The organism is Streptomyces sp. NPDC060366 (assembly GCF_042725135.1).
Taxonomy (GTDB): Bacteria; Actinomycetota; Actinomycetes; order Streptomycetales; family Streptomycetaceae; genus Streptomyces.
Genome location: NZ_JBHXDC010000020.1, coordinates 56013 through 112813, shown reverse-complemented (window position 1 = coordinate 112813; position 56801 = coordinate 56013). Strand labels below are relative to the sequence as shown.

The following is a 56801-nucleotide window of genomic DNA, read 5'->3' as shown; positions in this document are numbered from 1 at the left end:
CAGCCGTAGCCGGGCAGCAGCCGGTCCTGCGGCCCGCGCCGGTCCCACAGCTCCAGCCACGACTCCAGATAGTCGTCGTCGTGCCGGGGCGAGGTGAAGTACGTACGGACGGCGACGCCCATCGGCCGGTCGTCGCGCCGGTGCAGCCCCATCGCGAGCGACAGCCGCGTGGAGTTGCCGTCGGCCGCGACGACGAGCGGGGCGTGGAAGGTGACGGGCGTCTTCTCCTCGCCCATCTTGGCGTTGACGCCGGTGATCCGGCCGGTGCGCGGATCGATGATCGGGGCACCGACGTTGCAGCGCTCGTGCAGCCGCGCCCCGGCCTTCTGCGCCTGCCGGGCCAACTGCTCGTCGAAGTCGTCACGCTTGCGTACGAGGCCGTAGTCCGGATAGCTGGCCAGGTCGGGCCAGTCGAGCTGGAGCCGTACGCCACCGCCGATGATGCGCAGCCCCTTGTTGCGGAGCCAGCCGGCCTCTTCGGAGATGTCGATGCCCATCCCCACGAGCTGCTTGGTGGCGCGCGGGGTCAGGCCGTCACCGCAGACCTTCTCGCGCGGGAAGGCCGTCTTCTCCAGCAGCAGGACGTCCAGGCCCGACCTGGCGAGGTGGTACGCCGTGGTGGAACCGGCCGGGCCGGCCCCGACGACGATCACATCTGCGGTGTGTTCGGAGAGGGGCTCGGTCACAGCGGGATCTCCCGAAGACTCGTGGGGCCCGGCGGGCGGGTCCCCTCATGACGTACCGACGGCTGTGGACATGTTCGGCACTGGACAGGTGCAGTCTATGGGTGCCTGTTGATCGACAAGTTGAAGGGCTGCCCCGATGAACGACATCACCCGACCGGTCCCCGTCGTGCGGCTCCGCGTTCCCACCGAACAGGACGCCCGCGAATGGCACCGGGTGTTCGACGATCCCGATGTCATGGAGTTCCACGGCGGCCCGGCACCGCTCGCCGAGTACGAGGAGTTCACCGCCCGTCAGCGGGCGCACGCCGCCGAACTCGGCTTCTGCCTCTGGACGATGCTCGACGACAGCGACGAGGTCATCGGCTTCACCGGCGCGCAGCCGTGGCCCCACACGTCGTTCGGCCCGGTCGGCGAGATCGAGATCGGCTGGCGCCTCGGCCGCGCCCACTGGGGCAGGGGTTACGTGACGGCCGCCGCGCACGCGACGCTGGAGCGGGTACGGGCCGCGGGCGTCCCCACCGTCGTGGCGATGGTCGACGCCCGCAACGACCGCTCGGTCGCGGTGACCCGGCGCCTCGGCATGGAGCTGGAGGAGACGTTCCTGACGCCGGTGGGCAAGCGGAAGGGGTACTGCTTCCGGCTCAGGCTGGACCGGCCTTGAACCCGCGGTGCAGTGCCACGACCCCACCGGTCAGATTCCGCCAGGCGACCTTCGACCAGCCGGCCTTCTGGAGCAGCCCGGCCAGAGCGGGCTGGTCGGGCCAGGCGCGGATGGACTCGGCGAGGTACACGTACGCGTCCGGGTTCGAGGACACACCGCGCGCCACCGGCGGCAGCGCACGCATCAGGTACTCCGTGTAGACGGTCCGGAAGGGCTCCCACACCGGCTGGGAGAACTCACAGATCACGACCTGCCCGCCGGGCTTGGTCACCCGGTACAGCTCACGCAGCGCGCTGTCCGTGTCGTGCACGTTCCGCAGACCGAAGGAGATCGTGACGGTGTCGAAGACGTCGTCACGGAACGGCAGTTTGGTGGCGTCCCCGGCGGTCAGCGGCAGCCAGGGGTGGCGCTTCTTGCCCTCGCGGAGCATGCCGAGCGAGAAGTCGCAGGGGACGACGTAGGCGCCGGTGGCGGCGAAGGGCATGGAGGAGGTGGCCGTGCCCGCGGCGAGGTCGAGGACCTTCTGCGCGGGGCGGGCGTTCACCGCCCTGGCGACCTCCTTGCGCCAGAGCCGCGCCTGGCCGAGGGAGAGCACGTCGTTGGTGAGGTCGTAATTCGCCGCCACGTCGTCGAACATCGAGGCGACTTCGTGCGGCTGCTTGTCCAGGGAGGCCCGGGTCACTGGCGTTCCGCCTCACTTCTCGGTTGCGGTGCGTCTGTCGCGGTACTACGGCCATTCTCGCAGGCCACCCTCGCCGCCCGGCGCCTGCCTCACGCGCGCCGGTGGACGAGCCGCCCGTCGAGGACGGTGGCCACGCAACTGGCCGCGCCCGCCCGCGCCAGCGCGGCGTACGGGTCGCCGCCGGGCGGGACATCCACGTCGAAGACGGCGAAGTCGGCCTGGCGGCCCTCGAAGCCCAGCGGCGGCAGCACGAAAGCCTCCTCGACCGGCCGGCCGGCGAGGGGGTCCAGATCGGCCGGGCCCGGCGGTTCGCTGAACCGCCTCTCGACACCGAGCCCCGAGCGCGCGACGGCGTCCACCACCGTCTCCCGCCGCAGGGTCCCGGCGACCGCGACCGTCCCGTGCGCCAGCATCCGCCGCACCCCGCGCCGCGCGCTCGCGCCCCAGCGGGCGTCGGTCATCTCCAGCGCGGCGAGCGCGTCGCCGGTGAGCGGTTCGGTCCCCAGTTCGCCGACCTCGCGCGGGTCGGGGTGGTAGGCCTGCTCCAGCAGTTCGGGACCGTACGCATTGCACAGCCCCGGTGTGAGGACGCCCGGCCACCGTCTGACCCGTGCGGCGGGACGCGTGGCCGCCAACTCGTCGTAACCGCCGACGGCCTCGATCGAATCCCCCGCGACCAGCACCGCGCCGTCCGGCACGGGAGCGCGCCCCGCGCCGGGCAGCAGCAGGTCCGCCCGGTGAATCGTCAGTGCCACCAGGTCAGTTGGCGTCGAGCAGCTTGAGCTCCGGGTGCGCCGTGCCGCCCGCGATCGCCGTGGAGGAGAAGTGCGAGACGACGCGCTCGTCGACCGGGTCCAGTGCCGGGTCGTCGTGCACGACGATGTGCTCGTACGTCGTGGCGCGTTGCGCCGGGACCCGGCCCGACTTGCGGATCAGGTCGATGATCTCCAGCCGGTTGGAGCGGTGCTTCGCCCCCGCCGACGAGACGACGTTCTCCTCCAGCATGATCGAGCCGAGGTCGTCCGCGCCGTAGTGCAGGGACAGTTGGCCGACCTCCTTGCCCGTGGTCAGCCAGGAGCCCTGAATGTGGGCGACGTTGTCGAGGAAGATCCGGGCGATGGCGATCATCCGCAGGTACTCGAAGAGGGTCGCCTGCGTCTGCCCCTTCAGCTTGTTGTTCTCGGGCTGGTAGGTGTACGGGATGAACGCCCGGAAGCCGCCCGTCCGGTCCTGTACGTCGCGGATCATCCGCAGGTGCTCGATGCGCTCGGCGTTCGTCTCCCCGGTGCCCATGAGCATCGTGGACGTCGACTCGACGCCGAGACCGTGCGCGGTCTCCATGATCTCCAGCCACCGCTCGCCGGACTCCTTGAGCGGGGCGATCGCCTTGCGCGGCCGGGCCGGCAGCAGTTCGGCGCCGGCGCCCGCGAACGAGTCGAGGCCCGCCTCGTGGATCCGGCGGATCGCCTCCTCCACGGAGACGTCCGAGATCCGGGCCATGTGCTCGATCTCGGAGGCGCCGAGGGAGTGGATGACGAGCTGCGGGAACGCGGCCTTGATGGCGGCGAAGTGCTTCTCGTAGTACTCCACGCCGTAGTCGGGGTGGTGGCCGCCCTGGAACATGATCTGGGTGCCGCCGAGTTCGACGGTCTCCGCGCAGCGGCGCAGGATGTCGTCGAGGTCGCGGGTCCAGCCCTTGTCGGTGTCCTTGGGGGCCGCGTAGAAGGCGCAGAACTTGCACGCCGTCACGCAGACGTTCGTGTAGTTGATGTTCCGCTCGATGATGTACGTCGCGATGTGCTCCGTGCCGGCGTAACGGCGGCGGCGCGCGCGGTCGGCGGCGGCGCCGAGCGCGTGGAGGGGGGCCGAACGGTAGAGGTCGAGCGCCTCTTCGGGGGTGATCCGGCCACCCTCGGCAGCGCGGTCGAGGACAGACTGCTGGTCGGCCTTCTCGGTCACCGGGGCGTCACCTTTCGGCGGTGTATCAGTGGATCTACGGTCCGATCCAGCGTACGCCAGGGGTACGGGCGTACCGGTTGCCGGGCTCGCGGGACCCCAGAGGTGGCTACTGCTTCTTCAGCGTCCCGGTCGGGTTGCCCGCCGCTTCCTCCGCCGAGGTGAACCGCAGATCACCGTCGCCCGTGAGCGTGAACGTCAACTGGGCGGCCTCCGTGGTCGTGCACATCCCCGCCCCGCCGGGCCGGTCGGGATCCGTGGACTCCTCGACCCTGATCTCCTTCGCGGTGGCGGACACGAGCGTGCCCACCCCGTAGCACTTCGCCTCCACACCGAGGAGCGAGAGGAAGCTCGTCGAGCGGAACACCTTCTCGCCCTTCCCGCCCGCGGTGATCTCGACCGTGTAGTCGCCGTGCGGCAGCCCGCTGTCCTCGGTCGTCGGTCCCTTCCAGGTGCCGACGAACTGCTTGGGTACGGCCGTGAGCGGGCCGGTGGCCCCGTCGCGCGTCGCCGACGCGCTCGGGCCCGTGCCCGCGGGGCCCTGGTCGGCGGAGTCGGACTTCTTGTTGTCCGAGAACTGGTCGACGAGCAGTGTCCCGCCCAGCGTGACCGCGGCCAGCGCTCCCGCCACCGCGAGGGCGACCGTGCAGCTCACCTTGCGGCGGCGCGGCCCGGCCCGGCCGGCGGTGACGGACAGGGACATCCGGGGGTCCTGGGTGTCCTGGACGTCCTGGGGGCGGCCGTCGGCCGTACGGGGTCCGGGCGGGCCGTCCGGGTGCGCGAGCGCGTCCGGGTACGTCGGCGCCCCGAACTCCCCGAGCGGGGGCGCCGATCCGGCGGCGGCCGGGATCCGGTTCGCGGCGGTGGGGGGATGCCCGGCGGCGGACGGATGTCCGGCGGTCGGCACATGGGCGGCCGACTGCGGGGGCGTGTCGGGCGGCGGGGGCGTCGGCCAGTGCACCACCGGCCCGGGAGCGCTCCGTACGGGCTGCGCCGCCTCCAGGTCCAGCAGTTGGACGGCCGCCCGGCTGACCTCCCGTACGAGCGGGTCCGGCAGCCAGCCCGCGTCCACCAGCGGGGCCGCCCCGCCGGGCGCGAGCCGTGCGGCGATCTCGGCGGGCGCGGGGCGCGCGGCCGGGTCCTTGGCCAGACAGCGGGCGACCAGTTCCTTCAACCCGCCTTCCAGCGAGTCGAGTTCGGGCTCCCCGTGGACCACCTTGTAGAGCAGCGCGGCGGACGAGTCCCCGGGGAAGGGGCTCGCTCCGGCCGTGGCGTAGGCGAGTACCGCCCCCAGCGAGAACACGTCGGCCGCGCCCGTGACGCCCTTGCCGAGTATCTGCTCGGGCGACATGTAGCCGGGTGAGCCGACCGAGACTCCGGTGGAGGTGAGCGAGGCGGTGCCGTCCGTGGCGCGCGCGATGCCGAAGTCGATGAGCCGGGGGCCGTCGAGGGCCAGCAGGACGTTCGACGGTTTGACGTCACGGTGGACGAGGCCCAGCTCGTGGACCGCGCCCAGCGCCTCGGCGAGCCCGGCTCCCAGTGCCCGTACCGTCGGCTCGGGCAGCGGACCGTACGTGGCGACCGCCTGCGTCAGCGAGGGCCCCGCCACATAGCCGGTGACCACCCACGGCGTCTGCGCCTCCGGGTCGGCGTCGAGCACCGGCGCCGTCCACGCGCCGCCGACCCGGCGGGCCGCCGCCACCTCGCGGCGGAACCGGGCCCGGAACTCCTCGTTCAGCGCGAGATGCGGATGGATGACCTTCACTGCGACCGTACGGCCGCCCTCGGACCTGGCCAGATAGACCCGGCCCATGCCGCCGGCACCGAGTCTGCCGAGCAGCCGGTACGCGCCGATGGTGCGGGGCCCGTCCGCGTCGAGCGGCTGCATCCCGTCCCCTCCCCGTTCTGTGTCCCCCCACCTTCTCAGGAGGGGAGCAACTCGACCCGGGGGTCGGCGGGATAGCCGGTCGTGGGTCCGGTACGGCGGGCGAACTCCCGTACCCCCGCGAGCTGGTCGGGGCCGAAGCGGAAGTCGAGCGTCGTGAAGTAGCGCTCCAGCAGCTCCGCGTCGAAGGTCTCCCAGCGGGCCGCCTGTTCGGCGACCTTGGTGACCTCCTCCAGCGACACGTCGCGGGAGGCGAGGAACGCCCGGTGCACATCGCGCACGGTCTCCGGCTCACGCGCCAGATAGTCCTTGCGCGCCGCCCACACGGCGAAGACGAACGGCAGACCCGTCCAGTCCTTCCACATCTGGCCGAGGTCGTGGACCTGGAGCCCGAGGCGGGGCGCGTCGTGCAGCGAGGCGCGCAGGGCCGCGTCGCCGATCAGTACGGCCGCGTCCGCCTCCTGCATCATCAGACCGAGGTCGGGCGGGCACGTGTAGTAGTCGGGGGTGACCTCGTACTTCTCGGCGAGCAGGAGCTGCGCGAGCCGTACGGCGGTCCGCGAGGTCGAGCCGAGGGCGACCCGCGCCCCGTCGAGTTCTTCGAGCGGCACCTGCGAAACGATCAGGCAGGACATGACGGGGCCGTCGCAGCCGACCGCGAGATCGGGGAATGCGACGAGGTCCTCTGCATTGCGGAGGAATTCGACCACGGTGACAGGACCGATATCGAGATCTCCGCGCACGAGGCGCTCGCTGAGCTTCTCCGGGGTGTCCTTCGTCAGCTCAAGATCGAAGAGGGCTCCTGTTCTGCCGAGGCCCCAGTAAAGGGGGAGGCAGTTCAGGAACTGGATGTGCCCGACGCGCGGCCGGACGCGGGGGTGATCGCTCGGGCCCGGGTCGAGGATTGCTGTGCTTTCAGAGGAGCTGTCCACACCGCGAGGCTAGACCTGTGGGGCGCTCGGGGGCGCACGGGGGCGCCGGGGAGGGTACTCGGGCGAGTCTCCGTCGCACGTCAGGGACCACATCGGGGGGCTCGTTCCGTCAGCCCGTCGGGGCCCTCTTCAAACGTCCGGGTGAGGTGATCTTTGGGTGATCTTTCCCCCTACCGCTGGCCGTGAGCCGCGTGCTAGGCTCGCCGCAAGTTGCAGTTTGGTTTCCCTTGCAGTACAGAGCCTGCGGAGAATGTGACCCGCAGGCTTTTGTAGTTTTCAGACTTGTTTGCAGGTTCTGGAGCAGGGCAACCCTTTGGCCCAAGGAGGGCTTATGGCTACCGGAACCGTCAAGTGGTTCAACGCTGAAAAGGGCTTCGGCTTCATCGCCCAGGACGGCGGCGGCCCGGATGTCTTCGTCCATTACTCCGCGATCAACGCGACCGGCTTCCGCTCCCTCGAGGAGAACCAGGTCGTGAACTTCGACGTCACCCAGGGCCCGAAGGGCCCGCAGGCGGAGAACGTAACCCCGGCCTAGTTGCCCTGGGTCGGTAGATCGCGCACGGAAAACAAGCAGTATCAAGGAGCCCTGCTCCCCACATGTCCAGTGCGGGGAGCAGGGCTCCTGCCTTGTCCGGGAGTTACGCCTCCGCGACCGCTCCCGCGACCGCCGCCGGGTCCCAGCCCGGCCGGGGCACGGACGCGAGCAGGCGTTGGGTGTACGGGTGGGCCGGCGCGGCCAACACCCCGTCCGTCGGGCCCTGTTCGACCACCGTGCCGCGCCGCATGACCAGCACCTCGTCGGTGATGTGCCGCACCACGGCCAGGTCGTGGCTCACGAAGACCAGCGCGACACCGGTGTCCCGGCGGATCTCGCCCAGGAGCTGAAGGATCTGCGCCTGGATGGACACGTCCAGCGCGGCCACCGCCTCGTCGAGCACCAGCACCCGCGGGTCGACGGCCAGCGCACGCGCGATCGCGAGCCGCTGCCGCTGGCCGCCCGACATCCCGTGCGGACGCGCCCCCGCCTCGCGGGCACCGAGCCCCACGCGGTCGAGCAGCCCGTCGGCCAGTGAGTCGTCGCGGCCGTGCAACCGCAGTGCGGTGGTGAGACATTGACGGGACGTCAGCCGGGGATCCAGTGAGATGTACGGGTCCTGGAAGACCATCTGGATCTCCCTGGCCCTGGCCAGCCGGGCCGCCCTGCCGCGTGGTGCGCGCATCTCGCGGACGCGGCCCGCCACCCGTACGGTGCCGGCGTCGGGCCGTACGAGACCGACGAGCATCCGCGCGACGGTCGTCTTGCCCGAGCCGGACTCCCCCACGATGCCCAGCGAACCGCCCGACGGGACGGTGAAGCCGACCGATTCGGCCGCGGTGAGCCGGCCGCCGCCGGGCAGCGGGTACTCCTTGCGCAGCCCCTCCACGGCCAGGGCGTGCCCCTGCGAGGCGTGCCCCTGCGAAACGTCCTTCATCGCACGCTTCCTTCCGTGACCGGCAGCCTGCGGCAGGCCGCCGTACCGCCGTCGTCCAGCGCGACCGGCTCGGGCCGCCACGTCTCGCACGCGGCCTCCGCCTCCGGGCAGCGCGAGGCGAACTCGCAGCCGGTGAAGGCGTCGGCGAGCGACGGCGGCCGGCCGGGGATGGGGCGGATCTCGCGCACCTCCGTGTCCAGCGTCGGCGAACACTCCAGCAGCCCCCGGGTGTACGGGTGCCGAGGCCGGGCGAACAGGTCGCCGGCGGACCGCTCCTCTACGACCCGGCCCGCGTACATGACGTACACGCGATCGCAGTAGGCGGCGGCCAGTTGCAGGTCGTGCGTGATGAAGAGCATCCCCGGCGCCCTGCCTTCGCCGGAGGTGCGCAGGGACCTGAGCAGCGCCAGGATCTCCGCCTGCGTGGTCACGTCCAGCGCGCTGGTCGCCTCGTCGGCGAGCAGCAGCCGGGGCTCGGCGGCGAGCGCGCCCGCGATGACGACGCGCTGGAGCATGCCGCCGGAGAGCTCGTGCGGGCGCTGCCGTACCCGGCGTTCGGGGTCGGACAGGCCGACGGCGGCCAGGAGTTCGACGGCCCTGGCGCGGGCCGCGCGCTGGTCGAGTCCCGCTCCGCGCAGCCGCTCCGTGAGGAAGTCCCCGACGCGGCGTACGGGGTTGAGGGCCGAGCGCGGGTCCTGGTGGACCATCGCGACCGTACGGGAGCGGTGGGCCCGCAGCGCGTCCCCGGTGAGGGAGAGCACGTCGGTGCCGTCCACGCCGATCCGGCCGGTGGCCGTGGCGTCGCCCGGCAGCAGACGCAGGGCCGCGTTGGCGGTGGTGGATTTGCCGGAGCCCGATTCGCCGACCAGGCCGACCACTTCGCCGCTCGCCACCCGCAGGGTGACGTCGGTGAGCACGGGCCGGGCTGCGCCGGGGAGTTGGACCGTGAGGCTGTCGATGTCGAGGAGCACGCGGTTACCTCCCGCTGCCGAGTCGGTCGGCGGCCCGGACGCCGACGACGTTGAAGGAGACCACGACGAGCGCGATGGCCACGCCGGGTACGAGCGCCGGGAGCAGCGCGCCCTGGACGACGGCGGCCTGGCCCTCCTGGACCATCAGCCCCCAGTCGGAGCTGGGCGGCTGGGCCCCGAAGCCGAGGTAGGACAGGGTCGCCAGGGACATCAGGGCCTCGCCGAAGAGCACGACGAGATAGCCGACGATGGAGCGCCCCAGATTGGGCACGAGGTGCAGGGCGCAGATGCGGGCGCCGCCCATGCCCTGCACGCGGTAGGAGTCGATGTACGGCTTGCGGCGCTCGGCGAGCGCCACGGACCGGGTGTATTTGGCGACGGTGGGTGTGTAGGCGAGGCCGAGCGCCAGCACGGACGTGGTCATCCCGGCGCCGAAGACCGCGATGATCAGAACGGTGAACAGCAGCCCGGGGAACGCGTACATGACGTCCGTGATCCGGGAGACGAGGGTGTCCACCCAGCCGCCGCGCCAGGCGGCGAGCGTGCCGAGGCTCACGCCGAGCAGCGCCGCGATGGCCAGCAGCAGGACCGGGGCGATCAGGCTCGTACGGGCCCCGTACAGCACCCGTGAGAGCAGGTCCTGGCCCGAGGAGTCGGTGCCGAGCAGATGGTCGCCGGAGGTGCCGACCAGGGACGCCGAGAGGTCGATGGTGTCGGGGGCGTACGGCGCGATGAACGGCGCCAGGAGCGCGGCCAGTACGACGAGGACGAGGAAGCCGCCCGCGAGGCGTACGCCGGCGGAGCGGCGGGGCCGTGCTCCGCCGACCGGGGCGAGGGTCAGCGCCGTCATGCCGCACGCTCCTTCACTCGTGGGTCGAGCAGCGGATGGACGAGGTCGACGAGGGTGGTGACCACGATGTAGCCGGTGACCATCAGCAGCAGGACGGCCTGGGCCACCGGGAAGTCGTGGGTGTTGATGGCGCCGACGAGCAGCGAGCCGATACCGCTGATGCCGAAGGCCGTCTCCACGACGACGGTGCCGGCGAGCATGCCCGCCATGACGAGGCCGCACATGGTGACGATGGGGGCGAGCGCGTTGCGCAGGACATGCCTGCGGACGATGTCGCGTTCGGGCAGTCCCGAGGCGCGCGCCACCTCCACATGGTCGGCGGTGCCCGCGTCGACCATCGCCTGCCGGGTGACCCGGCTGATCAGCGCGAGCGCTCCGAGCGCCAGGGAGACGGCGGGCAGGGTCAGATGGTGCAGCGTCCCGCCGATGCCCTCGCCGCCGCCGGTGACGGGGAACCAGCCGAGCTGGACGCCGAACAGCGCCACGAGCGCGATGGCGGAGACGAAGGACGGGACGGACGCGGCGAGCGTCGTACCGCCGACGACCGTCGAGTCGACCCAGGTGCCGCGCCTGACGGCGGCGAGCACACCGGCCCCGACGCCGATGACGACGAAGAGGACGGTCGCGTACGCCACCAGCGCGAGGGTGGTCGGGAGGCGGGCGGCCAGCAGGTCGGCCACCTGGTCGCTGTACTTGAAGGAGCGGCCGAGGTCGAGATGGACGCCGTCCCAGAGCCAGCGGCCGTACTGGACGGCCAGCGGCTCGTCCAAGTGGTACTGCTGACGGACCAGTTCGAGCTTCTCGGGGGTCAGCTTGTCCCGGCCCCCGGCCAGGAAGACGGCCGGGTCGCCGGGGGCCGCGTACACGGCCGCGAAGATGACGAACGACGCGGCGAAGAGAGTGGCCAGCAGCCCCGCGAGACGCCTGGAGATTCGGGCGAGCATGCCGGTCAGCCCTTCCCGATGCCGGTGCCGGACGCGCTGTCGGCGGTCTTGGTGCCGAGCTCGGCGGCCCACGGGTAGTAGAGGTACGCCATGGAGGCGGGCGGGCCGGTCAGCTTGTCGCCCAGCACCAGCACGGACGGCACCTGTGCGACCGAGATCCAGACGGCGGCGTCGGTGAACCTGCGCTGGACGTCGACGGCGAGCTTCGCGCGTTCGGCGTCGTCCAGCGTGCCGAGGGCCTTCTTCACCTGGGCGTCGTAGGTGGCGTCCTTGAAGCCGACCCAGTTGTTGGAGGAGTCGGAGAGCCCGTTGTCGTAGAAGCCCATCGGGTCGGACTTGGAGATGTACCAGTCACCGACGAGGACGTCGATCTCGGAGCGGACCTGCGGGTCGCTGTAGAACTGCTCGAACTGCGCCGTCGGCACGGTCTTGATCTGCCCCTTGAGGCCGATCCGCTGGAGCGCGGAGCGGGTCGCGTTGGCGACGACCGTCCGGCCCTGGCTGGCGTCGGTGCCGATGACGATCGGCTCGGCCGCGTTCACGCCCGACTCCTCCACCAGCTTCTTCGCACGGGTCAGATCGTCGGCGGAGGGGCTGTCGGGCGCGTTCGTGATCTTCTTCTGCGCGGCCTCGAAGGCGGGCTTCTCGTACCCCCAGGCCCCGGCGCCGACGGGTGTCGCCCACGGCTCCACGAGGCCGCCGTAGCCGGACTTGGCGATGCCGTCGCGGTCGATCGCGAGCGAGAGCGCCTGGCGGACGGCCGCGTTCTTCAGGCCGCCGCGCTCGGTCGGTATGAGTACGAGCGAGGCGGTGGAGGGACCGTAGTGCTGGTCGATGCCCTTCTTGCCGCGCAGGGCGGAGGCGGTGTTGGGCGACTCGGTGTACGCGCCGTCGGCGGCGCCGGTCGTCACGGCGTTGACGAGAGCGCTGTCGGAGGCCCAGCGGAAGACGACCTTGTCGGTGAGCGCCTTCTTGCCCCAGTACTCGTCGTAGCTGTGGATGATGATCGAGTCGCCGGAGCGCCAGCTCGCGAGTTCGTACGGGCCGGAGCAGGCGTCGGGCTGGCCCGGTGTACCGAAGTCCTCACCGGACTTCTCCACCTGCTCCTGGTTCCAGACGAGGCCCGCGTCACCGGCGAGCGCCTTGGTGAAGAGGGCGTCGGGCTGCTTGAAGGTGACGGTGACCTCGCGCTCGCCGGTCTTCCTCATGCCCGCGACGTTGGTGAACTCGTCGCTCTGTTCCATGTCCGGGTCGGCGTGCCGCTCAAGGCTCCACAGGACGTCGTCGGCGGTCATGTCCGTGCCGTCGTGGAAGGTCACGCCGTCGCGGACGGTGAGGACGAGCGTGTGGTCGTCGGGGGTCTCGGCCTTCTCGGCGAGCAGCGGCTTCACCGACATGTCCGGCTGGAGCTGGTAGAGCCGCTCGCAGACGTTGGTGAGGACGACGCGGCCCGCGCTGGTGCCCTGGGTGTCGAGGTCGAGGGAGTCGGGCTCGTCCTCCAGGAGCCAGTTGGCCTGGGCGAGCCCGCCCTTGGCCGCCGGGGTGGTCGCCGACAGCTTCAGTGAGGCGGCGTCGGCACTCTCGCCGCCGGTGCCGCTCTGGTCGGCGCCGCTACAGCCGGCCGCGGCCAGCAGGGTCGCCACGGCCAGGGCTGCCGTGACGGTGGTGCGCGTGCTGCTCATCGCTGGGCTCCCGTGGTGGACATCGCGTGGTGCGGGGCGTGGTCTTCGGTGATCTCGTGCGCCGGGTCGTACGCCGGGTCGTACGGGCGGTCTCCATACGGACCGTCGTACACGTTCCAGGGCATGTGCTGGTAGTCCCGGTCGCAGGGAGTACCGGCGGTCACGTAGTAGTCACCGCTGGTCAGATCGACGCAGGAGGAGACGAGCGTGGCCCAGTGCTTGATCCGCGGCTGCCGCGGATCGGGGTGCGTGCACAGCGACTCGGGGAGGCCCAGGTGGTCCGACATCGCCTGTTTGATCAGCTTGCGGGACTCGTCGGAACCGGTGGAGCCGCGGAGCCGACGCAGCCCTTCCTCGGCGCGCGGGACGCGGACGAGGGAGTCGGACGACATGGGGCGGTAGCCCGCGGCGAGGGCGGCGGGGACTCCCGCCTGGTAGTGGTTGCCGTGCACGAGGAGGCCGTCGGTGGGGTAGAGCCAGCCGTGCCCGGCGGGGGTGGTCTCCAGGTCGATCGCGAAGCCTTCGCGGCAGGTGAGCAGCGCGTTGCTGGCGATGTGTGCGCGGGTGCGGCACAGCACGTCGAGGGCGTCGGTGATGGTGGGCTGGTCGAGCACGGAGCGGCGTACGACGGTCTGGAGCAGTCCGACCGTGTCGTCGAACCTGCCGCCGAGACCGTTCGCGTTGAGCGCGATACCGGCCGAGTTGGCGCCCTGCCGGCCGACCTGTCCGGCCTCGACCTGCATGATCAGGGTGGGCTTGGGCGGCTGGACGATCCGCAGCATGACGACGGTGTCGGCGACGCCCGCGCGCCAGTCCCAGTTCTGGCCCGCGTAGACGTGTCCGTCGCCGCTGGCGGCGCCGTACGCGGCGAAGGAGGTGCAGCCGTCGGGGGCCTCGTCCGGGTCGGCGGTGCCCGGAGCGCCCTCGCTCATCGTGGCGAACGACTTGTCGTAGATGACCTCGCCGCGGGCGTTGAGCGCGAGGACGTCGAGCAGGCTCACGCCCGCGCCGTCGGCGATGCCGCGCATCTCCTCCACGAGGTCGGGCGCGTAGGCCGCGACGGGGTCGAGCCAGCGCTCGGCGCGTGCGGTGACGCGGTCCCAGGTGAGGCCGGCGGACTGGCCGAAGGCCTCCGCGTAGTAGCCGAGGGCGGCGTGCAGTTGGGGACGTACGGCCTCGCCGTACTGCCGGCCGCGCTCGCGCGGTGAGCCGGAGATCTCGATGACCGGAAGGGAGCGGGGTGCCATTGTTCTCCTCGCGACGGAACGCGATCCTGTAACGTCGATTTCATGGAGCGTTCCTCTTGGAATGCGTTGTCCAGGAGAGTAATGGCGGAGACAGGGAAGTCAATGGGTGTAATGGAAATTCCAGAGTCCGGACAGCCGGGGGGCCCGGAGGCGGGGCCCTCGGGTGCGGGCGTGACCCGGCTCCGGGCGGCCGTGCGCGACCAGTGGGAGGAGCTGTCGGCTTCCGAGCGCGCCGTCGCGCAGTATCTGGCCAGCGCACCCGTCGAGCAGCTCCTCTTCGCCGGCGCCCAGGAGCTCGGCGCGGCGAGCGGCACCAGCAACGCGACGGTCGTCCGCTCTCTCCAGCGCCTCGGCTACGCGGGCCTGCCCGCCCTCAAGCGCGAGCTGGCGGCGGACTTCACGGCGACGGTCGCCCCGGAGGTACGGCTCAAGCAGCGCATCGACCATGTCGGCCAGGACCTCGACACCATCTGGCGCGATGTCTTCGACGAGGCCAGGGACCGCGTCGACCACGGCCGCCGGCTCACCGAACCGGCCGCGCTGCGCCGCGCGGTGGCCGCGCTCGCCCCCGCGCGCGAGGTGTTCTGCTACGGCGTCGCGGCGTCCGAACTGGCGGCGAGACACCTGGCGTTGGCGCTCGGCAGGATCGGCCGCCGGGCCCGCTTCGTCGGCGAGACGGGCTTCGCCCTGGCTGACGCGCTGCTGGCGGTGGGCCAGGGGGACGCGGTGGTGATCTTCCAGCCGGGGCGTGAACTGATAGAGCTGACGGTGCTGGTGGAGCGGGCCAGGGCGGTCGGCGCGAAGGTCGTTCTGGTGACCGACGAGCTGGGCGAGACCTTCGAGAGCCGGGTCGAGGCGGTCCTCACGGCGCCGCACACCCCGACCGGCATCACGGCGGAGTCCCTGACGGGCCTGGTGGTGGCGGACGTCCTGCTGCTGGCGCTCACGACGCTGGACGAGACGCGCGCTGTGGAGTCCTCACACCAACTCACGGCGCTACGCGAGCAGTTGCTGGGACCCCGCAAGAAGGGCTGACGCCCACGCGACCAATCCGCCGGGCACGACCGAGCCCGTCCGGCGTTCGGGGACCAACCACCCACTCCGGCGAACCCCGCATCCCGGCCGGGCCCGATCAAGCCCGTCACGGCGCTTGAGGACAAAGCCCCGGCCCGTCCGGCCGGGCACCACCCCGAGCCCGTCCGGCGCTCGATGACAGGACTCCGGCCCGTCCGGCGTCGAGGACACGACGGCCCCCGCCCGGCTACCCGTACAGCTCCTCGATCTCCGCCGCGAAGTCCTCCACCACCGCCGGCCGCTTCACCTTCAGCGACGGCGTCAGATGCCCGCCCTCCTCGGTGAAGGACACCGTCAGCACCCGGAAGCGGCGGATCGACTCCGCCCTGGACACCAGCCGGTTGGCCTCGTCGACCGCCCGTTGCAGCGCGGCGAGCAGGTCCTCGTCCGCGACCAGCTCCTCCCGCGTCAGGTGCTGCTTCTTCCTCATCTGGCACCAGTGCGCGAGCCCGTCCGCCTCAAGGGTGATCAGCGCCGTGACGTACGGGCGGTTGTCACCGAGCACCAGGCACTGGCCGATCAGCGGGTGGGCGCGCAGCCAGTCCTCCAGCGGGGCCGGGGCCACGTTCTTGCCGGCCGACGTGATGATGATGTCCTTCTTGCGGCCGGTGATCGTGAGATAGCCGTCGTCGTCCAGCGCGCCCAGGTCACCCGTCGCGAACCAGCCCTCGTCCAGGACGGGTACGGGCTCGCCGCGCTCCATGTCCCAGTATCCGGCGAAGAGTTGACCACCGCTCAGCAGTACCTCGCCGTCGTCGGCTATCCGTACGGAGGTGCCGGGCAGCGGCCAGCCCACCGTGCCCAGGCGGGGCTTGAGCGGCGGCGTCACCGTGGCGGCGGCCGTGGTCTCCGTCAGGCCGTACCCCTCGAAGATCGTGATCCCCGCGCCCGCGTAGAACGCGGCGAGCGGTCGCCCCAGCGGGGAGCCGCCGCAGATGGCCTGCACGACCTTGCCGCCGAGGGCGGCCCGTATCCGCCGGTAGACCAGCGGGTCGTACAGCGCGCGGGCGGCTCTCAGGGGCAGCGAGGGGCCGGGGCCCGTACCGGCGGACGCGGCCTCGACGGCCGTCCCGTACGACCGGGCGATCTTCGCGGCACGGTCGAAGGACGAGGCGCGGCCCATCGTCTCGGCCGTGGCGCGGCCGGTGTTGAAGACCTTCTCCAGCACATACGGGATAGCCAGCAGGAACGTCGGCCGGAAGCCCGCCAGATCGGCGATGAGGTCGTCGGTGCGCAGCGACGGCGCGTGCCCGAGCCGCACCCGCGCGCGCAGACAGCCCACCGCGACCATGCGTCCGAAGACATGGGAGAGCGGCAGGAAGAGCAGCGTGGAGGCGGGCTCCTTGCTCACCGATTTGAAGACGGGGTGGAGCAGTTCGATGCAATTGTCCACCTCGGCGAAGAAGTTGGCGTGCGTGAGGACGCAGCCCTTGGGGCTTCCCGTGGTGCCGGAGGTGTAGACGAGGGTCGCGAGGGACTCGGGCGAGAGCGCGGCCCGCCGCGCGTCGAGCTCCTCGTCGGGGACGTCGGCGCCTGCCGCGCGCAGTGTGTCGACCGCCCCGCTGTCGAAGGTCCAGAGGCGGGCGAGGTCCGGCAGCTGCCTGCGCTCGTGGCTGATCAGCCGCGCCTGCTCGGCGCTCTCGACCGCGCAGGCGACCGCGCCGGAGTCCTGGAGGATCCAGCGGGTCTGGAACGCGGAGGAGGTGGGGTAGACGGGGACGGTGACCAGGCCGGCGGCCCAGGCCGCGAAGTCGATGAGCGTCCACTCGTAGGCCGTACGGGCCATGATCGCGAGCCGGTCGCCGGGCTTCAGACCCTCGGCGATCAGCCCTTTCGCGACGGCGCGGACCTCGTCGGCGAACGCGGCGGCGGTGACGTCCCGCCAGCGGCCGTCCGCCTGCTTTCTACTGAGGACAGCCTCGCCCGGAGCCTCTCGCGCGTTGTCGAAGGGGATGTCGGCGAGGGACCCGTCCAGGACGGCCGGTACGAGCGGCGGCAGGGAGACCTGCCGTACGACTCCGTCCACCCACAGCTTCTCGGGCTCGACGTGCGAGAGGCCCGGCGGCGTGGGCCGCTCCGGGAAGTCCACGCCGTCGGCGGGCACGTCTGCGGACACGCGCTGTTCCCTCATCTCTGCGGAGCGGGAGGCTCCGGTCCGGGCAGAGTAAATCCGGAGCGGGTCGCGAAATCAAGACAGCGATAATCGGTTGCCCGGTCGCGGGGGTGGTCGATGCAATGTCCGCGATGGTCCATGGCCGACGAGGTGCGCCCGGCGGCGAGCTGAGCCGGACGCGCACTGCCACACGGGAGACGCCCACGCATGAACTCGCCACCACCGTCGCCCGGAACGGAGCGGACCGACGGTTCGTCCGTCAGGATCGGCGCTCTCGTCCCGCTCACTCGGCCCGGCTGGGTCGAGGCGGGCCAACACCTGCTCGCCGGAATCGAGTTGGCCGTTCGCGAGGTCAATGACGCCGGCGGGATCGCCGGAAGACCACTGGAGCTGGTGGTCCGGGACACCGCCGCTGATCCGCGGAAGGCCGCGGCGGCCGTGGACGAGTTGGCCGGCCTGGGCGTGGCCGCCGTCGTCGGTGAGTATCACAGCGTCGTCGCCCGCACCGCTGCCGCCAGGGCCGACGCGCTCGGACTGCCGTTCCTCTGCTCGTCGGCGGTCCTCGACGCGCTCACCGAACAGCCGACGCGATGGGTCGCGCGCCTCGCCCCGCCGCAGTCCCACGGCTGGCAGATCTACGCGGACTTCCTCCTGGGCGCGGGCCACAGCCGAATCGCCGTGGCGACCCAGCCGAGTGTCTACTGGGCGTCCGGCACCCGCGTCCTGCGGGACTACCTCGCCGCGCGCGGCGGCACAGTCGCCGAACTCGACATGAGCGCGCTCACCCCCGCCGCCCTGTGCGACGAACTCGTCGACAAGGGCGCGACTGCCCTCCTTCTCCTGGTCGGCCACCCGGATCCGGCGGTGCCGATCGTCCGGTCCGTCCGCCGCGACCGGCGCCTCGCCGACGTCCTGATCGGCGCTCCGGCCGGGCAGCCGGAGTTCGCCGGATGGGCGGCGGCGCTGGGCGACGACGGCGCCGCGATCCCGTTCCTGCGCTACCTGCCCGAGCGCCTCACCCCACTCGGCGTACGAGTCGGCGCGGCCCTGCGCGAGCGGCTGGGCCAAGCGCCCTCCTTCGTCGCCTTCGAGGGCTACGACGCGGTCGCCGTCCTCGCCGATGTGCTGCGCGCTCACGGCGCGGACCGGGCCCGCGTCGCGGATGCCTGGCCGCGCGTCGCGGTCGAGGGCACCCGTGGGCAGATCCAGTTCTCCCGTACGCCGGGCATCAGCGTCTGGCAGTGGGCCTGGACGCCGGTCCAGGTCGTCGACCGGGATCCGGCGGTACCCGGTCGCTTCCGGGTCCTTCACTCCGGCTGACACCCCGTAGGGCTGTCACTTGGGCCAGCGCTCGCCGGCCATGAGGTTCCCCAGCCCGGTCCAGGCGAAGTTCATCAGCGTCGACGCGGCCTCCTTGGCCGAGACGTCCGGTGTCTCGTTCGCCCATCCGGCCAGTGCCTCGGCCGCGCCGACGAGCGCCTGGGCGATTCCGACGACGTCCCGGTCGCCCAGGTCGGCCAGATCGGGCGAGGCGGGGGTCGCGTGCGCCGCCTCCCGGAGCAGCCCCGTCACGAAGGAGACCAACTCCTCCCGCATCCGGGTCACTTCGGCGGCGAAGGGCTCCCCGTGCGTACGGGCCTGCCGGTGCAGCACCGACCAGGCGTCGGGGTTCTCCGCCGTATGCGCGAAGAACGCGGTGAGCCCCGACCACAGTTGCTCGTCGGGCGCGAGCCCCGGCTCCACGACACCGGCGCGTACGGCCGCGAGGAGCGCGTCGGCCTCGCGGCGGATGCACGCGGTGAACAGCTCCTCCTTGGAGTTCAGATACAGATACACCAACGGCTTGGAGACACCGGCCAGTTCGGCGATCTCGTCCATCGAGGCGGCCCGATAGCCCCGCTGCCCGAACGTCGCCACGGCGGCGTCCAGCATCTCCCGCTCACGCACCTCGCGCGGCATCCGCTTACTCTTCCCCGCGCCAACCGAACCCACTTGGTCTTCCTCCCACCCCGGCCCCCGAACCGGATCAAGACTACGGATCAGAGCCCGCGCCCGCACGACGCGACGGCGCCCCCGGCCGAGAAGCCGGGGGCGCCGTCAGGTGGTGAAGGGAATCGGCTACCGCGTCACGCGGGGACCGGGACCGCGGAATCGCGGGTGTTCGCGTCCGACTCGTTGGACTCGTCCGGCTCGTCGATCGGGGACGCCGACGCCGAGTTGTACTTGTCGTGGTCCAGGATCTTCTCGCGGGACGCGACGATGACCGGGACCAGGGCCTGGCCCGCGACGTTCGTCGCCGTACGCATCATGTCCAGGATCGGGTCGATGGCGATCAGCAGACCCACGCCCTCCAGCGGCAGACCCAGCGTGGAGAGGGTCAGGGTCAGCATGACCGTCGCGCCGGTGAGGCCGGCCGTGGCCGCCGAGCCGACCACCGAGACGAAGGCGATCAGCAGGTAGTCCTGGATGCCGAGCTGGACGTTGAAGATCTCCGCGATGAAGATCGCCGCCAGCGCCGGGTAGATCGCGGCGCAGCCGTCCATCTTGGTGGTGGCGCCGAACGGGACGGCGAAGCTCGTGTACTCCTTCGGCACGCCGAGACGCTCGGTCACCCGCACGGTGACGGGCATCGTGCCGACCGAGGAGCGGGAGACGAAGGCGAGCTGGATCGCGGGCCAGGCGCCCTTGAAGAACTGGAGCGGGCTGACCTTGGCGACCGTGGCGAGCAGCAGCGGGTAGACGCCGAAGAGGACCAGGGCGCAGCCGATGTACACGTCGGCGGTGAACGTCGCGTAGTCGCCGATCAGGTCCCAGCCGTAGTCCGCGATGGCGTAGCCGATGAGGCCGATGGTGCCGATCGGGGCGAGGCGGATGACCCACCACAGCGCCTTCTGGAGCAGTTCGAGCACCGACTCGCTCAGCGCGAGGATCGGCGCGGCACGGTCACCGAGCTTGAGCGCGGCGATACCGGCGACGGCGGCCAGGAAGACGATCTGGAGGACGTTGAGCTCGGTGAACGGGGAGATCACGTCCGTCGGCACGATGCCGGTGAGGAAGTCGATCCAGGAGCCCGAACCCTCCGGCTTGGCGCCGTCCTTCGGGGTGAGGCCGGTGCCGGAGCCCGGGTTGGTGATCAGGCCGATCAGGATGCCGATGGCGACGGCGATCAGCGACGTGATCATGAACCAGAGCAGGGTGCGCGAGGCCAGCCTGGCGGCGTTGTTGACCTTGCGGAGATTGGTGATCGACACCAGGATCGCGAAGAAGACCAGCGGGGCGACGGCCAGCTTCAGCAGCTGGACGAAGATGCTGCCCACCTTGTCCAGCGTGGTGTAGAGCCAGTTGATGTCCTGGCTGCGGGCGAGCCAGCCGAGCAGGACGCCGAGGACGAGACCGGCGACGATCTGGGCCCAGAACGGGACCTTGGGTATGGAGAAACCTGGGCCTGAACCGGCCGGCTTGTCGGCCTTGTCGGCCTTGCCGGTGGTGGCGGGCTCGGAATTCGCGGACACGGACACACTCCAGTTGGGCATACGGCGATACGGGGACGAGGGGGTGGAACTGGGGGGTGCGGCGCCCGTGCGTCAGAAGTGGCGCCGCCGCATGAAGCGGGCTCGGATCAGAGCGAGCCGCTACAGACCGCGGACATGCAGCGGCAGAGGTCGACATGCAGGCGCGCCACGAGCGGCACGCTCGCGGCATGATGGCGCACTGATGTCTTCATGCCCAGTACATTAACACCGGGACTTATGGATACTCAAAGGTCTGCTTTGAGGTATCGGTACGCCAACTGCCCCGGAAACACCGATGCCCCAGCCCGGAAGCGGCTGGGGCGTGCTGGATCGAGATCCGGGTGTGACGAAACTTACGCGGCGCTTATACGGGACAGGCCGGCGTTGTACGGGGCGGGCGGGCGTCGCATGGGACAGGTCGGGGTCCTACTGGACCGCGCCGTCCTCCTGCGCGCGGTTCGCCTCGAGCTTGGCCTTCGCGCTGTCGACCTTGCCGACGAGCTGCGCGGACATCTCGTCGCGCTGCTTGCGGAGCAGGATGAAGCTGAGCGGCGCGGAGACGACGAGCGCGAGCAGCAGCACCCAGACGAAGTTGGACTCTCCGAGGCCCTTGGGCAGCACGCCGAACTGGACCAGGGCGGCGACAACCACGAAGCTGCCGACGAAGATGCCCAGGCGCATCGCGGTGTAGCGGATCGTGGCGCTCGTTCTGGCGGCGGTCACAGCGGCCCTCTCTCCTCGTGCTCCTCGTGGCGACGTACGCGACCAGTGAAGCACGCCGCCCGGTGCCCCATATAAGGGGGTTGGCTCAGTGCAGCGGCAGCAGCATCGTGATGTCGTCGCGGTCGTCGCCGGGCGCCACCCGTATCGCGTCCGGCACCCGCCCGACCTCCTTGTAGCCGCACGACGCGTAGAAGCGGTCCACGCCCGTACCGCCCCGGCAGGTGAGCCGTATCGCCTCGACGCCGTCGAAGCCGCGGGCGGCGTCGGCCGCCGCGTGCATCAGGCCGCGGCCGTACCCCTTGCCCTGGTGCCGCGGGTGGACCATCACCGTGTACAGCCAGACCCAGTGCCGCATCAGCTGGTGGTTGTTGTACGTGAGGAAGGCCGTGGCCGCCACGGCACCCGCACCGTCACTGTCATGCCCGACGAGCAGCCGGGTCCGCCCCTCGGCCATCGACACGAAGTGCCTGACCAGCTCCGCCCGTACGTCGTCCGGATTCACCGGCGGCACGAAGCCGACCGCGCCGCCCGCGTCGGAGACGTCCGTCCAGAGCGAGAGGATGCCGTCGCGCAGGGCCGCGTCGACGGGCGGGTCCAGGGTGAATGTAAGCGGCATTCGCCAACTGTAGCCATTACCCCGTCCGGCGCTCAAGCCCGTCCCAGAACGCGAGAAGCCCCAGCTCAACGAGCTGGGGCCGCTCAGCGGGAACGTGCCGGGGACTCAGAGCCGCATCGGCTGCGGCGTCTCGCGACGGTCCGCGTCGGGGCCCGGGTACTCCCGGATGATCTCGTAGCGCGTGTTGCGCTCGACGGGCCGGAAGCCGGCGTCGCGGATCAGATCGAGCAGATCCTCACGGCCGAGCTTGTTAGGCGTGCCGTAGTTGTCCGCGTCGTGCGTGATCTTGTACTCGACGACCGAGCCGTCCATGTCGTCCGCGCCGTGCTGGAGCGCGAGTTGGGCGGTCTGCACGCCGTGCATCACCCAGAAGACCTTGACGTGCGGGACGTTGTCGAACAGCAGCCGGGAAACAGCGAACGTCTTCAGCGCCTCGGCGCCGGTGGCCATCGTCGTACGCGCCTGGAGGCGGTTACGGACCTTGCCGTCCTGCATGTCCACGAAGTCGTGCTGGTAGCGCAGCGGGATGAAGACCTGGAAACCGCCGGTCTCGTCCTGGAGTTCACGCAGCCGCAGTACGTGGTCGACCCGGTGCCTGGGCTCCTCCACGTGGCCGTACAGCATCGTGCACGGGGTCTTGAGACCCTTCTCGTGCGCGAGCCGGTGGATGCGCGACCAGTCCTCCCAGTGCGTGCGGTGGTCGACGATGTGCTGCCTGACCTCCCAGTCGAAGATCTCGGCGCCACCGCCCGTCAGCGATTCGAGGCCGGCGTCGATCAGCTCGTCGAGGATCTCACTGGCCGTCAACCCGGAGATCGTCTCGAAGTGATGAATCTCGGTGGCCGTGAACGCCTTCAGCGAGACCTCCGGCAGCGCCTCCTTGAGAGCCTTCAGCGAGCGCGGGTAGTAGCGCCAAGGGAGCGTCGGGTGGAGCCCGTTGACGATGTGCAGCTCGGTGAGGCTCTCGCCGCGCATCTCCGTGGCGAGACGGACCGCCTCCTCGATGCGCATCGTGTACGCGTCCTTCTCGCCCGGCTTGCGCTGGAACGAGCAGTACGCGCACGACGCGGTGCACACGTTCGTCATGTTGAGGTGACGGTTGACGTTGAAGTGGACGACGTCACCGTTCTTGCGCGTCCGCACCTCGTGCGCGAGACCGCCGAGCCAGGCCAGATCGTCCGACTCGTAGAGGGCGATCCCGTCCTCGCGGCTCAGCCGCTCACCGGCCCTGACCTTCTCCTCCAACTCGCGCTTGAGCCCCACATCCATGACAGATGCAGTCATGCGGCGCCTCCCACTGTGTGTGTCATATGTCCGCCGAACGCCCGGTTATCAGACGCCACCAACCGTACGCCTACACCTCGTCGGGGAGTTCGCCGACCCGGTTCTCCCACTTGGTGGAGAGCACGATGGTCGTACGGGTCCGCGAGACGCCCTTCGTACTGCCGAGGCGGCGGATCGTCTTCTCCAGACCGTCGACGTCCCCGGCGCGGACCTTGAGCATGTACGAGTCGTCGCCCGCGATGAACCAGCAGTCCTCGATCTCGCTCAGACCACGCAATCGGTGCGCGACGTCCTCGTGGTCGGCGGCGTCGGAGAGCGAGATGCCGATCAGCGCGGTGACACCGAGGCCCAGCGAGGCCGAGTCGACGGTGGCGCGGTAGCCGATGATGACGCCCGCGGCCTCCAGCCGGTTGATGCGGTCGGTGACGCTGGGCCCGGAGAGCCCGACGAGCCGGCCGAGTTCGGCGTACGAAGCTCTGCCGTTCTCCCTGAGGGCCTGGATGAGCTGCCTATCCACGGCGTCCATATGCCTGAAGCCTTCCATTGTTCAGCAATCTCGCAAGTTGATGTATGCAATCTAAGGCAGTGCGGCGATGTGAGGGGACCACTCGAACTAGCGGGCTCCGGAGTCCGGCCCCGGCTCGGGGCCCGTACGGGAGCCGCCGAGTTCCCCTTCCCAGCGGCGGTAGAGCAGGTGCGGCACCCCGGCCGCGTCCAGCACGCGCCCGGCGACGAAGTCCACCAGGTCCTGGATGTGCGTCGCCCCCGCGTAGAAACCCGGGGACGCGGGCAGCACCACGGCGCCCGCCTCGTCCAGGGTCACCAGATGCTTCAGGGTCTGTCCGCCCAAGGGGGTCTCCCGGACGGCGACCACCAGCCGGCGGCGCTCCTTGAGCGTGACGCTCGCCGCGCGTTGCAGCAGGTCCTTCGACAGCCCGAGCGCGACGCCCGCCACACAGGCGGTGGAGGCGGGGACGATCAGCATCCCCCTGACCGGGTACGACCCCGAGGACGGCCCGGCCGCCAGATCACCGGCGGCCCAGTGCCGTACGTCCGACACGTCGGGGGTGAAGGTCTCCGGCTTCCCGTCGGCGCCCCGGGCCAGCCATGTCCGCAGATCGTCACGCCAGTGCGCGTCCCGGAAGGAGATCCCCGTCTCGTCGAGCAGCGTGAGGCGGGACGCGCGGCTGACGATCAGATCGACGCTCTCGCCGGCGTCGAGCAGCCCGCGCAGCACGGCCGCCGCGTACGGGGTCCCCGACGCGCCGGAGACTCCGACGACCCACGGCCGCCGGGGCCGCACCGTGGGCCGCTCGACGCGCCGCTCGTGCTCGCGGTCCTCGTGGTCCTCGTGGTCCGATCCGGGTTTCACGCGTCCGACCCTATCCGGCGCCCGGAAGCAGGAACCGGGGACGGTGCCTCGCGCGTTCCAGGGGTGGGAACGCGAGAACCGTTGGGGGGCGACATGCCGGATTCATCCATCGACAGGACCGCGGTGCGCCGTATCAAGGCGGCGGCCGGTCTCATGCTGGGCTGGGTCGCGCTGCTCTGGGTCCTGGAGGCCGTGGACACCTCGACGGGCGCGCTGGGGACGTACGGACTGAGCCCGCGGGACATGGGCGAGCTGCGTGACGTCATCCCGATGGCCTTCCTGCACCACGGCTTCGACCACCTGGCGTCGAACGCCGTGCCGCTGCTCGTGCTCGGCTTCCTCGCGGCGCTCAGCGGTATAGGCCGCTTCCTGCGCGTGGTCCTCACGATCATGGTGGTCGGCGGGCTGGGCGTCTGGCTCACGGCCGCGGACAACTCGGTGACGGCGGGTGCCTCGGGCGTGGTCTTCGGACTGCTCGGCTATCTGCTGGTCCGCGGTTTCGTGAATCGCAGCGCGGTGGACATCGTGGTGGGTCTGCTGGTCCTGGTGATGTACGGCTCCGCGCTGTGGGGCGTGCTGCCGACGAATCCGTCCGTGAGCTGGCAGGGCCATCTCTTCGGGCTGGTGGGCGGCGTGCTGGCGGCGTTCATGTTCCGCCGCCCCAAGCGCCCGGCGGGCGCGCTCATATCCTGACCCGCCGGGCCGCCCTGTGTTCAGGGGCTTCTCGGGCTGCTCGGGCCCGTCAGACCGTCAGACCGCGTACGAGCAGGTCGAGCAGCGCGCAGATGAAGAGCGCCATCCCGATGAAGCCGTTCACGGTGAAGAAGGCCCGGTTGAGACGGGACAGATCGTTCGGCTTCACGACCTGGTGCTCGTAGAGGAACGCGGCTGCCACGATCAGCAGGCCGATCCAGAAGAACAGCCCCGCGTCGGTGGCCAGCGCGTACCAGACCAGCAGGGCCGTGGTCACGGCGTGCGAGACCCGTGCGCCGTACAGCGCGGCCGGGATGCCGAAGCGCGCCGGGACGGACTTCACGCCGTGCGCGCGGTCCGCCTCGACGTCCTGGCTGCCGAAGATCAGGTCGAAGCCGCCGATCCAGATGCCGACGGCGAGACCGAGGATCACCGCGTCCCAGGACCACTCGCCGGTGACGGCGATCCAGGCGCCGACCGGGCCCATGGCCTGGGCGAGGCCGAGGATGGCGTGCGGGAAGTTCGTGAAGCGCTTCCCGTACGGATAGACGACCATCGGGACCACGGCGACGGGGGCGAGCACCAGACAGAGCGGGTTCAGCAGGGCGGCGGCGCCCAGGAACACCACGAGTGCGACGAGCGCGCCCGTCCACGCGGAGCGCACCGACACCGCGCCGGTCACCAACTCCCGGTTCGCGGTACGGGGGTTACGGGCGTCGATCTCGCGGTCAATGATCCGGTTGCAGGCCATCGCGAAGGTCCGCAGGCCCACCATCGCGACCGTGACGAGCAGCAGCCGGCCCCAGTGGATGTTCTTGTCGAGCTGGAACATGGCCGTCAGCGAGGCGATGTAGGCGAACGGCAGCGCGAAGACCGAGTGCTCGATCATCACGAGCCGCAGGAACGCCCGCGTCCTGCTGCCGGACGGCGCGGGTCCGGGCCGGCCCTGTCGTCCCTGCCCGACGAGTCGGTCGGCTCCCTCGGCGGCACTGCTCACAGGCCGTACTCCCTCCAGCGCTTCGTCACCCGGTCCGCGGTCTCCGGGTCGGACTCGACCATCTCCGGCCAGCCGCCGTCCCGCGTGTACCCCTCCTCGGGGAGTTTGCGCGTCGCGTCGATACCGGCCTTGCCACCCCAGAACTGCTGGTACGAGGAGTGGTCGAGGTGGTCGACCGGGCCCTCCACGACCGTGAGGTCACGCGAGTAGTCGGTGTTGCCCAGCGCCCGCCAGGACACCTCGTGCAGATTGTGGACGTCGCAGTCGGCGTCGACGACCACGATCAGTTTGGTGAGGGACATCATGTGCGCGCCCCAGATGGCGTGCATCACCTTCTGCGCGTGCTTCGGGTACTTCTTGTCGATCGAGATGATCGCGCAGTTGTGGAAGCCGCCCGACTCCGGCAGGTGGTAGTCCACGATGTCGGGCACGATGATCTTGAGCAGCGGCAGGAAGAACCGTTCCGTCGCACGCCCCAGCGGACCGTCCTCCGTCGGCGGCCTGCCGACCACGATCGACTGGAGCAGCGGACGCTTGCGCATCGTCACGCAGTCGATGGTCAGCGCGGGGAACGGCTCCTGCGGCGTGTAGAAGCCGGTGTGGTCGCCGAACGGCCCCTCGGGCAGCATCTCGCCCGGCTCCAGCCAGCCTTCGATGACGACCTCGGCGTTGGCCGGCACCTGGAGCGGCACCGTACGGCAGTCGACCATCTCGATCCGCTTGCCCTGCACGAAGCCCGCGAAGAGGTACTCGTCGATGTCACCGGGCAGCGGGGCGGTGGAGGCGTACGTCACGGCGGGCGGACAGCCGAACGCGATCGCGACGGGCAGCCGTTCACCGCGCTTGGCGGCGACCTGGTAGTGGTTGGCGCTGTCCTTGTGGATCTGCCAGTGCATTCCGATGGTGCGCTTGTCGTGGCGCTGGAGCCGGTAGAGCCCGAGGTTACGGACGCCGGTCTCCGGGTGTTTGGTGTGTGTCAGACCGAGGTTGAAGAAGGATCCGCCGTCCTCGGGCCAGGTGAAGAGCGCGGGCAGCCGGTCCAGATCGACGTCGTCGCCGGTGAGGACGACCTCCTGCACGGGTGCGCTGCCGGGCTTCACCTTCTTCGGCGGCACGTGCGTCATCGTGCCGAGCTTCCCGAACGCCTCGCGCACACCCACGAAACCCTGCGGCAGTTCGGGCTTGAGCAGCCCGCCGATCTTGTCGCTGATATCCGTGTACGACTTGAGCCCGAGCGCCTTGAGCAGCCGGCGGTCCGTCCCGTACACGTTCATCGCCAGAGGCATGTCGGAGCCCTTGACGTTCTCGAAGAGAAGCGCGGGACCGCCGGCCTTGTTCACCCGGTCGACGATCTCACCGACTTCCAGATGCGGATCGACCTCGGCCTTGATGCGCTTGAGGTCACCGTCGCGCTCCAGCGCCCGGAGCAGAGAGCGAAGATCGTCGTAAGCCATGCGATCCAGTATCTGCTACTCGCTACCCTGGACCTGTAACCGGGGCCACCGCTCCGTACTCGATCTCCACTCCCAGGGGGACCGCCATGCTTCGGGTGCTGATGATTCTGGTGCCGCTGGCTCTCAGCATCTACGCGTTCATCGACTGCATCACCACCGACGAGAAGGACATCCGTCACATTCCCAAGCCCATCTGGGCCATTCTGGTGCTGCTCTTCCCGCTGGTCGGCTCGATCGCCTGGCTGATCGTGGGCAGGAAGCCCACGGCCGGCACGGGCTCGGCGGGCCGCCGCGGCGGGTGGGTCGCGCCCGACGACAACCCCGACTTCCTCAAGTCCCTTGAGAAGAACGGCAAAGGCGACCCGGGCGGCAAGGACGACACCGCGGAAGCCGCGAAGGACGGGACGAAGCCGGCCGCCGACGCGGACGCGGCGGCCGAGTTGGAGCGGCGCGAGGCCGATCTGCGCCGCCGTGAGGCCGAGATCGAGCGCCGCGAGAAGGGCGGCAGCGCCGACGACGTCCCGCCAGCGAGCTGAGGCCGCGGGCCGGGCCACGTCGGGCCTCGTCACCTGCGACAGCGGCGCGCCCCCGGACCACCGGGGGCGCGCCGCTGTTGTCGTTCGCCGTCACACGCCCGCGTAGGAGTGCTTTCCGGTGACGAAGATGTTCACGCCGTAGTAGTTGAACAGCCAGCAGCCGAAGGCGACCAGGGCCAGCGTCGCGGCCTTGCGTCCCTTCCAGCCCGCCGTGGCGCGCGCGTGCAGATAAGCGGCGTAGGCGACCCACGTGATGAAGGACCAGACCTCCTTGGGGTCCCAGCCCCAGTAGCGGCCCCAGGCGTCGCCGGCCCAGATCGCGCCCGCGATGATCGTGAAGGTCCAGAGCGGGAAGACGGCGGCGTTGACGCGGTAGGAGAACTTGTCGAGCGTGGCGGCGGCCGGCAGCCGCTCCATGACGGAGGACCACGCACGGCCGACGGTGACGCCACGGGCGACCTTGGACTCGTATGCGTCACGCAGCAGGTAGAAGACCGTGCCCACGGCGCCGAGATAGAAGACCGCGCCGCAGAAGATCGCGGTGGAGACGTGGATCCAGAGCCAGTACGAGTGCAGGGCCGGGACGAGTTGGTCGCTGTCGGTGTAGAGCACGGTCGTCGCGACGCCCAGGTTGAGCAGCACCGTGGTGACCAGCGGCAGTCCGATCCAGCGGATGTTCTTCTTCGCCAGGAGGAAGGCGAGGTAGGAGCCGACCGCCACCGTGGAGAAGGTGGTGGAGAACTCGTACATGTTGCCCCACGGGGCGCGCTGGACGGCCATCGCGCGGCTGACGACACCCGCCGCCTCGATCAGGAAGCCGAGCGCGGTCAGCGCGACGGCGATACGCCCGTACAGATCGCCCTTCTCGGTGCCGCCCGCGGCGCCGGGGCCGTCGGGCACGTCACGCCGCCCGGCCGCCGAGCGCGTGATGACCTTCGGGCGGTCCAGGACGGCGGTGCCGCCGCCCTTCTCCTGCTCCGCCGTGCGCACCTCGACCGTGGCGGAGGCCGCCCGGCCGGCGCCGGTCAGGGCGGCGGCGGTACGGCCCACCTTGCTGCGGCTGCCCGCGACCCACTCGACGATATGGGCGAAGAAGGCCAGGGTGTAGACGGCCATGGACGAATAGACCAGCACGTTGGCGGTGTTCGCCAGGCTCTCGTTGGTGGTGGCGGCGAGGATCACTTCTCAGCCCCTTCGACAGGCTCTCCGGTAGTGGTGGCGGTGGCGGCGACGGACGTGTCTTCCGCGGCTTCTCTCGCTTCTTCTTCGGACTCGGGCTCTCGTTCAGGCTCGGGCGCCGTCGGCGCCTCGGCGTTGAGCGTCAGAGCCAGATCACCCAGCTCCTCGGGGAGCTTCGCCGACTCGCTGCGCCCGAGGCCGGCCATCTCCACGACGGTGACCCCGTCGGCGCCACGCACCGCGCGGACCCAGATCCGCCGGCGCTGGATGAAGAGCGAGCCGATGAGTCCGAGGACGGCCCCGATCGCGCCGGTGAGGGCGAGCCCGTTGCCGGGCTGCTGCGAGACCTGGAAGGTCGCCCACTCCTTGATGTCCTTCTCGAAGGTCACCGATCCGGCGCCGTCCGGCAGCTTCATCGTCTCGCCGGGCAGCAGCCGCGCCGCGAGCTTGTTGCCGTCGGCGTCCTTGAACTGCTTCATCTTGCTGGTGTCGAGCTGGTACACGTTCTGCGGCAGACCGGAGTCGACGCCGAGGCTGCCCTTGTAGCCGGTGAGCGCCAGCACGGGAAAGTCCAGTTCGGGGAACTGGGAGAACATGTTGCCGTTGCCCTTGCCCGCGAACGTCGGCACGAAGAAGGCGTTGAAGCCGAGTTGCTGCTTCTTGCCGTCCTTGTCCCGATAGCCGTCCATCACCTTGATCGCACCGGTCGACGTGATGTTGTTGTCGATCGGCAGGAGCGGCGTCGCGCCCTTGAAGACCACCTTGCCGGCGCCGTCCCGGACGGTGATGACGGGGGCGTAACCGTGGCCGATCAGATAGACCTTCGAACCGTTGACCTCCAGCGGTTCGTTGACCTCGATGACCGCCTTGCGCTCGCTGCCGCCAGCGTCCGTCGAGTAGCTGACGTGGGCCTCGAACTCACGGGCCGTGCCGACCTGTGGTCCGTTGCGCTCGAAGGTCCCGACGAACTTGTCGAGGTTGAAGCTGAACGGCTCCAGGTCGTCCGTGTCGTACATCGAGCCGGACTTGAAGTCGTCGTACTGCGTGAGGGTGTTGGAGAACCCGTCGCCCTCCATGATCAGCTTGCCGCCCTCGGACTTGAAGAGCTGTCCGGTGGCGAAGGCGACCAGCATCACGATCAGCGCGATGTGGAAGAGCAGATTGCCGGTCTCGCGGAGGTAGCCCTTCTCGGCGGCGACCGCGTCCCCGACGGTGTGCGCGCGGAAGCGCCGCCGCTTGAGCATCGTGAGCGCGGCCTCGCGGGCCTCCGCCGGCTCGGCGGTCGTACGCCATGTCGTGTACGCGGGGAGCCTGTTGAGCCGCTTGGGGGCGCCCGGCGGACGGCCGCGCAGCTGACCGACGAACTGCCAGGTGCGCGGGACGATGCAGCCGATGAGGGAGATGAAGAGCAGGAGGTAGATCGCCGAGAACCACACCGAGCTGTAGACGTCGAAAAGTTGGAGCTTGTCGTAGATCGGCGTGACCGTCTCGTGCTTCTCCTGGAACGTCTGGACCTTGAGCTCGTCGACGCTGTTCTGCGGGATGAGCGAGCCGGGGATGGCGGCGAGCGACAGCATGAAGAGCAGGATCAGCGCGACGCGCATCGAGGTGAGCTGACGCCAGAACCAGCGGATCCAGCCGATCGGGCCGAGGCTGGGGCCGCCGACGGCGGACTCCTCGCGGGGGGCCGTGGAGAGCTGCGATCCGGCGGCGCCGAGTTCGCGGGCTTCGCGCGCCTCGGGTGTGAGGGATGCCTCGGAGGTCTCGGGCGCCTCGGTGGCCTCAGTGGCCCGGGCGTTCTCCGCGGTCTCGGTCGCGCCGCCGTCGGAGGCTGTCGTCTCTGTCTTGCTCATGGAACTAGATCCCCACCGTGAAGCCGTTGGTCCACGTCTGCATGTCCTGCATGATGCTGTCCCACACGCCGGTCACCAGCAGCAGCCCGGTCGCGATCATCATCACGCCGCCGATGCGCATCACCCAGACGTAGTGGCGCTTGACCCAGCCGAACAGCCCCAGCGCCTTGCGGAACGCCACCGCAGCGAGGACGAACGGGACTCCGAGCCCGACGCAGTACGCGACGGTCAGTATGGCGCCTCGCCCCGCGCTCGCCTGGTCGAGCGCCAGCAGGTTCACGGACGTGAGCGTCGGTCCGATGCACGGCGTCCAGCCGACCCCGAACAGCGCGCCCAGCAGCGGAGCGCCGGCCAGACCCGACACCGGCCGCTTGTGGATGCGGAATTCGCGCTGCGTGAGCCAGGGCAGCAGCCCCATGAAGAACACGCCCATCGCGATCATCAGCACACCGAGTACCCGGGAGATGATCGCCCGGTGGTCCTGGAGGGTGTTGCCGAAGTAGCCGAAGAGCGCACCGCCGGACACGAAGACCGCGGTGAAACCGATGATGAACAGCACCGCGCCGGCGACCATCCGCCCGCGCCGCGCCTCGCCCAGATCGGTGCCGCTGATGCCGGTGACGTAACTGAGATAGCCCGGTACGAGCGGCAGCACGCACGGCGAGAAGAACGAGACCAGACCGCCCAGCAGCGCGAGCGGCAGCGCGAGCAGCAGCGCCCCGCTGTAGACCGTCTCATTCATGCCGGGAACCGCGGCGAGAACCTCCACGGGATCACTTCTCCGCGATCAGCGGGTCGATCATCTCGCGCAGCTTCTTGTCGTCGAGCGCGGTCAGGGCGCGGGCCGCGATCTTCCCGTCCCGGTCCAGCACGATCGTGGAGGGGATGGCCTGCGGGTTGAGGCTGCCCTTGGGGAAGCCGTTGACGAGCAGCTTGCCGGCCGGGTCGTAGAGACTCGGGTACGTGACCTCGTAGTTCTCCTCGAAGGCGATGGCCGGGCCCTTGTTGGTGTCGCGGGTGTTTATCCCGACGAAGGCGACGCCCTGCGCCTCGGTGTCGTTGGCGACCTTCACGAGGTGCGACGCCTCGGCGCGGCACGGCGCGCACCACGAGCCCCAGACGTTCAGCACGACGATCTTGCCCTTGAGATCGGCGACGTCGAGCCGCTCGCCTTCGAGCGTCTCGCCGGCGATCTTGTTGACCGCCTTGCGCTCGCCCTTGGCGACGGTCTGCACCCCGCCGGTGTTCGTGACGAAGTTGGTGTCACCGCCGCCGCCGGAGGTGGCACCCCCGGAGCACGCCGCGAGCGTGAGCATGGCCACCGACGCGGCCACGGCGGCCGTGACGGCAGCGCGTGGGCGTCGGTTCGAGCGGCTTGGGAGGGCCAAATCCTGTCCGAGGCCAAAGTTCATGTGAAAAGTTTCGCATGGGCCATTCGGGGATCTTCTTCGCCCCCCTCGCTCCTGGGGAACGCCCTGTCAGCGGCCCGGTCGGGGCCGCCGCCACGGACGTTACGAGGCCTACGCGGCCTTGAAGAAGGTGTTCCATCCGCCGGCCGGAGCCTGACCGACCTCCAGCGTACGGAGTTTGTCGAGCACCGCCGGGTCCTGGACATCGAGCCAGTCCGTGAACTGCCGGAAGGAGACGAGCCGTACGTCCTTCTTGTCCGCCATCCCCTTGATCGCTTCTTCGACCGCATCCATATATATGCCGCCGTTCCACTCCTCGAAGTGATTCCCTATGAAGAAGGGGGCGCGATTCGACTCGTACGCGCGCCGGAATCCGGAGAGATACGCCTCGGTGGCCTGCTTGCGCCAGCCCGGATAATTCGCGGGCACACCCTGCGTCGAATTCTTCGACTGATTGGCGAGCATGTTGTAGTCCATCGACAGCACCTCGAAGGAATGCCCGGGGAACGGGACGGCCTGCAACGGCAGATCCCATATGTCCTGCCGCTTGCCCGGCCACATCTGCCGGCCGCCGGGCGAGCTGGCGTCGTAGCGCCAGCCCATCTTGCTCGCGACGGGCAGGAGGTTGTCCTGGCCGAGCAGGCACGGCGTACGGCCGCCGACCAGCTCCTTGCGGTAGTCGAACGGCAGCGGGTCGAGGTCCTTCCAGCCGCTGTTCGTCTTCCACTCGGTGACGAATCCCACGGCCTGGTCGATCTCGTCGCGCCACTGCTTCGGTGACCAGTTGCCGACCGAGCCGGAGCCGGCGCAGAAGTGCCCGTTGAAGTGCGTGCCTATCTCGTGCCCTTCGAGCCACGCCCGGCGTATGTACTTCAGCGTGTCCTTGATGTGCGCGTCGGTGAGATAGCCGATGTCGGAGGCGCCGACGGCGTTGCCCGGCGGGCGGTAGAGCGTCTTCTTCGACTCCGGCAGCACGTAGATGCCGGAGAGGAAGAACGTCATCGCCGCGCCGTGGTCCTTGGCGAGGTCGAGGAAGCGGGGGAAGAGCCCGTTGCCGACCTCGCCCGCGCCGTCCCAGGAGAAAATCACGAACTGCGGCGGAGTCTCACCGGGCTCCAGCGGTACGGGCCGGGGTGGCTGGTGCGGCTGCTTCCCGGTGTCGGCGGTCGAACCGTCACCGATCGGCCGGACGTTCTTCTCGCTGGGCCCGGCGCTCGGTTTGCCCTCGCCCCCGACGCCGCTGTCCTTACCGGCATTGCCGGGTGTGCCCGAGTCGGTACCGCAGCCCGCGATTCCGATTGCGGCCGCCGCCCCAATTCCGGCTCCGAGCAGGCTCCTTCGGCTCATCTCGCGCATATCGTCCCCATCCGCGCTCGTATCTGTCACGTCCGCCGGTCATGCGAACGACAACACGTTAGATGGCACAGGGAACTCACAGGTTCCAGGAATTGACGAAGCGGCGCACTTGTAACGCCGGATGTGACATTTCCCGCCGAACCGTGGGCGATTGGCCGACTACGCTCCGAAGGCTTTTGACGCGCCCTTTACCGGTTTGGCTCCGGCGAGCAGATGCGCGGGTACGAGATCGCGCGCCGGCTCGGTATAGGCGACGGAGATCAGCTTCTCCCCCTCGTAGGTGAAGGTCGTCAGTGACGCGAGTGTGCACTGTCTGCGGCGCGGGTCGTGCCACAGCCTGCGGCGCTCGAAATGGCTGCGCACGATCCAGATCGGCAGCTGGTGGCTGACGCACACGGCCTCGTGCCCGCGGGCGGCGTCGCGCGCGTCGGCCAGGGCGGCCTTCATGCGGGCGACCTGGTCGACGTACGACTCGCCCCAGGAGGGCTTGAACGGGTTGGTGAGGTAGCGCCAGTTGGCGGGGCTGCGCAGGGCGCCGTCGCCGACCCCGAAGGTCTTGCCCTCGAAGACGTTAGCGGCCTCGATGAGGCGGTCGTCGGTGTGCAGGGTCAGCCCGTGGGACTTGGCCACGGGCGTCGCGGTCTCCTGCGCGCGCTCCAGCGGGGAGGCGACGACATAGGTGATGTCGCGGCTCGCGAGGTGCTCGGCGACGCGGTCGGCCATCCGCCGGCCCAGCTCGGAGAGGTGGTAGCCGTCGCGGCGCCCGTAGAGGACCCCGTCGGGGTTGTGCACCTCCCCGTGCCGTACGACGTGGACGGTGGTGGTCTCGGCGCTCATGCGTCCACTCCGGTCTCGGTCGCTTCCGCCGCCGCGCGGGCGGCGGCCGGCAGGGCGGCGGCGACGCGCTCGACCGCGCGGTCGTCGTGGGCGGTGGAGACGAACCAGGACTCGAAGGCGGACGGCGGCAGATACACACCGTCGGCGAGCATCGAGTGGAAGAAGCCGGTGAAGCGGAAGGCTTCCTGGCGCTTGGCGTCCTCGTAGTCCCGTACCTCGTCGGCGGTGAAGAAGACGGAGAACATGTTGCCCGCCGTCTGCACCCGGTGCGCGACGCCCTCCTTACCGAGGGCGTCGGTGACCAGCCCGCGGATCTCCGCCGACACGGCGTCGACCTTCGCGTACGCCGCGTCGTCGAGCAGCCGCAGCTGCGCGAGCCCGGCGGCGGTGGCGACGGGATTTCCGGAGAGGGTGCCCGCCTGGTAGACGGGGCCGGCGGGCGCGAGGTACGCCATGACGTCGGCGCGACCGCCGAAGGCCGCCGCGGGGAATCCGCCGCCCATGACCTTGCCGAAGGTCATCAGGTCGGGCGCGACGCCGTCGATGCCGTACCAGCCGGCCTTCGACGTACGGAAGCCGGTCATCACCTCGTCGGAGATGTACAGCGCGCCGTTGGCGGCGCACAGCTCCTTGAGCCCGGCGTTGAACCCCTCACGCGGCGGCACGACGCCCATGTTCCCGGGCGACGCCTCGGTGATCACGCACGCGATCTCACCGGGGTGCGCGGCGAAGGCCGCCCGTACGGCGTCCAGATCGTTGTACGGCAGTACGACGGTGTCCCCGGCCTGCGCGCCGGTCACCCCGGGCGTGTCGGGCAGCCCGAACGTCGCGACGCCGGAGCCGGCGGCGGCGAGCAGCGCGTCCACGTGTCCGTGGTAACAACCCGCGAACTTCACGATCTTCGCGCGTCCGGTGAACCCGCGGGCGAGCCGGATCGCGGACATGGTGGCCTCGGTGCCGGAGGACACGAGCCGGACCTGCTCGACGGGCGCGACCCGGGCGACGATCTCCTCGGCCAGCGCGACCTCGCCCTCACCGGGCGTACCGAAGGACGTGCCCCGGGCGACGGCGGCCTGTACGGCCTCGATGACCTCGGGCCGCGAGTGCCCGAGGATCATCGGCCCCCAGGAGCACACGAGGTCGACATAGTCGCGCCCGTCGGCGTCGGTGAGGTACGGACCGTCACCGGACACCATGAACCGGGGCGTACCGCCCACGGCGCGGAAGGCACGGACGGGAGAGTTCACTCCGCCGGGCGTCACGATCGACGCACGGTCGAAAAGCGCCTGCGAAACGGGGGCTTCGTATGAATACGACACTTTGGTCCTGATCTGCGATTCGGGGTCGGGTGGCCGGGACGGAGGATCTCGGCCACCGATGAGCGGGTCGCGCGATCTCCTCGTATTACACAAGAGCGTCAGGGCCCCCACGTCTGCGAAACTGGGGCGTCATAGGGGAAGCTCACGCAATCCATGGTGTCAGAGCCTTCGAAGTATCTGCGGACAGGTGTTTCACCGGGCGTCCGTGGGGGAGGTCACTGTCACGATGATCGGGTTGCGCGGCCGGGGCTGCGAGTGGTCGGGTGGAGATATGCATCGCGGTGGCGGACTGGGCGAGGGTACCGATGACCTCGGGCCCGACCCTGCCCGACGGGGAAAACACCGGCGCCGCGAGCGAGAGGCCCGCGCGCAGCCTCCTGTCGGCGGAAGCGGGAACCGGCCTCAGGGAGGCGGGAGCGGCCGGGTGGGGGTGACGTACAAATACTTCGGCGCCCCGGACGGCGCGACGGCGGCCCGCGTCCCCATTTCGATGCGCCCGGAGGAACTGGGCGGCGACGAACTCGGCATGGGCGGGATGTTCACCAAGATCAAGCCCGAGACGATAGCCGCGATGGTCCTCACGGGAATCCAGGGCATGCCCCTGAACAAGGTCCCGCCCCTCGAACTGGTCGTGCTGCACCCGGACTACGCGGTGGTCAAACTCCCGATGACGGTGGTGGACCCGCTGCGCGGCATCGGCGAGGAATCGGTGGGAGCGGCGGCCTTCATCTGGTCGACGGTCCCGGACCGCGGCGGCCCGCGGGACGCGTTCAACGTCTACCAACTCCTCCACGAATGGCAGGACTTCAGCCACCGCCTCCACGAGGCGGGACACCAGCCGTACTGCTTGGTGTGGCCGTGAGCACGGCTGGCGGCACCCGGCCCTCCTCGCCACCGCTCACGTCCACGGCCTGACCGGGCGTCACTCGACCGCGTCCGCTCCTCCCTCCAGCCATACGCGCAGGTGGGACGGGTGCTCGGTATCCATGTGCACGGTGTTCGCCGATATGGCGGTGCGGCGGGCGGATGCCTCCGGGGCGGCGGTGTTGGTGTTGACGTCGAAGCGGGGGAAGTTGCTGGAGGAGATGTCGAGGCGGATGCGGTGGCCGGCGGCGAAGCGGTTGGCCGTGTCGGGGGCCGTGACCTCGATCTCGTACACCTCGCCCGGCGTGAGCGACTCCGGCTTCTCGTAGGAGCGGTGGAAGCGGCAGCGGAAGATGCCGTCGGTGAGGTTCATCGCGAAGCCGTGCGGATAGTCGGCGTTGGGCGGATGGACGTCGATCAGCTTGATGGTGAAGTCGGTGTCCGGGGCCGTGGTGGAGATGTGGAGCAGTGCCGACACCGGGCCGGCCAGGACCACGTCCCGCCGAAGTGGCGGTGTGGTCAGACTGATCACGTCCGGGCGTGAGTCCAGCGGCAGGTACGGCTCAGGTGCCCCGTACACCCGGGCATCGGGGGCGTTCTGGTCGTAGGCCCCGCCCGTCATCACCGGCTCGCCCGAGGTGACCTGGCCTCCCATCGTGGGGACCGGGCGGCGTGGGTCGAAGTCGTAGGTCACCGACGCGGCGGCCGCGGTCGGCGGGGCGAGGGTGAGAGTGCCGTCGGTCGTGAGGTACAGGGCGACGGGGGCCGTCGACGCCGGCGGCCACCGGGTGTCGGTGCGCCATGCGCCACCGTGCCGCATCCGCCGGGCGGCGTCGCGTCGGCCGTCGCCGCCGCCCATCAGGAAGTACTGGACGGCCGGGAGGTCTCCGCCGTCCGGATCATCCTCGCCTTCCCGGCCGAGCGCCCGGTCGAACCAGCGGCGGCGGAATTCCAGGTACGACGGGGCGAGGTTGCCGTCCAGGGTGGCCCGCGGACCGAAGTCCACGTCTCCGGCGTACGTCTCGCAGCGGTGGCCGTGCGTCCACGGGCCCATCACCAGGTAGGAGGGTGCCGACTTCAGCTCCCGCAGGGCGGTGAAGTTCTCGATGGTGGAGCGGACGTAGGGGTCGTACCAACTGCCCATGTGCAGACTCGGCGCGTCCGGGAAACGCTCGTAGAAGCCTCGCCCGTAGATCGCCGGGTTGCGGTAGTACTCCCCGAAGGTGTCCTGCCGCCACTGCTCCAGCAGGAAGTCCTCGTACGCCGAGAGGTGCCGAAGCGGTGTGCGGCCCGGTCGCCACGGCATCGCGCCGAACCAGCCCGGCACGTCCACCCGCCGCAGTTCCTCGGCCAGCACCGGATCCGCCGCCGCCTCCGGGCTCATCGCCGCCTGCCGCAGTGCCCAGGTCACCTGCTTCAGCTCGAAGGCGCCGCCCATCCGCATCCCCGCGTCGTACGCGCAGGAGAAACCGCCCGAGTCCTGGAACATGGCGGCGAGCCCGGTCGCCCCCTCGGCGGCCGCGGCCGCCTGGACGTGGGCGGAGTAGGACACTCCGGTCATCACGACCCTGCCGTCGCACCACGGCTGGTTCCTGAGCCAGGCGATCGTGTCCGCCCCGTCCGGGCCCTCGCCGAGGTACTTGACGAACGTTCCCTCGGAGTCGCCGCGCCCCCGGCAGTCCTGCCGTACGACGTGGTACCGGGCCTCGGTGAAGTACCGCGCGATGTCCTCCGGCTGCGGGACGGGCTCGTCGCTGCGGTCCTGGTCCGAACCCCGCTGCGCACGGCGGCCGTACGGGGTGCGCTCGATCAGCACCGGGAGCGCGGTTGCCTCCGGATCGGGTGAGGCGGAGTACAGGTCGGCGGCGAGACGGATGCCGTCGCGCATGGGGACGCGCAGGGTACGGCGCCACAGGGCGCCGCCCTGGAGCGGTTCGGGTCGGCCGGTGTGGGCGGTGTCGTTGCAGGTCACGCCTGTGACGCTAGGCAGTGGCCCAGATCATGGCGATCACTTGACGTCATCAGGTCAACTGTTCCGCCGGACGGTGACGGGACCGGACACGGGACCTACTGTGCAGCGCAACCCGGGAACGCCCCACGAACCCTCGCGACGCTGCGACGGACCGTGCCTGGCTCCGGGTCTCGTTTCACCCTGCTCGCGGCGCGGCCGCGCCATGCCCTCGTTCACCGTTCCCTCAGGAGGCCGCCATGAGCACACCTGACAGCCGCACCCAGGAGGTGCGTGCCACCGAGCCCGGCGACGGGGGCCGTGGCTCCCGGCTCCTCGACCTGGTCGAGCGCGCCGGCAACGCGCTGCCGCATCCGTTCTGGCTTTTCTGGATCCTGTGCGGGGTGGTCGCCTGCGTCAGCTGGGCACTGAACGCTTCCGGCGTGCGGGTGGAGGAGCCGTCCTCGGGTGATCTGGTCGGCGTCCGCAGCGCCCTGTCGGCGGACGCGGTACGGGACCTGATCAACGGCGCCGAGGAGTCCTTCGTCACCTTCGGCCCGCTCGGAGTCGTGCTGATGGTGATGCTCGGCGTCGCGGTCGCCGAGCGGTCGGGCCTCTTCGAAGCACTCGCGCGCCGCATGCTGTCGGGCATGTCCCCGCGCACGGTCGTCCTGGGCGTGGCCCTGGGCGGTGTGCTGGGCAAGTTCCTGTCCGACTCAGCGTACGTGGTCCTCATCCCACTCGGGGCGGTGGCCTTCCGCGCCGTGGGCCGCTCGCCCATGCTCGGCATGATCGTCGCGTTCGTCTCCATCAACGCGGCGGGCGACGCCAACCCGCTGATCGCCCCCGGTGACGCGCTGTTCGCCTCCGTGGCCACCGAGGCCGCGCAGCTCGTCGACAAGGACGTGGTGGTCCGCGCGACGGACAACATGTACTTCACCACCGTCTCGGCGTTCGTGCTGGCCGGCACCATCGCCCTGGTCGTGGACAAGATCCTCGCCAAGCGCGAACACCACCTGACCCCCGACGCGGACCTGGAGGCAGCCGCGGCACAGCGCGTCGTCTCCGCGGAGGTCGACGACGCCACCGAGCGGCGTGCCCTGAAGCTGACCGGTCTGGCCGTGCTCGGCTACGCCGCGCTGATCGTGCTCGCGATGGTGCCCGCCTCGTCACCGCTGCGCGGCGAGGGGGGCGCGATCGTGGAGTCCACCTTCATGGACTCCATCGCCGTCTTCCTCACCGTCTTCTTCCTGCTCATCGGCGCCGTGTACGGGCGGCTCACCGGGCGGATCAGCGGGAGCCACGCGATACCGGAATTCATGGCGGAGGGAGTGCGCTCCATCGCGCCACTGCTGGTGCTCTTCTTCGCCGTGTCCCAGTTCCTCGCCCTGTTCAAGTGGACCAACATAGCCACGGTCGTGGCGGTCGAAGGCGCCGACTTCCTCAAGCAGTTGGGCGCGCCCACTCTGGTGCTGTTCTCCCTGCTGATCGTCGCGGTCGCGCTGATGAACCTCCTCATCACCTCCGGCTCCGCCCTGTGGGCCCTGGTCGCCCCGGCCCTGGTGCCGATGCTGATGCTGCTCGGCACGAACCCGGCCACCACCATGGCCCTCTACCGCATCGCCGACTCCTGTACGAACTCCATCACCCCGATGAGCACCTCGTTCATGCTCTGTGTCGGATATCTGCAGACCCTCCGCCGCAAGGCCGGCATCGGCACGCTGGTCTCCTTCACCCTCCCCCTCGCCATGATCATGCTGGCGGTCTGGGTGCTGCTGTTCTTCGCCTGGTACCTGCTGGGTATTCCGCTCGGTCCGGGCGCGCCCGTCCGGTGACCTGCGCCGTACGCTGACAGCGTGAGCATCGTCCTCGACCTCGGAGGGCTCGGCCCCGCGGACCTCGCGGCCGGGCCCTCCGCGCTGTCGGAACTCATGGCGAGCCTGCATGTGCTCGCCGAACCCGAGCACCATCCGGAGGCGGCCGAGTGGGCCGCACGCGCCGCCGCGGCGGGGCCCGAGCTGCGCGACGAGTTGTCCGTGTTCGCTCCGCTGTGGGCCCGCTTCCGCTGCCGCCTGTTCTTTCCCCGTACGGTGGCGTTCGCGCCGAGCCTGGACGAGGAGCTGGCGGCGATCGCGGCGCTGTCGGCCGAGGACTTCCTGGAGTTGGTGGCGCCCGGAGTCCTCGGCACCAGCGGGCAGCCCGTGCCGTCGGCCCGCGATCTGCGCGCCGGCACCGGCGCCGCGGAGGACTACGCCCGCCGCTGCCTGCGCCGCTCCTACGCCCGCGGTGAGCTGGCGCGGCAGCTGGTGGCGGCGCCGCTGGAGCTGCGGGACCGGCTGCTGGCGGTGTTGCGGGCCGCCGACACCGCGTTCTTCGCCGAGGACTGGCGCACCCTGCGGCCGGCCCTGGAGGAGCACGCGCGGGAGGTACGTCGCCGGCTGGCGGTCCGGTCGCCGGCGGAGGTTCTCACCGAGTTGCTGCCGACGGCGGCCCGGGTCGGGCCGGGGGAACGGGTACGGCTGGACAAGCTTCAGATCGACGAGGTCAAGGTGGCCCCGCGCCCCCTCGTCCTCGTCCCGTCCGCCCGGGTGTGGCCGCATCTGACGGTCAAGAACGAGCACCCTTCGTGCGTCGTGGTGCAGTACGCGGCGCACGGCACCGCCCCTGCCGGACAGCTGACCCTGCGGGATCTGCAGCACCGGCTGATGGCGCTGAACTCCCCCGCCCGGATGGAGCTGTGCCGCCATCTGCTGGGCGAGCCCATCACCACCTCGGAGCTCGCCGCCCGGCTCGGCTCCAGCGAACCACAGGTCTCCCGCGCCCTGCGGACCCTGCGCGACGCGGGCCTGGTGCGCTCCACCCGGGACGGCAAGCTGGTGCGGCACCGGCTCGCCACGGATGTCATTCAGCGACTGGGTCACGATGTCCTCGCAACGGTGGCACGGTGAACACCCGGCGCACTTCGTAGGCGGCCACATCACCCGTACCGGCGACGGTTTCACGCTCGTCCGAGGGGAGCGCGCCGGCCGGCCGGCGCCGCCCCTGGCCGTGGCGGTCGAGTCGGTGAGCCGGGCGCGTACTCGGGCTCCGGGCCGGCCCGGACGTGAACTCCCCGTCACCGGGGATGTGATGGAGCCGGCCTGCGGCACCGGGCAGTGGACCCCGTCGCCGGCCGCGCGGACTCGGTGAACCGCCGGCGACGCGGCGGACGAGGTGCTGACCCGTGCCCGCCGCGCTGGGCCGGGCGCTTCGTCGGCGTCGCGGAACCTCCCCCGCCCGTGGTCCGGGACAGAGCGCACCACCGATCCCGGCGGGGCTCGTTGACCACCGCGACAGCTCTTTTGCGCACTCGCCCATGTGAGGGGTTTCGGTGGCGGATCTCGTGGACTCGATCGAATCGGTGGAGCAGCTCGCCGTCGTCTGGCGTGCCATGGCGCTCGACCGGGACCCCGACGCCGATGTGCGAGACCTTCCGGGGCTCGCCGTCCGCTGGGCCGACTGCCGGTTTCCGTTCTGGAACTGCGTCGCGCTGACCGATGTCGGGGCGGACGCCGAGGTGGTCGAGGAGCGGCTGGGGCAGGCGGCGGAGATCATGCGGGCCAAGGAGCGGCCCGGCTTTCTGTGGATCTTCGAGGACCTCCTCGGCGAGGAGGCACTCGCGGGGCTCGCCGCTGCGGCCGGGCGTGTGGGCCTCGCGTACGCGTTCCCCGGCGTCGGCATGGCCGGGAACCTGCTCCCCCTCCCCGAGCCGGCCCACCCCGACCTGACGTTCGTGCGCGTGCGTACCGACGAGCATCTGCGCGCCTACGCGGACCTCAACTCGCGCGCCTACGGGTTCCCCCTGGAAGACGGCCGCGACGGGCTGCTCGGCTCCGCGCTGTGGAAGGAGCGCGTGTACGCCTACCTCGGTATGCGGGACGGCGTTCCCGTGACATGCGCCGGGAGCGTGGAAGCGGAAGGCCGCCTCTTCGTCGTACTCGTCGCGACGGACCCTGCGTGGGAGCGCAGAGGCTACGGCGAGGCGGTCACGCGCAAGGCGCTGCACGAGGGCGGCCGGGCCACCGGACTGAGCCGCGCCACCCTGCACGCGACGGCCGCCGGGGCGCCGGTGTACCCGCGTATCGGCTTCAGGCCGAACTCACCGATGCGCTTCTACGGCCTGACGGGCTGAGCCGCTTCCGCCGGAGACCTTCACCACATCGGGCGGAACCGGAATGTCGAGGCAGCCTCCGCATGTTGGCGCCCCAGGGACACCCGACCGTACCGAAAGCACCTGAACGCCAATGAACAGGACCTGAAGTGACAGACGTGACCAATCCCCGTAACGCGGACACCCTCGCGCGCCCCTTCGCGGTCCGCGGACTCACCTCGCGCAACCGGATCGCCATGGCGCCCATGACCCGCAGCTTCTCCCCCGGCGGTGTCCCGGGCCGTGACGTCGCGGACTACTACACACGGCGCGCCGTCGGCGGCGTGGGGCTGATCATCACCGAGGGCACCTACATCGACCACGACTCGGCCGGCACCAGCGACCTGGTGCCGCGGTTCCACGGGGAGGACGCCCTCGCGGGGTGGGCGGATGTCGCGGACTCCGTGCACCGGGTCGGCGGCGCGATCATCCCGCAGCTGTGGCACGTGGGTGTCACCCGTACCGAGGGTGCCCCGCCGGTGACGGACGCGGAGCCGGTGGGGCCGTCGGGTGTGTCCCTGGCGGGTGAGCCCAAGGGGCGCGCCATGACGCGGAAGGACCTCGACGATGTCATCGGCGCGTTCGCCGACGCGGCGGCAGCCGCCGAACGGATCGGCTTCGACGGGGTCGAACTCCACGGTGCGCACGGTTACTTGATCGACCAGTTCCTGTGGGACGGCAGCAACCGCCGTACCGACGCCTACGGCGGCGACATCGTCTCGCGGACCCGTTTCGCGGCCGAGATCGTGGCGGCCTGCCGCGCCGCCGTCTCCGACGCCTTCCCCCTCTTCTTCCGTATGTCCCAGTGGAAGATGAACACCTACGACGCGAAGCTCGCGCGGACGCCCGGCGAACTGGACGCCCTGCTGACGCCGTTGACGGAGGCCGGTGTCGACGTCTTCCACGCCTCCACCCGCCGCTACTGGCTGCCGGAGTTCGACGACTCCGATCTGAACCTCGCCGGCTGGGTGAAGAAGATCAGTGGAAGGCCGGCGGTCACGGTCGGTTCGGTGGGCCTGGACGGCGAGTTCTCCGGCGCCTTCAGGGGGAACGACTCGGCGGTCACCGGCATCGATGAACTGCTGGACCGGATGGAGCGCGACGAGTTCGACATGGTCGCCGTCGGCCGCGCCCTGATCGCCGACCCCGAGTGGCCGAGGAAGACGCTGCGCGGGAGCACGCGGGAGATCACGCCGTTCGCCGCGGAGATGCTGAAGACGCTGCGCTGAGCACGTTCCCGATCCGGCCGTCCGGGGGTCCTACGGCGAGTCCCCGGTCGAGTCCCCCGTCGACGGGCCGCCCTGCGGGCCCGTCGGGCTCTGGGGTTCGATGAGGACCATCGGGTCGTTTCCCTTCAGCTGCTGCCAGACACCCACCAGGGCCACCATCTGGGCCACGAAGAACGCCAGTTGCACCGATGCCGTGCGCAGTTGGTAGATCGACAGCAGCAGGGCCGCCTTCGTCGGCCAGTAGTGGTCCTCCTGGCGGAAGGTGTCGATGTCCATGGCGACCCCGGTCGTCGTGAGGACGAGCAGGGTCAGCGCCACGTCGAGGGCCCAGGTGCCGAAGGGCTCCTCGACGGCGCGGCTGAGGATCCAGTACAGACCGACCGGAACGGCGTACACCACGGAGAGGCCCAGCGCCTTCGACGGGCCCCGGCGGCCGGGCAGTACGCGCCACAGCGCGCCCAGGACGAACCCGGCCGCCGCCCAGATCACTTCCGAGCCGAACACTGCCTGTAGAAGGTTGGCGACCCCGAACTGGTCCCTGGGAATGTCGCCCCACAGCGGCCCGCGCACGTGGTTCGCCCAGAAGGAGACGGCGGTGGCGGGCAGCGCGATGACCGCGGCGAAGAACGCGGCGCGGCAGGCGTTGCGCCACCAGGTGTCCCTCGGCCCCCAGGCCAGGACCAGTTCAATCGCGTCCACCGAGTCCGGCAGTTTCTCGCCTGCGTGCGCGGAGGCGGAGTCGGTGGGGTTCCAGCGGTGCAGGTCGTCCAGTTTGGCCTCCAGCTCGGTCCGTTCACCTTCCTGGTCGCCCTGTTCCCAGCGGCGCAGTTGCAGATGGAGGTCGCGGTATCTGCGCGCTGACGCGACCAGCCACTGGCGGTCGGGCTCCCGTATCGCCTCGCGCAGGGGCTCCCCCGCCGGCAGTTTCTGGGACAGCACCGAGCGGCGGCGCCCCAGGGAGAGGAGGAGCCATCCGGCGAACAGGATCAGTGGTACGTCCAGTACGTACGCCGCCAGGCCCACGTACCAGCCCGGGGTCGGCGCGACCGATGTCACGAACAGCACGGCGATGACGAGCAGTTCCGGGGCGCCCGGCGCGACCGGGTTGGCGCCGGGTGCCTTGGACCGGGCGGCGAGTACGGCGAGGAGCACCGCGATACGGATGAGCCACCCCGTCCAGACGGAGAACCAGTCCGGCCAGTCGGAGGGGAACCACGCGAGCGAGTTGTGGACGTTGGCGAGGTGCCAGCGGTCGTAGAACTCGTCGCCCCCGCCGATACCGAGCCAGGCCTCCTGCTCCCAGACGTTCTGCTTGGCCCATACGGCGAGCGCCACGATCGCGGCGGCCAGGAAGACGCAGAGAACCAGCACCCACCAGGGGAAATGGCCTCGTTGGGGCGCCCCCGGCACGGCGAGGCCGGGCGCGGCGCGCAGCCGCCGCGCCAACGACACGACGGCCACCAGCCAGACGAAGACCACGCAGGCACAGGCGAGCGCGAGCCAGAGGAACCCGCCCGTCCGCAGCAGTTCCTCGACCTCGCCCACGTTGTTCTCGTCGAGCCAGAAGCCGGTGGGCAGCCCGAACCAGTGGGGCGCGCCCGCCACGACCACCGGGAACGCCGTGGTGGTCAGGACGGCCACCGTCGCGGCGATCCGGGGCCTGCCGAACAGACAGAGCGCGGCGCCGCCGATCGCGGTGATCGCCAGGTGCACGGCGATCCGGTTCTCCGGCCACCACGGGAGGAGCTCGTAGTCGCCGGCGAGACTGGGGAGCAGGTCGTCCAGCTCGTAGATCAGCGCCATGGCGAACGACAGGTACATCCAGAGGCGGAGATTGCGCCAGGTCGCCTCCTCGGCGGGCGTCGTCGGGGACGAGGCGGGCGTACGGCGCAGCGTGCGCACCACGACAAGCAGCAGTAAGGGGACGAGTACGAGGTCCCAGAGCATCCAGGTCACGGACGGCAGTACGTACCAGGGCTTTCCGCTCCATCGCGTGATCAGCGCCTTGGTCGCCGGCGGCTGTACGACGATCCGCACCTCGGGCGGCTTGCCGCCGGCCTCGGCCCGCAGCCAGGTCAGCCGGGTGGCGGAGCCCTTGCTCGGAGTCGGGGAGATGGTGCGGGCCGCGCGCCCGCCGAGGTCGACCGAGATCCGCTGCCACCAGGCCGAGTCGAGGGCGGGCGGACGCATCAGGGCCAGCGTCCAGAACCGCTTGCCCGCGGTGATGCGCCAGGGTCCGAAGTGCCGCTCGCGCGTGTCGTCGACGTAGGTGACGGCGCGGTGCCGAACGGTGATCCACTTCTCCTGGACCGTCACTTCGGGCGGCGCGGGCCGCACCTCGGTGTTCCGGTACGGATAGGGGTCGTCCGGGTTGCGCAGCACGCACCGCATGGCCGACCGGTACCGCTCGGTGTCCCCGTTCAGCAGCAGATTCCCGGCGAGCTTCCAGGACTTCGGCACCTGTACGACGAGATCGGTCTGCGCCTTCGTGTACGTCTCGCCGTCGTGCTTGAGCCGCACGGAGGTGGCGACCCTGGCGGTCTTCAACTGCCCCGACAGACAACTGTCGTCGGCCGCCGAAGCCTCAGGGGCCGTACCGAGCCCCGACAGCAGGAGCAGTCCTGTGAAGACGAACAGCAACAGCCCACGCCGCATCGCCAGCCCCCCGGACGGCAGTTACCCGATCAACGGACATGCAGAGTAACCGCCCGGGGCGCGCTCGGCCATCGCCCACTGTGACGGAGCGACGCACCCTGCGTGGCGAGTGACGGCTGTGCCGGATGAGGCGCAAGAGACAGGCGTCGCCGGCCGTCGGGCCGTCGGAGGCGACAGTCACAGCAGCGGCGGGCGACCCAGACGCGTCATACGCCACACCGTGCGCCACCTCATCGGCCCGCGCGGACCGCACGGCGTCCGCACGCCCTCGGCGAAGCCGCCCCACCACGCCCTCAGACCTGTCAGGGACCGGATACGCGCCATGGTGAGAACGATCCACACACCGAGATAGACCGGGATGAGGGGAATCGGGAGCCGACGGCGCGCGAGCCACACCCGGTTGCGGGCCGTGAACCGGTAGTAGACCGCGTGCCTGGCCGGGGACGTCCTCGGGTGCTGGAGGACGAGCCCGGGTTCGTACAGGATCTTCCAGTCCCCGTCGAGCGCCCGCCATGCCAGGTCGGACTCCTCGTGCCCGAAGAAGAACTCCGCCGGCCACAGTCCGATCTGCCGGAGCATCGGCATCGAGAAGGCGTGGCCCCCGCCGAGGAAGGCGGTCACCGGACCTCGGCGCATCGGATCGTCCGCACGCAGCCGGGGCACCCAGCGGCGCTCCGTCCGTCCGTGTTCGTCGGCGACCCTGAAGCCGACGATCCCCAGCTTCGGGTCCTCCGCGAAAAGCCGCTGGACCTCGCGGAACACGTCGTCGGCGATGAGCAGGCCGTCGTCGTCCAGTTCGATGACGACGTCGACATCACCCGAGTCGCGCAGCATCTCCAGACCGACGTTGCGGCCGCCGGGACAGCCCAGATTCTCCCTGAGCGCGATCTTGGTCACGTTCGCGGAGACCTCGGTGAGGGGTGTCGCGTTGCCCACCAGAACCACCCGTGCCGCGGGCATGTCCTGCTTCTCCACCGAGGCGAGCAGAGCCCCCAGCTCCCGCGGGCGGGTGCCCATGGTCACGATGACGACTCCGATACGCGGCAACGGCATGGTGGCGAACTCCAGTGGACGGCGGAGTGCCGATGCTAGGGGGTGTCACGGAAGTCCCACCGACCGGCAGCGCTCCGCCGTCCCCCGTCACCCCTTCTCAAGCACCTTCAGCGCGATGTTCAGTTCGAGCACATTCACCCGAGGCTCCCCCACGAACCCCAGGATCCGGCCGTCCGTGTGATCGTTCACCAGCTTCTCTACCTGGTTGACGTCCAGGCCGTTCAGCTCCGCGACCCGGTGGACCTGGATCCGGGCGTACTCCGGGGAGATCGCCGGGTCCAGGCCCGAGCCGGAGGAGGTGACCGCGTCGGGCGGGACGTCCGAGGGCCTGACCTTGTACCCGTCGACCGAGTTGTCCTTGATGACGGCCGCCTTCGCGTCCTTCACCCACTGGATCAACTCCTCGTTGTCACCGGCCCTGTTGGTCGCTCCGGACAGGATCAGCTTGTACTGCGTGTTGACGCTGTTGGTGCCGAGCCCGTTGGACGGGCGGGGCTGGAACCACTTGAGGTCGGGCGCCGGGGTCTCCTCGCCCTTCTTCAGGGGCAGGTCGTAGCGCTGGCCGATGAGTTCGGAGCCGACGACCTTGCCGTTCGAGGTGATCTCGGAGCCGTTGGCCTGGTGGTTGAAGAGGCCCTGGCCGATGCCCATGACGGCGAGCGGGTAGATCACGCCGCAGACGAGGGTCAGTACGAGCAGGGCGCGCAGCCCCGCCCCGAGGAGCCGTGCGGTGCTTCCGACTGAGGTGTTCATGGACATCAACCGATTCCGGGGATGAGTGAGATGAGAAGGTCGATGATCTTGATGCCGGCGAACGGGGCGATCAGACCGCCCACGCCGTAGATCCCGATGTTGCGCCGCAGCATCCGGTCCGCGCTCATCGGGCGGTACCGCACACCGCGCAGGGCCAGGGGCACCAGCGCGACGATGATCAGCGCGTTGAAGATCACCGCCGAGAGGATCGCGGACTCGGGCGACGACAGGCTCATGATGTTGAGCTTGTCCAGGCCCGGATAGACGACCGCGAACATCGCCGGGATGATCGCGAAGTACTTCGCGACGTCGTTGGCGATCGAGAACGTCGTCAACGCACCGCGAGTGATCAGCAGTTGCTTGCCGATCTCGACGATCTCGATGAGCTTGGTCGGGTTGGAGTCCAGGTCCACCATGTTCCCGGCCTCCTTGGCGGCCGAGGTACCGGTGTTCATGGCCACGCCGACGTCCGCCTGGGCCAGCGCGGGGGCGTCGTTCGTACCGTCACCGGTCATCGCGACGAGCTTCCCGCCCGCCTGCTCACGCCTGATGAGCGCCATCTTGTCCTCGGGCGTGGCCTCGGCGAGGAAGTCGTCCACGCCCGCCTCGTCCGCGATGGCCCGCGCCGTCAGCGGGTTGTCACCCGTGATCATCACGGTCTTGATGCCCATACGGCGCAGCTCCTCGAACCGCTCCCGCATGCCCTCCTTGACGACGTCCTTGAGGTGGATGACGCCCAGGATCCGCGCCCCGCGCCCGTCCTCGACCGCGACGAGCAGCGGCGTTCCGCCGTCCTCGGAGATGCGGTCGGTGAGGGTGTGCGCGTCCGGCGCGACGTGACCGCCGTGCTGTTCGACCCACGCGACGACCGAACCGGCCGCGCCCTTACGCACCTTGCGTCCATCCACATCGACACCCGACATGCGGGTCTGTGCGGTGAAGGACACCCACTCGGCGTGCGCCAACTCGCCCTGGTCGCGCTCGCGCAGCCCGTACTTCTCCTTCGCCAGCACAACGATCGACCGGCCCTCGGGCGTCTCGTCGGCCAGCGAGGACAACTGGGCGGCATCCGCCAGATCAGCCTCGGTGACATCCATGACCGGCAGGAACTCGGCCGCCTGCCGGTTGCCGAGCGTGATCGTGCCGGTCTTGTCCAGGAGCAGTGTCGAGACGTCACCCGCCGCCTCCACGGCGCGTCCCGACATCGCCAGGACGTTGCGCTGCACGAGCCGGTCCATGCCGGCGATGCCGATGGCCGAGAGCAGCGCGCCGATGGTGGTGGGGATCAGACAGACGAGCAGTGCGGTCAGCACGATCATCGACTGCTGGGCGCCCGCGTAGATCGCGAACGGCTGGAGCGTGACGACGGCCAGCAGGAAGACGATGGTGAGGGACGCGAGAAGGATGTTCAGCGCGATCTCGTTGGGTGTCTTCTGCCGGGCCGCGCCTTCGACCAGCGCGATCATCCGGTCGATGAACGTCTCGCCGGGCTTGGTCGTGATCTTGACGACGATACGGTCGGAGAGGACCTTCGTCCCCCCGGTGACCGCGCTGCGGTCACCGCCCGACTCGCGGATGACGGGGGCCGACTCACCGGTGATCGCGGACTCGTCGACGGAGGCGACTCCCTCCACGACATCGCCGTCACCGGGGATGATGTCGCCGGCCTCGCAGACCACCAGGTCCCCGACGCGCAGTTCGGTGCCCGGTACCCGCTCCTCGTTCCGGCCGGCGAGCCGCCGTGCGACGGAGTCGGTCTTGGCCTTGCGGAGGGTGTCCGCCTGCGCCTTGCCGCGGCCCTCGGCGACGGCCTCGGCGAGGTTGGCGAAGATCGTGGTCAGCCAGAGCCAGACGGCGATCGCCCAGCCGAACCACTCGCCCGGCTCGGTGATGGCCAGCACGGTGGTGAACACCGAGCCGATCTCGACCACGAACATGACGGGTGACTTGACCATCACCCGCGGGTCGAGCTTGCGCAGCGCGTCGGGGAGGGACTTGACGAGCTGCCGGGGGTCGAAGAGGCCGCCGCCGACGCGCCCGTCGCCGTCGGGCCGGTGCGAGGTCGGCACGTCGGAGTGCGGCGCCCGCGAGGGACCGGGCCCCGAGCCGGAACCGGAGCCGGGATCGGGTGTGGGGGCGGATGTGGCAGTGCTCATGACGCGAGTCCTTCGGCGAGCGGTCCCAGCGCGAGCGCCGGGAAGTAGGTCAGACCGGCGACGATCATGATCGTGCCGACGAGCAGCCCGCTGAAGAGGGGCTTGTCGGTACGCAGGGTGCCCGCGGTCATCGGCACCGGTTTCTGCTCGGCGAGCGAGCCGGCCAGCGCCAGCACGAACACCATGGGGAGGAAGCGGCCGAGCAGCATCGCGATACCGATCGAGGTGTTGAACCACTGGGTGTCGGCATTGAGTCCGGCGAACGCCGAACCGTTGTTGTTGGCGCCCGACGTATAGGCGTACAGAATCTCGGAGAATCCGTGCGCACCACTGTTCGTCATCGAATTCGCGGGCGTGTTCATCGCCATCGCCACACCGGTGAAACAGAGCACCAGGGCCGGGGTGATGAGGATGTAGCACGCGGCGAATTTGATCTGCTTGGTGCCGATCTTCTTGCCCAGGTATTCGGGTGTACGGCCGACCATCAGGCCCGCGAGGAACACCGCGATGACGGCCATGACGAGGATTCCGTAGAGTCCGGATCCCACACCGCCGGGTGCGATCTCGCCCAACTGCATGCCAAGCATGGCGATTCCGCCGCCGAAACCGGTGTAGGAGGAGAGGAACGAATTCACCGCACCGGTGGAGGTGAGTGTCGTCGCCACCGAGAAGATGGACGAGGCGCCGATTCCGAAGCGCGTCTCCTTGCCCTCCGTCGCACCGCCGGCGATGTCGAACGCCGGTCCGCCGTGGTGGAATTCGGTCCACATCATCAGCGCGGTGAAGACGATCCAGATCGTCACCATCGTGGCGAGGATCGCGTAACCCTGCTTGACGCTGCCGACCATCCGGCCGAAAGTCCGGGTGAGCGAGAGCGGAATGAGCAGGATGAGGAAGATCTCAAGGAGGTTCGAGAGGCCGTTGGGATTCTCGAAGGGGTGGGCGGAGTTGGCGTTGAAGTAACCGCCGCCGTTGGTGCCCAGCTCCTTGATGGCCTCCTGCGAGGCCACGGCGCCGCCGTTCCACTGCTGGCTGCCGCCCATGAACTGACCGACCGGGTGGATGCCCGCGAAGTTCTGGATCGCCCCGCAGGCGACCAGGAGTACGGCTCCGACCAGCGCGATCGGCAGCAGGATACGGATCGTGCCGCGCACCATGTCGGCCCAGAAGTTGCCGAGTTCACCGGTACGGGAGCGGGCGAAGCCCCGTACGAGCGCGACCGCGACGGCCATGCCCACGGCGGCCGACAGGAAGTTCTGCACCGCGAGGCCGCCGGTCTGTACGACATGGCCCATGGCCTGTTCGCCGTAGTAGGACTGCCAGTTGGTGTTGGAGACGAACGAGGCGGCGGTGTTGAACGCCTGGTCCGGATCGATCGACGAGAAACCGAGCGAACCGGGCAGGGAGCCCTGAATCCGTTGCAGCAGATAGAGAAAGAGGACACTCACCAGCGAGAAGCCGAGAACTCCGCGCAGATAGGCGGGCCAGCGCATCTCGGTGGCGGGATTGGCGCCGATGGCGCGGTAGATCCATTTCTCGACCCGCAAATGTTTCGGGGAGGAGTAGACACCGGCCATGTAGTCGCCGAGCGGTCGGTATGCCAGAGCCAGCGCCACCATGAGCGCGAGCAGCTGGAGCACACCGGCGAGGACGGGGCTCATCAGGGCTCAGAACCTCTCCGGGTACAGAAGGGCGAGGACGAGATAGCCCAGCAGGGCGACGGCGACGGCGAGGCCGACAATGTTCTCCGCGGTCATAGCTTCGCCACCCCCTTGGCAACGAAAGCCACCAGCGCGAACAGCGCGATCGTGGTGACGACGAAGGCCACATCGGCCATCGTGAGCTCCTGAATGAGGTCGGAATTACTTGGACCTCTAGAGGAGAACCTCTTTTTTCCGGAGTACGCCCTACGTTGACGGGTCCCATACGGCCCGGGGCATGCGTTTTACGGATCTCATACACGGATGGCCCATACATGCCTTGTGCCCGGCAGGATTCCCTGCCGGGCACAAGATGGGGACGACTCCCGGCGTCAGCCGGTACGTGCCGCGGACGCGCCCGTCAGGGCTTCCGGGTCCTGCCCGGTGAGCCTGTCGTCCGCGGGGCGCAGCGCGCGCTCCGCCAGCGCGCCGAAGATCAGCCCGAACGCCGTCCACAGCAGCGCCTGGACTGCCAGCGAGGCCAGTCTGAACTCCCAGAGCAGCGCGGCCGGGAAGGTCTCTTGCACGGCGTCGGTGTTGGCGGGCAGCAGCAGACAGGCCACGGCCATGACCACCACGTAGCCGCCGCCGGCCACGACGGTCGCGCTCCAGTTGCCCAGCTTCGGCGCGAGCCGCCGCCCGGCGATGACGGCGACGACCGCGATCAGCACACTGAGCGCGATCATCAGGAAGAACAGCGTGGTGCGTTTGCCGATGGTGTCGGGATTGCCGACGGCGGGCGGGGTCGCCGGATATTTGAGGAACGGCACCAGATAGACGGTGGTGAAGGCGGCGGCCGCGACCAGCGCGGCCGTCGCCCGGGGCCGGAGCCGGCCGACCCGGCCCAGACAGAGAGCGAAGGCCAGCGAGGCGATGCCGCCCAGGGCGACTCCGTAGACGAGGACGCCGGTGGCGAGGCCGAAGGTCGACTGGACCGGCCGCGTGACCAGCTCCTCCTCTTCCTCGGCGGGCTCGCCGGCGGGCTGTTCGGCGGGCGCGGGAGCCGCGTCGCCGTGCTCGTGCGCCGGCGCGGACTGCGACTCCTCCAGCGCGATGGAGGAGTCGATGGACGGCTCCCCCACCACGTAGGCGAGCGCGAAGGCGAGCAGTCCGGCGACGACGCCCGCGATCATGCCGCGGACCAGAAGGGTTCTTACGGTGGACGTATGCATGACGATGTTCTCCGAGGGTGACCTCCGTCCGTGAGATCAGTGGCAGGGGAAGCCGAGCAGATGACGGCCGTCGTGCACCCACTCGTGCACACCCGCCCCGGAGAACACCGACGTCGCGCCCTGTTCGGCGCCGACGAAGTACAGCAGCGCCAGCATCAGCGTCCCCACGAAGACCGCCCAGGGCAGAACCGCCCGCAGGGGCAAGGGAGTCAGGGGGGATATCGCAGACCCGATGGGCGAAGAAACGGCCGGCGGCACGATGGACTCAGCCACGGCACAACCTCCTTGGGAACTCGCGTCCCGTTCAGTGGAGCTCGCACGACGACGATCGGGTCTGACTCACCGGGCCGTCTCGCCGCGCGTACGCGGTGACAGCTCGGCATACAGTGGCGCGACCGTGCCGGAATCTCACCGGACTTCCGTCCCGCCGTCGTGATATCGACGTGAACGTACCGCGATCGGGCAGGTGGGCCAAGAGGACGAATCGTCCGGGGCCTCGGTGAACGCCGGTACGGGACCGGCCACGCGCGAACCTGGAGTGCTCTGTGACCACACGCGTGACGTTGATCTCACCGGCGTTGAGCACCGCGTTGCGTGAGGCGCGCTTCGCGGACGGACCGCTGGACGCGGCCGGGCTGCGCCAGGCCGCGGCCGCGCGGAGTGCGGTCGTTGACGCCGACCAGATGTTCGCGTCCCCGTCGGTGCGTTGCGAGCAGACCGCCGAAGCACTCGGCCTGGCAACGGAGTCGCTGCCCGAGCTGCGCGCCTGCGCGATGGGCCGCTGGCGCGGGCTGCGGCTGGACGAGGTCGCCGCCACGGAGCCGCAGGGGGTCGCCGCCTGGCTGGCGGACCCGGCGGCGGCGCCGCACGGCGGGGAGTCGCTGGAGGCGCTGCACACCCGCGTGGGCGACTGGCTCGACGCGCTGCCCGCCGACGCCCGTGTCATCGCGGTGGCCGAGCCCGATGTCGTACGCGCGCTGACGGTGCACGCGATAGGGGCGCCGGCGCGGGTGTTCTGGCGGATCGACGTACTGCCGCTGACGGCCACGGAGCTGAGCGGCCGGGGCGGCCGCTGGAACCTCCGCGGCGGCCGCCCCTTGCAGGTGACTTCCCACTAGGCCCTGTCCGGTGGGCCTGTTCGTCCTCGATCACCGGACGGGCCCGGCGTTCTGTCCTCAGACCCCGGACGGGCTCATTTGGCCGGGCCACCCACCAGTTCGCCCAGTACGTCCTCCATCGTCACGAAGCCGAGCACCGTGCCCGCCTCGCCCGTCACCGCCGCCAGGTGGCTGTCGGCCGCGCGCAGCGCGGTGAGGGTGTCGTCCAGCGGGGTGTCGATCCTGACCCGCGTGACCGCGTGGAGCGCGGCGCGCGGGAACGGCTTGGCGCGGTCGGCGACGCCGAGGGTGTCCTTGATGTGCAGGTAGCCCAGGACGGCGCCCGCGGGGCCGGTGACCGGGATCCGTGAGAAGCCGGCCGACGACGCGATCCGCTCCAGTTGCTCGGGCGTCACCCGGTGGTCGACGGTGACCATCCGGCGCAGCGGTACGAGCAGCTCGCCGACCGGGCGGGTGCCCAGCTCCAGCGCGTCCCGCAGCCGTTCGCCGTCGGCCGGGGAGAGCAGCCCGGCCTGGCTGGAGACGGCGACCATACGGGCGAGTTCGTCGTCGTTGAAGACGGCGGCGACCTCGTCCTTGGGCTCCACCTTGATCAGCCGGAGCAGGACGTTGGCGAACGCGTTGATGCCGAAGATCAGCGGACGCAGCGCGCGGGTCAGGGCGACCAGCGGCGGGCCGAGCAGCAGCGCCGACTTGGTGGGCGCGGCGAGCGCGATGTTCTTCGGGACCATCTCGCCGAACAGCATGTGCAGATACGTCGCCACGGTCAGCGCGATCACGAACGCGATCGGGTGCACCAGGGCCTCGGGGACCCGCGCCGCCTCGAAGCCGGGCTCCAGCAGGTGCGCGATGGCCGGTTCGGCCACGGCCCCCAGGACCAGCGAGGAGACGGTGATGCCCAGTTGGGCCGTGGCCATCATGGCCGACAGGTGCTCAAGGCCGTACAGCACGGTGTGCGCCCGCTTGTCGCCCTTGCGGGCGTGCGGCTCGATCTGGCTGCGGCGGACGGCGATCAGGGCGAATTCGGCGCCGACGAAGAACGCGTTGGTGAGCAGCGTCAGGGCGCCGATGGTGAGTTGCAGGGTGGTCATCGGGCTTCTCCGGCGTACTGGCGCGAGGAATCGTCGGTGTCGGGTACGGCGCCGCGATCGGCGGACACCCCGGCGTGGGGCACCCGGCCGGACGCCGCGTACGGCTGCGCGTCGGACTCCGCCGCGGCGGCCCGCGCCGGCTCGGTGATGTGCACGCGGTCCGCGCGGTGGTGCTCGATGTCCAGGACATCGAGCCGCCAGCCGTCCAGCTCGACCGTGTCGCCCTGGACGGGGATGCGCGCCAGCCGGGCCGCGACGAGTCCGGCGACGGTCTCGTACGGCCCCTCCGGGGCGGCCAGCCCGATCCGCGCCAGCTCGTCGATCCGTACGCTGCCGTCCGCCTCCCAGGTCGCGAGCCCGTCCGCGGTCGGCGGCGCGGGCAGCAGGTCGGGGGTCTCGACGGGGTCGTGCTCGTCGCGTACCTCGCCGACGACCTCCTCGACGATGTCCTCCATGGTCGCCACGCCGGCGGTGCCGCCGTATTCGTCGATGACCACGGCCATCGTGCGCGCGGCGCGCAGCCGGTCCAGCAGCCGGTCTGCGGTCAGGGTGTCGGGCACCAGCAGCGGCTCGCTGGC

The 56801-nt window shown here is 70.2% G+C and carries 52 protein-coding genes and 1 riboswitch (2 of these 53 cut by a window edge); of the genes, 12 read left to right on the top strand and 40 right to left on the bottom strand.

What is annotated here, in order from left to right; genetic code table 11:
• Positions 1–686, bottom strand: the 5' portion of a protein-coding gene (locus tag ACFWHU_RS32975) for a geranylgeranyl reductase family protein (RefSeq protein WP_385803573.1). Its footprint begins 598 nt before the window's first position; the window shows 686 of its 1284 coding nt (coding positions 1–686); the start codon lies at positions 684–686; the stop codon falls past the left edge of the window.
• 136 nt (positions 687–822) lie between these two features.
• Between ACFWHU_RS32975 and ACFWHU_RS32970 the strand changes: the two genes are divergently transcribed.
• The gene (locus ACFWHU_RS32970; RefSeq protein ID WP_387229454.1) at positions 823–1347 is read left to right on the top strand and encodes a GNAT family N-acetyltransferase; all 525 of its coding nucleotides are present in this window, start codon (positions 823–825) and stop codon (positions 1345–1347) included.
• On the opposite strand, the gene ACFWHU_RS32965 is transcribed toward ACFWHU_RS32970, so the two are convergent.
• The 5 genes from ACFWHU_RS32965 to ACFWHU_RS32945 all read right to left on the bottom strand — a co-directional run bounded on the left by ACFWHU_RS32965 (position 1328) and on the right by ACFWHU_RS32945 (position 6802).
• The gene (locus ACFWHU_RS32965; protein ID WP_385803576.1) at positions 1328–2029 is read right to left on the bottom strand and encodes a demethylmenaquinone methyltransferase; all 702 of its coding nucleotides are present in this window, start codon (positions 2027–2029) and stop codon (positions 1328–1330) included. The two genes, ACFWHU_RS32970 and ACFWHU_RS32965, sit on opposite strands and share 20 nt — an antisense overlap.
• Before the next feature lie 89 nt (positions 2030–2118).
• Entirely contained in the window at positions 2119–2784 is a 666-nt protein-coding gene (locus ACFWHU_RS32960) for a hypothetical protein (RefSeq protein WP_387229450.1), read from the bottom strand.
• Between the two features lie 4 nt (positions 2785–2788).
• The gene (gene mqnC / locus ACFWHU_RS32955) at positions 2789–3988 is read right to left on the bottom strand and encodes a cyclic dehypoxanthinyl futalosine synthase (RefSeq protein WP_387229448.1); all 1200 of its coding nucleotides are present in this window, start codon (positions 3986–3988) and stop codon (positions 2789–2791) included.
• Positions 3989–4094: 106 nt separating this feature from the next.
• On the bottom strand, positions 4095–5873 hold the full coding sequence (locus ACFWHU_RS32950) for a protein kinase (protein ID WP_387229445.1): 1779 nt from the start codon (positions 5871–5873) through the stop codon (positions 4095–4097).
• A gap of 35 nt (positions 5874–5908) precedes the next feature.
• Entirely contained in the window at positions 5909–6802 is an 894-nt protein-coding gene (locus ACFWHU_RS32945) for a menaquinone biosynthetic enzyme MqnA/MqnD family protein (RefSeq protein WP_078075635.1), read from the bottom strand.
• Between the two features lie 331 nt (positions 6803–7133).
• Here ACFWHU_RS32945 and ACFWHU_RS32940 point away from each other — a divergent pair, with 331 nt between their 5' ends.
• Positions 7134–7337 (top strand): cold-shock protein, encoded by a 204-nt coding sequence (locus ACFWHU_RS32940; protein WP_017948713.1) that lies wholly within the window; start codon positions 7134–7136, stop codon positions 7335–7337.
• A gap of 103 nt (positions 7338–7440) precedes the next feature.
• On the opposite strand, the gene ACFWHU_RS32935 is transcribed toward ACFWHU_RS32940, so the two are convergent.
• Genes ACFWHU_RS32935 through ACFWHU_RS32910 form a run of 6 tightly spaced genes read right to left on the bottom strand, consistent with a single transcriptional unit; the run spans position 7441 to position 13968 of the window.
• Positions 7441–8274, bottom strand: a complete 834-nt coding sequence (locus ACFWHU_RS32935; RefSeq protein ID WP_385803584.1) for an ABC transporter ATP-binding protein — start codon at positions 8272–8274, stop codon at positions 7441–7443.
• Complete coding sequence (locus tag ACFWHU_RS32930; RefSeq protein WP_385803586.1) at positions 8271–9245, bottom strand: ABC transporter ATP-binding protein; 975 nt, start codon at positions 9243–9245, stop codon at positions 8271–8273. Before ACFWHU_RS32930 ends, ACFWHU_RS32935 begins: the two co-directional genes overlap by 4 nt.
• Positions 9246–9249: 4 nt before the next feature.
• Complete coding sequence (locus ACFWHU_RS32925; protein ID WP_385803588.1) at positions 9250–10095, bottom strand: ABC transporter permease; 846 nt, start codon at positions 10093–10095, stop codon at positions 9250–9252.
• Entirely contained in the window at positions 10092–11039 is a 948-nt protein-coding gene (locus tag ACFWHU_RS32920) for an ABC transporter permease (protein WP_387229441.1), read from the bottom strand. The genes ACFWHU_RS32925 and ACFWHU_RS32920 overlap by 4 nt, the downstream gene beginning before the upstream one ends.
• A gap of 5 nt (positions 11040–11044) precedes the next feature.
• Positions 11045–12721, bottom strand: coding sequence for an ABC transporter substrate-binding protein (locus ACFWHU_RS32915; protein ID WP_385803592.1), 1677 nt, complete (start codon positions 12719–12721; stop codon positions 11045–11047).
• Positions 12718–13968, bottom strand: a complete 1251-nt coding sequence (locus tag ACFWHU_RS32910; RefSeq protein ID WP_387229438.1) for a C45 family autoproteolytic acyltransferase/hydolase — start codon at positions 13966–13968, stop codon at positions 12718–12720. Before ACFWHU_RS32910 ends, ACFWHU_RS32915 begins: the two co-directional genes overlap by 4 nt.
• Before the next feature lie 111 nt (positions 13969–14079).
• On the opposite strand from ACFWHU_RS32910, the gene ACFWHU_RS32905 reads away from it, so the two are divergent.
• Positions 14080–15003, top strand: a complete 924-nt coding sequence (locus ACFWHU_RS32905; RefSeq protein ID WP_385803596.1) for a MurR/RpiR family transcriptional regulator — start codon at positions 14080–14082, stop codon at positions 15001–15003.
• Between the two features lie 226 nt (positions 15004–15229).
• On the opposite strand, the gene ACFWHU_RS32900 is transcribed toward ACFWHU_RS32905, so the two are convergent.
• Complete coding sequence (locus ACFWHU_RS32900) at positions 15230–17068, bottom strand: AMP-dependent synthetase/ligase (RefSeq protein ID WP_387229481.1); 1839 nt, start codon at positions 17066–17068, stop codon at positions 15230–15232.
• A 294-nt stretch (positions 17069–17362) separates the two neighbouring features.
• Between ACFWHU_RS32900 and ACFWHU_RS32895 the strand changes: the two genes are divergently transcribed.
• Positions 17363–18475, top strand: a complete 1113-nt coding sequence (locus ACFWHU_RS32895; protein WP_387229435.1) for an ABC transporter substrate-binding protein — start codon at positions 17363–17365, stop codon at positions 18473–18475.
• Between the two features lie 15 nt (positions 18476–18490).
• Here the strand turns inward: ACFWHU_RS32895 and ACFWHU_RS32890 are convergent, their stop codons facing one another.
• The 7 genes from ACFWHU_RS32890 to ACFWHU_RS32860 all read right to left on the bottom strand — a co-directional run bounded on the left by ACFWHU_RS32890 (position 18491) and on the right by ACFWHU_RS32860 (position 24593).
• Positions 18491–19114 (bottom strand): TetR/AcrR family transcriptional regulator, encoded by a 624-nt coding sequence (locus tag ACFWHU_RS32890; RefSeq protein ID WP_385803600.1) that lies wholly within the window; start codon positions 19112–19114, stop codon positions 18491–18493.
• A 167-nt stretch (positions 19115–19281) separates the two neighbouring features.
• Positions 19282–20667: a dicarboxylate/amino acid:cation symporter gene (locus ACFWHU_RS32885; protein ID WP_385803602.1), complete on the bottom strand. Its 1386-nt coding sequence runs from the start codon at positions 20665–20667 to the stop codon at positions 19282–19284.
• A gap of 426 nt (positions 20668–21093) precedes the next feature.
• Positions 21094–21390 (bottom strand): DUF4229 domain-containing protein, encoded by a 297-nt coding sequence (locus ACFWHU_RS32880; protein ID WP_385803604.1) that lies wholly within the window; start codon positions 21388–21390, stop codon positions 21094–21096.
• Positions 21391–21475: 85 nt separating this feature from the next.
• The gene (locus ACFWHU_RS32875) at positions 21476–22006 is read right to left on the bottom strand and encodes a GNAT family N-acetyltransferase (protein WP_385803606.1); all 531 of its coding nucleotides are present in this window, start codon (positions 22004–22006) and stop codon (positions 21476–21478) included.
• Between the two features lie 105 nt (positions 22007–22111).
• The gene (mqnE, locus tag ACFWHU_RS32870; protein ID WP_385803620.1) at positions 22112–23275 is read right to left on the bottom strand and encodes an aminofutalosine synthase MqnE; all 1164 of its coding nucleotides are present in this window, start codon (positions 23273–23275) and stop codon (positions 22112–22114) included.
• Between the two features lie 85 nt (positions 23276–23360).
• Positions 23361–23816: an Lrp/AsnC family transcriptional regulator gene (locus tag ACFWHU_RS32865; RefSeq protein ID WP_078075642.1), complete on the bottom strand. Its 456-nt coding sequence runs from the start codon at positions 23814–23816 to the stop codon at positions 23361–23363.
• A gap of 87 nt (positions 23817–23903) precedes the next feature.
• Positions 23904–24593 carry a UbiX family flavin prenyltransferase gene (locus ACFWHU_RS32860; RefSeq protein WP_387229478.1) on the bottom strand — a complete coding sequence of 230 codons (690 nt, stop codon included), beginning with the start codon at positions 24591–24593 and terminating at the stop codon, positions 23904–23906.
• 162 nt (positions 24594–24755) lie between these two features.
• On the opposite strand from ACFWHU_RS32860, the gene ACFWHU_RS32855 reads away from it, so the two are divergent.
• On the top strand, positions 24756–25355 hold the full coding sequence (locus ACFWHU_RS32855; RefSeq protein ID WP_385803609.1) for a rhomboid family intramembrane serine protease: 600 nt from the start codon (positions 24756–24758) through the stop codon (positions 25353–25355).
• A 49-nt stretch (positions 25356–25404) separates the two neighbouring features.
• Here ACFWHU_RS32855 and mqnP read toward each other — a convergent pair whose 3' ends face one another.
• Positions 25405–26352: a menaquinone biosynthesis prenyltransferase MqnP gene (mqnP, locus tag ACFWHU_RS32850; RefSeq protein WP_381795125.1), complete on the bottom strand. Its 948-nt coding sequence runs from the start codon at positions 26350–26352 to the stop codon at positions 25405–25407.
• Complete coding sequence (locus ACFWHU_RS32845; protein ID WP_385803612.1) at positions 26349–27806, bottom strand: menaquinone biosynthesis decarboxylase; 1458 nt, start codon at positions 27804–27806, stop codon at positions 26349–26351. Before ACFWHU_RS32845 ends, mqnP begins: the two co-directional genes overlap by 4 nt.
• 86 nt (positions 27807–27892) lie before the next feature.
• Between ACFWHU_RS32845 and ACFWHU_RS32840 the strand changes: the two genes are divergently transcribed.
• Positions 27893–28342: a PLD nuclease N-terminal domain-containing protein gene (locus tag ACFWHU_RS32840; protein ID WP_385803614.1), complete on the top strand. Its 450-nt coding sequence runs from the start codon at positions 27893–27895 to the stop codon at positions 28340–28342.
• Between the two features lie 90 nt (positions 28343–28432).
• Here ACFWHU_RS32840 and ccsB read toward each other — a convergent pair whose 3' ends face one another.
• From ccsB to hemL, 7 genes are all read right to left on the bottom strand, one after another.
• Positions 28433–29524: a c-type cytochrome biogenesis protein CcsB gene (gene ccsB, locus ACFWHU_RS32835; RefSeq protein WP_385801228.1), complete on the bottom strand. Its 1092-nt coding sequence runs from the start codon at positions 29522–29524 to the stop codon at positions 28433–28435.
• Positions 29521–31374 (bottom strand): cytochrome c biogenesis protein ResB, encoded by a 1854-nt coding sequence (locus ACFWHU_RS32830; protein WP_387229428.1) that lies wholly within the window; start codon positions 31372–31374, stop codon positions 29521–29523. The genes ccsB and ACFWHU_RS32830 overlap by 4 nt, the downstream gene beginning before the upstream one ends.
• 4 nt (positions 31375–31378) lie before the next feature.
• Positions 31379–32116: a cytochrome c biogenesis CcdA family protein gene (locus ACFWHU_RS32825; protein WP_385801234.1), complete on the bottom strand. Its 738-nt coding sequence runs from the start codon at positions 32114–32116 to the stop codon at positions 31379–31381.
• Positions 32117–32147: 31 nt separating this feature from the next.
• Positions 32148–32786 carry a TlpA family protein disulfide reductase gene (locus tag ACFWHU_RS32820; protein ID WP_385801237.1) on the bottom strand — a complete coding sequence of 213 codons (639 nt, stop codon included), beginning with the start codon at positions 32784–32786 and terminating at the stop codon, positions 32148–32150.
• Between the two features lie 108 nt (positions 32787–32894).
• Positions 32895–34139 carry a hypothetical protein gene (locus tag ACFWHU_RS32815; protein ID WP_387229424.1) on the bottom strand — a complete coding sequence of 415 codons (1245 nt, stop codon included), beginning with the start codon at positions 34137–34139 and terminating at the stop codon, positions 32895–32897.
• Between the two features lie 159 nt (positions 34140–34298).
• Positions 34299–34976 carry a histidine phosphatase family protein gene (locus tag ACFWHU_RS32810; RefSeq protein WP_387229421.1) on the bottom strand — a complete coding sequence of 226 codons (678 nt, stop codon included), beginning with the start codon at positions 34974–34976 and terminating at the stop codon, positions 34299–34301.
• Positions 34973–36295 (bottom strand): glutamate-1-semialdehyde 2,1-aminomutase, encoded by a 1323-nt coding sequence (gene hemL / locus ACFWHU_RS32805; protein WP_385801245.1) that lies wholly within the window; start codon positions 36293–36295, stop codon positions 34973–34975. The genes ACFWHU_RS32810 and hemL overlap by 4 nt, the downstream gene beginning before the upstream one ends.
• A 271-nt stretch (positions 36296–36566) precedes the next feature.
• Between hemL and ACFWHU_RS32800 the strand changes: the two genes are divergently transcribed.
• Positions 36567–37157: a hypothetical protein gene (locus ACFWHU_RS32800; RefSeq protein WP_387229417.1), complete on the top strand. Its 591-nt coding sequence runs from the start codon at positions 36567–36569 to the stop codon at positions 37155–37157.
• A 60-nt stretch (positions 37158–37217) separates the two neighbouring features.
• On the opposite strand, the gene ACFWHU_RS32795 is transcribed toward ACFWHU_RS32800, so the two are convergent.
• Positions 37218–39131: a CocE/NonD family hydrolase gene (locus tag ACFWHU_RS32795; protein ID WP_387229415.1), complete on the bottom strand. Its 1914-nt coding sequence runs from the start codon at positions 39129–39131 to the stop codon at positions 37218–37220.
• Positions 39132–39367: 236 nt separating this feature from the next.
• Here ACFWHU_RS32795 and ACFWHU_RS32790 point away from each other — a divergent pair, with 236 nt between their 5' ends.
• From ACFWHU_RS32790 to ACFWHU_RS32775, 4 genes are all read left to right on the top strand, one after another.
• Positions 39368–40942, top strand: coding sequence for an AbgT family transporter (locus ACFWHU_RS32790; protein WP_387229412.1), 1575 nt, complete (start codon positions 39368–39370; stop codon positions 40940–40942).
• Between the two features lie 21 nt (positions 40943–40963).
• Positions 40964–42055, top strand: coding sequence for a DUF5937 family protein (locus ACFWHU_RS32785; RefSeq protein ID WP_387229409.1), 1092 nt, complete (start codon positions 40964–40966; stop codon positions 42053–42055).
• A 422-nt stretch (positions 42056–42477) separates the two neighbouring features.
• Complete coding sequence (locus ACFWHU_RS32780; protein WP_387229408.1) at positions 42478–43278, top strand: GNAT family N-acetyltransferase; 801 nt, start codon at positions 42478–42480, stop codon at positions 43276–43278.
• Positions 43279–43415: 137 nt separating this feature from the next.
• Complete coding sequence (locus ACFWHU_RS32775; RefSeq protein WP_387229405.1) at positions 43416–44525, top strand: NADH:flavin oxidoreductase; 1110 nt, start codon at positions 43416–43418, stop codon at positions 44523–44525.
• Positions 44526–44555: 30 nt separating this feature from the next.
• Here the strand turns inward: ACFWHU_RS32775 and ACFWHU_RS32770 are convergent, their stop codons facing one another.
• The 8 genes from ACFWHU_RS32770 to ACFWHU_RS32735 all read right to left on the bottom strand — a co-directional run bounded on the left by ACFWHU_RS32770 (position 44556) and on the right by ACFWHU_RS32735 (position 54272).
• Positions 44556–47180: a DUF6185 family protein gene (locus ACFWHU_RS32770; RefSeq protein ID WP_385801258.1), complete on the bottom strand. Its 2625-nt coding sequence runs from the start codon at positions 47178–47180 to the stop codon at positions 44556–44558.
• 177 nt (positions 47181–47357) lie between these two features.
• A complete protein-coding gene (locus tag ACFWHU_RS32765) occupies positions 47358–48233 on the bottom strand; it encodes a glycosyltransferase family 2 protein (protein ID WP_387229402.1) in 876 nt (291 codons plus the stop codon).
• Between the two features lie 87 nt (positions 48234–48320).
• Complete coding sequence (locus ACFWHU_RS32760; RefSeq protein WP_387229400.1) at positions 48321–48986, bottom strand: potassium-transporting ATPase subunit C; 666 nt, start codon at positions 48984–48986, stop codon at positions 48321–48323.
• A gap of 5 nt (positions 48987–48991) precedes the next feature.
• A complete protein-coding gene (gene kdpB / locus ACFWHU_RS32755) occupies positions 48992–51142 on the bottom strand; it encodes a potassium-transporting ATPase subunit KdpB (RefSeq protein WP_387229397.1) in 2151 nt (716 codons plus the stop codon).
• A complete protein-coding gene (kdpA, locus tag ACFWHU_RS32750) occupies positions 51139–52803 on the bottom strand; it encodes a potassium-transporting ATPase subunit KdpA (protein WP_387229394.1) in 1665 nt (554 codons plus the stop codon). The genes kdpB and kdpA overlap by 4 nt, the downstream gene beginning before the upstream one ends.
• A gap of 6 nt (positions 52804–52809) precedes the next feature.
• Positions 52810–52899, bottom strand: a complete 90-nt coding sequence (kdpF, locus tag ACFWHU_RS32745) for a K(+)-transporting ATPase subunit F (protein WP_387229391.1) — start codon at positions 52897–52899, stop codon at positions 52810–52812.
• Between the two features lie 275 nt (positions 52900–53174).
• Positions 53175–54014, bottom strand: coding sequence for a CbtA family protein (locus ACFWHU_RS32740; RefSeq protein WP_387229389.1), 840 nt, complete (start codon positions 54012–54014; stop codon positions 53175–53177).
• Between the two features lie 36 nt (positions 54015–54050).
• Positions 54051–54272 (bottom strand): CbtB domain-containing protein, encoded by a 222-nt coding sequence (locus ACFWHU_RS32735; RefSeq protein WP_385801363.1) that lies wholly within the window; start codon positions 54270–54272, stop codon positions 54051–54053.
• A gap of 74 nt (positions 54273–54346) precedes the next feature.
• A riboswitch (cobalamin riboswitch) is annotated at positions 54347–54435 on the bottom strand.
• A 124-nt stretch (positions 54436–54559) separates the two neighbouring features.
• On the opposite strand from ACFWHU_RS32735, the gene ACFWHU_RS32730 reads away from it, so the two are divergent.
• Entirely contained in the window at positions 54560–55132 is a 573-nt protein-coding gene (locus tag ACFWHU_RS32730) for a histidine phosphatase family protein (protein WP_387229387.1), read from the top strand.
• A 74-nt stretch (positions 55133–55206) separates the two neighbouring features.
• Here the strand turns inward: ACFWHU_RS32730 and ACFWHU_RS32725 are convergent, their stop codons facing one another.
• Positions 55207–56223: a hemolysin family protein gene (locus tag ACFWHU_RS32725; RefSeq protein WP_385801270.1), complete on the bottom strand. Its 1017-nt coding sequence runs from the start codon at positions 56221–56223 to the stop codon at positions 55207–55209.
• On the bottom strand, positions 56220–56801 hold the 3' end of the coding sequence (locus ACFWHU_RS32720; RefSeq protein ID WP_387229384.1) for a hemolysin family protein. The gene runs 855 nt beyond the window's last position; 582 of the gene's 1437 nt are visible here — the last part of the coding sequence; its start codon lies off the right edge, out of view; the stop codon is at positions 56220–56222. The genes ACFWHU_RS32725 and ACFWHU_RS32720 overlap by 4 nt, the downstream gene beginning before the upstream one ends.

Excerpts from the sequence above, each read along its gene's own strand:
- ACFWHU_RS32760 (WP_387229400.1), bottom strand. The coding sequence starts at position 48,986 with ATGAACACCTCAGTCGGAAGCACCGCACGGCTCCTCGGGGCGGGGCTG.
- ACFWHU_RS32840 (WP_385803614.1), top strand. The coding sequence starts at position 27,893 with ATGCTTCGGGTGCTGATGATTCTGGTGCCGCTGGCTCTCAGCATCTAC.
- ACFWHU_RS32950 (WP_387229445.1), bottom strand. The coding sequence starts at position 5,873 with ATGCAGCCGCTCGACGCGGACGGGCCCCGCACCATCGGCGCGTACCGG.
- ACFWHU_RS32790 (WP_387229412.1), top strand. The coding sequence starts at position 39,368 with ATGAGCACACCTGACAGCCGCACCCAGGAGGTGCGTGCCACCGAGCCC.
- ACFWHU_RS32940 (WP_017948713.1), top strand. The coding sequence starts at position 7,134 with ATGGCTACCGGAACCGTCAAGTGGTTCAACGCTGAAAAGGGCTTCGGC.
- ACFWHU_RS32855 (WP_385803609.1), top strand. The coding sequence starts at position 24,756 with ATGCCGGATTCATCCATCGACAGGACCGCGGTGCGCCGTATCAAGGCG.
- ACFWHU_RS32740 (WP_387229389.1), bottom strand. The coding sequence starts at position 54,014 with ATGCATACGTCCACCGTAAGAACCCTTCTGGTCCGCGGCATGATCGCG.
- ACFWHU_RS32725 (WP_385801270.1), bottom strand. The coding sequence starts at position 56,223 with ATGACCACCCTGCAACTCACCATCGGCGCCCTGACGCTGCTCACCAAC.
- ACFWHU_RS32925 (WP_385803588.1), bottom strand. The coding sequence starts at position 10,095 with ATGACGGCGCTGACCCTCGCCCCGGTCGGCGGAGCACGGCCCCGCCGC.
- ACFWHU_RS32875 (WP_385803606.1), bottom strand. The coding sequence starts at position 22,006 with ATGCCGCTTACATTCACCCTGGACCCGCCCGTCGACGCGGCCCTGCGC.
- kdpF (WP_387229391.1), bottom strand. The coding sequence starts at position 52,899 with ATGACCGCGGAGAACATTGTCGGCCTCGCCGTCGCCGTCGCCCTGCTG.
- ACFWHU_RS32830 (WP_387229428.1), bottom strand. The coding sequence starts at position 31,374 with ATGAGCAAGACAGAGACGACAGCCTCCGACGGCGGCGCGACCGAGACC.
- ACFWHU_RS32800 (WP_387229417.1), top strand. The coding sequence starts at position 36,567 with ATGCATCGCGGTGGCGGACTGGGCGAGGGTACCGATGACCTCGGGCCC.
- kdpA (WP_387229394.1), bottom strand. The coding sequence starts at position 52,803 with ATGAGCCCCGTCCTCGCCGGTGTGCTCCAGCTGCTCGCGCTCATGGTG.
- ACFWHU_RS32920 (WP_387229441.1), bottom strand. The coding sequence starts at position 11,039 with ATGCTCGCCCGAATCTCCAGGCGTCTCGCGGGGCTGCTGGCCACTCTC.
- mqnE (WP_385803620.1), bottom strand. The coding sequence starts at position 23,275 with ATGGATGTGGGGCTCAAGCGCGAGTTGGAGGAGAAGGTCAGGGCCGGT.
- ACFWHU_RS32895 (WP_387229435.1), top strand. The coding sequence starts at position 17,363 with ATGAACTCGCCACCACCGTCGCCCGGAACGGAGCGGACCGACGGTTCG.
- ACFWHU_RS32810 (WP_387229421.1), bottom strand. The coding sequence starts at position 34,976 with ATGAGCGCCGAGACCACCACCGTCCACGTCGTACGGCACGGGGAGGTG.
- ACFWHU_RS32825 (WP_385801234.1), bottom strand. The coding sequence starts at position 32,116 with ATGAATGAGACGGTCTACAGCGGGGCGCTGCTGCTCGCGCTGCCGCTC.
- ACFWHU_RS32910 (WP_387229438.1), bottom strand. The coding sequence starts at position 13,968 with ATGGCACCCCGCTCCCTTCCGGTCATCGAGATCTCCGGCTCACCGCGC.
- ACFWHU_RS32890 (WP_385803600.1), bottom strand. The coding sequence starts at position 19,114 with ATGCCGCGCGAGGTGCGTGAGCGGGAGATGCTGGACGCCGCCGTGGCG.
- ACFWHU_RS32905 (WP_385803596.1), top strand. The coding sequence starts at position 14,080 with ATGGAAATTCCAGAGTCCGGACAGCCGGGGGGCCCGGAGGCGGGGCCC.
- ACFWHU_RS32770 (WP_385801258.1), bottom strand. The coding sequence starts at position 47,180 with ATGCGGCGTGGGCTGTTGCTGTTCGTCTTCACAGGACTGCTCCTGCTG.
- ACFWHU_RS32765 (WP_387229402.1), bottom strand. The coding sequence starts at position 48,233 with ATGCCGTTGCCGCGTATCGGAGTCGTCATCGTGACCATGGGCACCCGC.
- ACFWHU_RS32865 (WP_078075642.1), bottom strand. The coding sequence starts at position 23,816 with ATGGACGCCGTGGATAGGCAGCTCATCCAGGCCCTCAGGGAGAACGGC.
- ACFWHU_RS32815 (WP_387229424.1), bottom strand. The coding sequence starts at position 34,139 with ATGCGCGAGATGAGCCGAAGGAGCCTGCTCGGAGCCGGAATTGGGGCG.
- kdpB (WP_387229397.1), bottom strand. The coding sequence starts at position 51,142 with ATGAGCACTGCCACATCCGCCCCCACACCCGATCCCGGCTCCGGTTCC.
- ACFWHU_RS32845 (WP_385803612.1), bottom strand. The coding sequence starts at position 27,806 with ATGGCTTACGACGATCTTCGCTCTCTGCTCCGGGCGCTGGAGCGCGAC.
- ACFWHU_RS32935 (WP_385803584.1), bottom strand. The coding sequence starts at position 8,274 with ATGAAGGACGTTTCGCAGGGGCACGCCTCGCAGGGGCACGCCCTGGCC.
- ACFWHU_RS32970 (WP_387229454.1), top strand. The coding sequence starts at position 823 with ATGAACGACATCACCCGACCGGTCCCCGTCGTGCGGCTCCGCGTTCCC.
- ACFWHU_RS32820 (WP_385801237.1), bottom strand. The coding sequence starts at position 32,786 with ATGAACTTTGGCCTCGGACAGGATTTGGCCCTCCCAAGCCGCTCGAAC.
- ACFWHU_RS32915 (WP_385803592.1), bottom strand. The coding sequence starts at position 12,721 with ATGAGCAGCACGCGCACCACCGTCACGGCAGCCCTGGCCGTGGCGACC.